We start from the raw sequence: 42,002 nt of genomic DNA on the forward strand, positions 1-42,002 counted from the left end.
TTTCACCGTTTTTCCCGCTAATGTAGATACCTGGAGGCACTTCTTTGCACGGATTCGCCGCATTTCCGCTAATGTGGTCCACCCAACTCCGCCAGATTTCCATTATCAGTCTACCCAACCAGCTGCTTTAGCCATTTTCGCGGCATCCCCACCAATGTAGTCCCCCAACCAGCTGCTTTCATCTTTTCCGAGGGTTACAGGAGGAAATGACCGAAATTGCTGGATATATATATCCAGTTTTTCATAATTGCCGACGAGGCATCAACATAGTCTGTGCTGGGCCACGTCAGGAGCATTATCTTTTTCTAGCTTTTCTAGGTGGCTCCGGAGCGGCGGAGCGGTATAATGGAGGTATCAACCTTACATGGCATGAAAGGGGCGTCACCGGGATGAAGATCGTCATTGCACCGGATTCGTTTAAAGGTTCGGCGTCAGCGCGCGACCTATGTGCCGCAATTGCGCGCGGCATCCGCAGCGTAATGCCGAAGGCGGAGATTGTGGAGCTGCCGTTGGCGGATGGCGGAGAGGGCATTATGGATAATCTCGTCTACGCGACGCGAGGCAGCCGCATGGAGGCGGTCGTCTCAGATCCGCTCGGACGCAGCATTACGGCTCATTACGGCGTTCTCGGCGACGGCAGCACCGCGGTCATTGAGATGGCGCAGGCATCCGGTCTGCCGCTGCTTTCGCCGGAAGAACGGAATCCGCTGCTTGCGACGACGCGCGGCACAGGAGAGCTGATCAAGCACGCGCTGGACCGAGGCTACCGCAAGTTCATCGTCGGCCTCGGCGGCAGCGCGACGAATGACGGCGGCGCAGGAATGCTGCAGACGCTCGGCTTGCAGCTGCTGGACGCGGGGGGCCGGCCGCTCGCGGAAGGCGGCGGCGCGCTTGCGCAGCTCGCGCGACTCGATGCTGCCGCGCTTGACGCTCGCCTCGCGGAGTCGCAGTTCACGATCGCCTGCGATGTGACGAACACGCTGTGCGGTCCGGCTGGCGCGTCGTCGGTGTTCGGCCCGCAGAAAGGCGCGACGCCGGAGATGGTCGCGACGCTCGATGCGGGGCTGCACCGCTTCGCGGAGCAGATTCAGGCGCTGCGCGGCATCGACGTGCTTCGCATGCCCGGCGGCGGCGCAGCCGGAGGCATGGGCGCCGGCTTGCTCGGCTTCATGAACGCGTCGATTCGCCCGGGTATCGACGTCGTGATGGAAGCCTCCGGCTTCGCGGAAGCGGTGAAGGACGCGGACTGCATCATCACCGGCGAAGGGAAGCTCGACGAGCAGACGCTCTCGGGCAAGGTGGCCGCAGGCGTATGCCGAGCGGCGCTTCCGCTGGAGCTTCCGGTAATTATCCTGTGCGGCACGCGGAGCTTGTCCGGCGAATCGCTGCGCCAGCTTGGCAAGGTGAGCGCCTTCTCCATCGTGCCAGGTCCTTGCAGCCTCGAGGAGGCAATGGCTCAGACGCTGGACTTTGCCGAAGCCTGCGCGGCGCAGCTTTTCGGTTTATTAGAAAATTCCTTCTGAATCTTAAGCCTATTTTCATCTCATGTTCATAATGGGCTGTTAAACTAGAGTCAATTGAGAAACATGAATGGGAGTAAGGAGGGATAAGAAGCATGCAGCCGTGGACCGATTTCGAAGAGGACGTGAAGCCGCATCTGCCCCATGTGCGGGCCTATTGCTACTATTTGACCGCATCCAAATGGGAGTCGGAGGACCTGATGCAGGAGACCCTTCTTCGGGCATTCAAGCATTACCGGGATACGGGCAAGCTTCGCCATCCTCGCTCTTTGCTATATAAGATCGCCCGCAATTTGCATATCGACGCGCATCGCAGACGCCGCGGCGTTATGGTTCCGATTGATGAAGCGCTGCAGCAGCCTCATTACGATCAGAACTATGCTTCGGTACGCGGCACGCTGGAATGGGTGACAGAGCATCTGTCTGCACGCGAGATGGAGATGCTGCTGCTTGCCGAGGTGTTCGACTATTCGTATCAAGACATTGCCGAAGAGCTGAACTGCTCCATTCCAGCTGTGAAAATGGTGCTGCACCGTTCCAAGCTAACGCTTCGCGAACGCGTGCGGGCTCAGGAATCCGGTGTGAAGCGCAAACGTCCCGTTAGACGCAAGCTGTCGCCGCCGCAGCCGTATGCCGTCGATCGCTGGACGACCGCGCTTATGACGGGGGAGCTATAGCTTCCCGCCGTCTTGCTGCCACTACAAGCAAATCACTTTCATACAAAAGACAGTGGGCTCCGCTGCCTTTTTTTTGTTATATTTTTGCAGAAAATCCGGCATGGAGGTAGTGCTTTTGTCTCATTTTGCGGTTTGCAGGCGGGCATCGTAGGACATGGGTTGATAGGTCATGATACATTAGAAATAACATACGGGTTTACCTCCTTGGTAGAGAGAGAATACATAAGGTCGTTGGAGGCGCTGAATGCGACAATTTATTGGGAAAACGTTAAAACATGACGTCGTTAATCAATTTGGTGTTACGGTTCTTCCTGCACGGATCGTGCTGTTGGAAGAGCATTTGGCGCTGCTAGAGAAGCATAAAATCGACAACGTCTCCATTTTCTTTGATGTCATGCCACCACCGGAGCAGAAGGCGACAAGTGCGCAGGCGGCTCGCGCGGCGGTAGGGCAAGTGATGAAGCGTGCCAAAGCGATGTACGAAACCATCCGCCAGTCGGGCCAAGTACCGATGAAAGAGCTTCAGAATGATATCATTCCAGCGGTGAAGAGCGTTGCCGGGCACCCGAATATGTTCGAGCTGTTCGAAGCGGTTAAGGCACAAGGAGATTATACCTATCAGCATAATATCGGCGTTGGTATTCTATCCACGATGATCGGCAAGTGGCTGCATTTAAGCGACGAAGAATTGACAGCGCTTACTATGGGGGCTACGCTGGCGGATATCGGCAAAGTGAAGATACCGGCGGAGATTATTAATAAACCAGGTAAGCTGACTGCAGAAGAGTTCGAGCTGGTGAAGAAGCATGCGGTCCTCGGCTACGAAATTTTGAAGAATACCGAAGGCATCAACTACCGTTCCGCGCTTATCGCATTGCAGCATCATGAACGGGAAGACGGCGGAGGCTACCCGCTTGGACTGCGTTCTGAAAAAATCGATCTGTTCAGCAAAATCGTAGCGGTTGCGGATATCTTCCACGCCATGTCGTCGGATCGGCCGTACCAGAAGGCGCTGCCGTTCTATGAAGTCATTCGCCAGCTGCGCGAAAGCTACTTCGGCAAGCTCGATCCCCGCATCGTCTCCGTATTCCTGGACAATATGACGACGAAGCTGATCGGCCAGAAGGTTGTGCTGACGGATGATCGGGAAGGTGAAATCGTCTATATTAACCCTCATGATGAAGAAGCGCCGCTTGTTAAGGTAGGCGAGAGCTTCGTTGACCTGTCGTGCGAGCGCCAGCTGCAAATTAAACAGATTATCGGGCTGTAATAATAAAAGAGCAGGAAGAAGGTTTGCCAGCCTAGCCAAGCTTAATCGCTTAGCTGAGCCTGTGTCAGCCCTTCACCTGCTCTTTTTGTTGCGCTTAGGTCCACTTCGCGGCCCAAAGCTTCATTTCATGCAAAATTTGATGCAAATCATGGCCTTTCGGCGTTAACGAATATTCAACAGTGACAGGGACGGTGGGGAATACATGGCGTTCCAGCACGCCTTGTGTCTCGAGATGGCGCAGCGTACTTGTCAGCGCCCTTGGGCTAACCGATGGGATAGAGCGCTGCAATTCGCCGAACCTGCGCTTCTCGCAGAATAATTCGCGCAGCACGAGGAACGCCCATTTGCCGCCGATGACGTCGAGGGTTCTCTCGATATTGCACTCGATAATAGCGGGCTCTTTCGGTACATAGTTATTGGCAGACATCGCGATTAGATCCTCCAAAGAATGATAGTTAATCTAGTTACTCGAAGTATAGTATATATAATAAGTATAATATATTGATGTTTTTTTCACTACTTTAAATTTGATATCGATATGGTTAGAATAGGGATTGCGCGGGTTTCGCGTAAATGGATGCAGGAGGGATTTAAGATGAACTACAGAAGACTTGGCGGAAGCGGACTGAAGGTAAGCGAGGTCAGCCTGGGAAGCTGGCTTACATATGGCGGATATGTTGAACGGGAGAATGCGGTTAAGGCGATCGAGACTGCTTACGATCTCGGCGTTAATTTCTTCGATACGGCGAATGTGTACGAGCGCGGCGCGGCAGAGGTATTGCTCGGCGAAACGATCAAGGCGTATCCGCGCGAATCGTATGTTCTTGCGACCAAAGCGTTCTGGCCGATGGGCGATGGCCCGAATGACCGCGGCTTGTCCCGCAAGCATGTCATTGAGCAGGCGAACGCGAGCTTGAAGCGCCTGAATACGGACTACGTCGATATTTTCTACTGTCACCGTTACGATCAAGAAACGCCTCTGCAGGAGACGCTGCGTGCGATCGACGATCTGATTCGTTCCGGCAAAGTACTGTATGCCGGCGTCAGCGAGTGGACAGCGTCCCAAATGGCGGATGCGCTTGCGACAGCGGACCGTTATCTGCTCGACCGCATCGTCGTCAGCCAGCCGGTCTACAATATGTTTGATCGTTACATCGAGAAGGAAGTCATCCCGTACGGCGAGAAGAACGGCATCGGCCAAGTGGTATTCTCGCCGCTGGCGCAAGGTCTTCTGACCGGCAAATATACGTCCGCGGGCAGCATTCCGGAAGGCAGCCGCGCGGCGAAGCTGGAGTGGGTGCGCAACGGCATCACCGAGGAGAAAATCGCGAAGGTCGGCGCATTGTCCGCGATTGCGAAGGAGCTCGAGATCACAACCGGCCAATTGGCGCTTGCTTGGATCCTGCGCCAACCGAACGTTGCGAGCGCACTCGTAGGCGCAAGCCGTCCGGAGCAGGTCGTCGAGAACGTGAACGCTTCCGGCATCACGCTTTCGGAAGATGTGCTCGCGCGCATCGAAGCGATTTTGGCGGGATAGTAGGAAGGGTCGGACCCTTGGGGGTCCGGTTTTTTTTGTGCGCGGGGGAGGGGACACGCGGAACCCTGCGATCCATGCGCCCCCCCCCGACACCTCGCAACTCCTCGCGAACCCCGCCACGACTGTCGGCTGCTGAGAGTCGTGTAATCCGACTCTCAGCGAGAAATCGAGGCCTCAATGCTGCTGAGAGTCGGAAAATCCGACGCTCAGCGAGAAATCGAGGCCCCAATGCGGTTGAGAGTCGCGAAATCCGACTCTCACGAGGTAGAATCAGCCTCGCGAGTGGCTAGATAGAATTAGCCTCGGATGTGGCTGCAGGTTGGAACTATCCATGTATTCCAAAATAAAAGCGGTCGTCCTCAACAGGACGGCCGCTTTCGCATTCGCACTACTTCATCACACTCTTGATCAGCCGAAGACCTCTCGTATACGCGAACCGCTCCCACCTTGCGAGCGGGCTCGTTCCGTTCGTTCCTGCCTGGCCTGAGCATTTTCTAAGCAATTGTGTGCGCTAGCGACCCTTCCCGCCAATAAACCGCAAAATCGACCGCAGCGACTGCGGCGCTGCTTTGTCGAGCAAGTCGCCTTCCTGCACAAGCCGTGCTTCAATGTTCAACAGGTTATAGTCGGTAATCGCAACGCCCCGCCGGACTTCGTCCCAGTAGAGTGGCGTGGAGACGCTGGCCGCCTTGCGGGCGCGCGGGGAGTAGGGAGCGATGATCGTTTTGCCGCGGTAATGCTGCAAGTAGTCGATATAGATGAGGTCACCGCGGTTCTTCTTGAGCCGCTCGATCGTAAATAGATTCGGATGCTTGTCCGACAAGTATTTGCCGACGAACTCTCCGATGACGCGCAGCTCGTCGAAGGTCAGCTCGGGAACAACCGGTACGATGACCTGCACGCCGGTCGCGCCTGACGTCTTCGGCACCGACTCAATGCCGAGCGAGCGCAGCAAATCGCCGACGAGCAGGGCAGCCTCCATGATGCGGGGCTCCTCCTCCAGCGTCGGGTCCAGATCGAGGATCCATTCCGTCGGATAGTCGGGATTGCTGATGCGGTCGAACGAGGCATGGTACTCGATGCAGGCCAGATTGCCAAGCCATAGCAGCACCGGCAGCGATGTCAGCTTCACATAGGAGATGCTCTCATGCTCGATGGTTTCGACGAAGGGAGGAGCGGGAGCAGGGCAGTTTTTCTGATAAAATGACTTGCCGTCCACGCCGTCCGGAAAACGGATCGTCGTCAGCATACGATCCTGGCAGTGCTTGATGAGCCAAGGTGACAAGGCGGCGAGGCGCTGCAGGAAGACCGCCTTCGTAATCCCCATAGCCGGAAAGAGCAGCTTATCGGGATTGCTGATCGTCAGCTCCTGTCCATCAATGACGATGGTTCCTTTTACCGTACGAGGGCTCATGGCAACGGCTCCTTCGGCAGAAAAGTAACCAGCTTCGGATGGCGAAGCTGCCCGGCCGAAGTGAATTCAAGCCCGGTCACGCGGCACTTGAAAGGCACCGAAAGCCACTGCACTTCTTCCTTGCGAAGGTCTTCAGGGACAGCGGGGAAGGGACAGTCGACAACGGCGATCAGCGAGTTCTGCGGACGAAACGTTGAAGCGATTACACGCCGAAGCGCATCATTAAGCCCCAGCGAAACACTGCCGAGATAGCCGCCTTCATACTCCATAACGAGACTAGCAACGATGCCGTTTCGCCATTTCAGCCCGACAATATCGACATCGAGTACGAGGGCGATTTTCTTCTTCAGCCAGTCGCGGTGTTTCTTATCCTCCCGATAAGGACTGCTGAGCCGCTTGCTCACGACGCCTTCCCAACTGTTCGTCTGCACCCAGTCCCACAGCGCAGCTCCGTCCTTGAACAGCTCCGTCACGAACATGCGCGGATCGTCAGCAGGGCATAACGCCAGCAGCCTGCGATGGCGCTCCTCATAAGGCAGCTGCCGCAAGTCGCCGCTCTCGTCAGCGAGCAGATCGAACAGGACATAGACAAGTCCGCCGTTCTGCGGCGTTTTGCCATCTGCCTCCGGCGAGCTCTGCAGCAGCGATGAACGTGAGCGTTCGCGCTTCAGCACATGTTGGAAGCTCGGTCGCACGCCATCGAACCAGACGATTTCGCCGTCGAGCAGGCAGCGTCCAAGCTTCTCCGCCTTGGAGGCGATCAGCGAGACCATCTCCGGATAGATGCCATTCTTCAAATACAGCTTCCGCGAAAATAGCTCCACATGCCCCTCGCCATCAAGCCGAGCAAGAATGCGGACGCCGTCCCACTTGAGCTGGTAGCCCCAATCGCTCCCGACGGGCAGCTCGTCGTCCGATATCGGAGCCATCGGCTCATGGGGAAGAGCGAGAGGCTGCAATGCGCCGCCGCTGCTCACATTCGCCGCCAATGCAGATGACTCATCCGCCCACGGCTGTTCCTGATGCTGCGCCATCTAAGACACCGTTTCCTTCTTCGTCGTTTTGCGCGCCCGCGGCTTCTTCACTGGGGCGACGACTTCGCTTCCGGCAGCGCCTGTCTCCGCGGCTGGTTCGCTGGCCGCAGCCGGCGCTATACCTGCCGCGCCCGTATCGATGCCGCCAGGTGCAGTCGGCGGCAGCTTGACCGCCTCAAGGCTTGCTTGCAGCGCAGCCATGAGATCAAGCACATTCGTGCGCTGCTGCTCAGGTGCGACGCTAACGTCTTCGCCGGCGATTTTGTGCTGGATGAGATCCATGAGGCGCGTGCGGTAGTCGTCGGTATATTTTGCCGGCTCAAAAGGAGTCGACAGCTGCTCGATCAGCATCCGCGCCATCATCAGCTCTTTCTCATTGACATTCACCGTCTCGGGAAGGCCCGGCACTTGATCGACGGACCGAATCTCATCGGGATAGAATATCGTCTCCATCGCCAGGCAGTCATCGATAATCCGAATCGCCGCGAGCGAGCTCTTGGAGCGGATCGACACCTTCGCGATGCCGATACGGCCCGACTGCCGCATCGCTTCCATCAGCAGATTGTACGCATTGCCGCCCGCCTGATCAGGGGAGAGATAGTAGGTCTTCTGAAAATAAATCGGGTCAATCTCCTCGAGCGCGACAAAATCAAGAATCGTAATCGTCTTCGTCGCATCCGTCGAGAGGGACTCCAGCTCGTCCTTCTCAAGCAGCACGTAGCGGCCCTTCTCGTACTCGTAACCTTTTACAATATCGTCCCACTCCACATCGACATCGCAGGTCGGACATTTACGAATGTAACTAATATTGCTGCCGCACTCGCGGTGAATCATTTTGAGCGAAATATCTTTATCCTCGGTAGCTGAAAACATTTTGACAGGCACATGAACGAGACCGAAACTGATGGCCCCTTTCCAAACCGTGTGCATCTTATTTCCCCCTCACCCTGTAATCGAACGCTAGTACCAGTGTTCCCGCAAATGCATGAAACTAAGCCGGATCGGGCATATTTTCGTTAGCAAGCAGGCAGCATCATCTGAAGGAGGCAACTGGAATGAGTGAAGCGGGCAATTCGCCGGTTGGCACAAGCAACGATAAGCAGCATGAAGGACGCGAAGATCATTTTATGGACATTGACCGGATGGTGAATGAAGGTTTAGGCGGCGGGCAAGTGACCCTTAATAACGGGTTAATTGACGAGTCCACCACGGATACCATGGAGCAAGAAATGAGGGACTAACAGACGATGGATACAAAGCGTGCAATGGAAATTTACAGCTCGAAGGATACATTCTCCGTTCAACTGAGCGGGGAGCCGGTCTGGATCGAAAATGTCGATGAAGCGAACGGGATGGCCACCGTGCAAATTGGCTCCGACCCGCTGAACACGCAGACGGTCTCATGTGATCGGCTGAAAGAGGAAGGCCGGGAGTAGCAGCGAAGAGTAGCAGCAAAGTGAAGAGCGCCTAACCTTGCGAGCCATGGTTTGGGCGCTCTTTGTACGTGTGGTTAGAGCAGCGGGAGAACGATACCTCCATAGGCAAAAGCAGCGATGATGACGAAGGCGGGATGGATGCGGCGGATTTGCATCGCCCAGAAGGCGACGACGGCGATGATCAGTCCTTGCCAGATGCCGATGTCGTGGACCGTTGTTTTGCCCATCTGCCAGGTGAGCAGCACCATCATGATCGCGATGACGGGTTGAACGAGGAGCGTCATACCTTTGACGATAGGCGACGAGCGGTGCTTCTTCAGCACCTTGAGCAGGATGATGAGTGCAAGTGCGGATGGAACAATCGTCGCGATCAGCGCTGCGGCGATGCCGAGCCAGCCGGCAGCTTCGTAGCCGACGTAAGTCGCGATCTTCGTCGCAATCGGACCGGGCAGGGCGTTGCCGAGGGCGAGAATATTCGAAAATTCAGCGTCATCCGTCCAATGGTAGTGCGTGACAACCTCTTGGTAGATAAGCGGAATCGAGGATGGACCACCGCCATAGCCAAGGACGTTGGCAATGAAGAAGCCGAGCAATAGTTTAAGCCATTCCATTTCAGGCGTGCCTCATTTCTGGGATGATTCTTTTTGCTTGTGGCGCTGGAATCTTGTGAGCAGCTTGAAGTGCATGGCGCCGTACGCGAGGAACAGCACGATCACAATCGCGGGATGGACGCCGAGCAGCTGAAGCAGCACGAAGGATATGAGCAGCATGATGATGCCGAGCTTGCGGCCGAGCCCCTTGACGGCGCGCTCGCCGAATTCGTACGCCATGACGCCAAGCATGACCGCGATGACAGGAGCAACGGCGCTGATCATTCCTCGGACGATGGCGGAATTGCTTAAGTAGTTCACCGCCGACAACAGCGACAGCATCGCGATGGATGACGGCAGGATATGGGCGAGGACGGCGAGTACTGCGCCGAGCGCGCCTTTGAGCCGGTAGCCGAGATAAGCGGAGAGCTTCGTCGCAATCGGGCCGGGCAGCGCATTGGCGAGCGCGAGAATCTCGCCGAATTCTTCATCCGGCAGCCAGCGGTACTTCGTTACCGCTTCGTAGCGGATAAGCGGAATAATCGACGGCCCGCCGCCGTAGCCGAGGATACCGGTCTTCATCATCGCCCAGCAGAGCTGGGTGTAGGTTTTAGGTGTGGAGTTATTGGAGTTATTGCTGTCGGTAACGTTAGTGGTGGTCAAAGTTATAACCTCATTCCCATGCGGCTTTTGTATCGTGTGATGAGCACTTGGCTGTCCACGCTAGTGACGCCTTCGAGCTTGTAGAGCGTTCCGACGAGGAACGATTCCATCTCCTGATTATTCGCAAACAGCGCGTGCATATGCAGCTTGCTCGGACCGGACATATGGTACAAGCTCGTCACGACCGGCTCCTCCGCCAGCCGGTTAGCGACCTCGTACAAACATCGCGGCTCCACTTCAACGTTGAAGAACGCCGATACATTGATGCCGAGCTTCTCCGGGTTAACGACGGCGGAGAACCGCTCAATAACGCCGCTCTCCATGAGCGTCGCAACGCGCGCCTGCACAGCGACGCGGGACAAGCCAACCTCTTTCGCGAGGTCGGTGTAGGACATGCGACCGTCCTTATTGAGAAGACGGATAATCTGGCGGTCTATATCGTCTATTGGCATGATAGTAGCTCCTTATGATTACATATGGTAAGTTCGCGTGGCGTAGAAGCTTCGATATGTTTAAAAGTAACCTATTTTGTTGACGTGGGCAATAGCGGGATCTCATCTGATCCCCAACTATTCCTTGCTCGGAGCTGTACTGGTGGCTGAGAGCTGAGAGCTGCCCAGTTGGAATGTGGGCGGAATTGGCGGGGGGATGGGTTTGAGAAAGGGAAAACCCTCTCTCGGAGCGGGAGCTAGGAGGCTGCGAGGTGTATCGCTTGAGTAGTATCGTCCTCGCACGAAACATCGAAAGATGACGATTGAAAGATATAAATAATTAAAAGACGCAGATAACCTGCGTTTATATTTGGTTTTTGGCTCAAAAATAGGTATAATGGATAAATAAGCTTAAATTTAACGTTTTAGCTTGTAGGGGGGATTAGGTATGGCTAAACAGCATTATCGGATGACGAAGCTCGAACTGCTCTCTAGAATTCTGTTTCTTACCATCGGTGCGGGGCTCGTAGCCGTCGCGCTTGAGATTTTTCTCGTGCCGAACAACATCATTGACGGCGGAATCGTCGGTATTTCCATCATTATTTCTCACATTACGGGCCTGCCACTTGGTATTTTTCTATTCTTGCTTAACTTGCCATTCTTGATTATCGGGTACAAACAAATCGGCAAAACGTTCGCGATATCTACGCTTTACGGGGTCGCGGTCATGTCAGTCGGCACTACGCTGCTGCATCCGGTGAAGGCGCTGACGTACAGCACGTTCCTCGCTCCGGTTATCGGCGGGGTTATTCTCGGCATCGGGGTTGGTCTTGTAATCCGGTCCGGGGGATCGCTTGACGGTACGGAGATCATTGCGATTCTGTTCACGAAGAAGACGCCGTTCTCGGTCGGTGAGATCGTCATGTTCTTCAATCTCTTCATTCTCGGCAGTGCGGGCTTCGTCTTCTCCTGGGACAGCGCGATGTACTCGCTTATTGCCTACTACATTGCGTTCAAGGTCATTGATGTGACGCTGGAGGGTATCGATCAATCGAAGTCGGTCTGGATCATCAGCCAGGAGTGGAAGGAGATCGGCGATGCTATCATTAGTCGTCTCGGCCGCGGCGTGACGTATTTGCACGGGGAAGGAGCGTTCTCCGGCGGCTCGAAGCGGGTCATCTTCTGCGTCATCACACGTCTGGAAGAGGCGAAAATGAAGTCGATTGTCCAGGAGCTGGATCCGAGCGCTTTTCTCGCGGTGGGCAATATCCACGACGTGAAGGGCGGACGCTTCAAGAAGCGAGCGATCCACTAAGCGACTGCGTTATATTTTCTGGAATCAGGCAAGGCTGCGCATAGGCGTGGTCTTGCCTGTTTTGTTGCGGGTAGAGGGGTTGACCGATATAATAAGGTAAATTAAGCAAAAACCGAAACACCGCTTGCGGTGGGTTTTGTGCGGGGAAAGCAAAAACCGAAACACCGCTTGCGGTGGGTTTTGTGCGGGGAAAGCAAAAACCGAAACACCGCTTGCGGTGGGTTTTGTGCGGGGAAAGCAAAAACCGAAACACCGCTTGCGGTGGGTTTTGTGCGGGGAAAGCAACTTGTACGATCAGAAGTGGAAAAGAACATAGACGCAAGCAGCGCGCAGCGGGAGGTGGCCGGACTGGACGAGTTTGCGCGGATACGTTACTGGACGGATGGCCGCCAAAGCCCGGCGCTGCTTCAGGCGCAAGGTGTGGTGCTCGGCATCGGGGATGATGCCGCGATTGTGGAGACACCGCCGGGCGAAGTCGGCGGCAATCTGCAGTGGCTGATGGCGGTCGATACGATGGTCGAGACCGTCCATTTCAATGATATGACGATGGAGCCGTTCGACATCGGCTGGAAGGCGCTTGCCGCCAATATTAGCGATATTGCGGCAATGGGCGGCGAGCCCCGGCATGCGCTGGTATCCGTCAGCGCGCCGCCAGCTTGGGAGCCGGCTCGTATACGCCGGCTCTATGACGGGCTGTATGCGTGCGCCGATGCTTACGGCGTCGCGATCGTTGGCGGCGACACGACCTCGGCGCCGCTGCACATGGTTGTGTCCGTGACGGTCATGGGCACCGTCACGGCAGGGGCGGCGATCCGCCGGGCTGGCGCAGCGCCCGGCGACGCCGTGTTCGTGACCGGCCCCGCGGGAATGTCCGCGGCCGGTTTGCACGCTTTGCTCGCCGCGGCGGCAGCTCGCGGCAGCACGCCGCCTGGCGCCGCGGCGCTGGTGCAAGCTCACCAGCGCCCGGCGCCATCGGTTCGCGCGGCGCGGATGCTTGCCGCGCGCGGAACCGTCACGTCGCTGAATGACATCAGCGACGGGCTCGCCAGCGAAGCCTGGGAAATCGCCGAGGCTTCGGGCGTCACCATCGCGCTGCGCGAGTCGCTGCTGCCCCGAAGCGGCAGCATGACCAGCTACGCGCACAGCTGCGGCGAGGATCCGCTGACCTGGATCCTCTACGGCGGCGAAGACTACGTGCTGCTCGGCACGATGGCAGCCGCAGATGCACAGGCGGCGAAGGCCGAGCTTGCCGCGGCCGGCCTGCCGTTCTACGTCATCGGCGAGGTCGAGGCAGGCGCCGCCGGCGTTACCCTCATTCGGGATTTTGACTCTCGCAACGAGCCGAAGCGAGAAGCATTAGCCAAGCGAGGCTATAATCATTTTGGAAATTAGGAGCTGAGACTGGCTTCATGAACGAGCAAATGGAAGTTATATGGATGGCAGAGAACGAAGCGGACACGGTTCGTTTGGCGGGGCTCCTTGCAAGCTGGGCAGTCCCTGGCACGGTGCTGGCGCTGGACGGCGATCTTGGCGCGGGCAAAACGAGATTCTCGTCAGCTTTTGCGGCCGGCATCGGCGTGCCTGGCGTCGTGAACAGTCCGACGTTTACGATCATTAAAGAATATATGGGCGCGCAGCTGCCGCTTTATCATATGGATGTGTACCGCTTGTCCGAGGACGAGGCGGACGAGCTTGGGCTTGACGATTATTTTTTCGGCGACGGCGTGACGATTGTCGAATGGGCAAGCCTGATTGAGGCGCTGCTTCCGCCGGATCGGCTGCAAATGTATATCACGCATTTGGGCGGCGAAGCGCGCCGAATTGCGATTACGGGCATCGGCGCACGGTACGTGGCATGGTGCCAACAAATACAGGCGATAGGAGCACGGAACGAATGAGTGAACCAACGCGGCAGAGTCTCGTGCTCGCGCTAGATACATCAACGGCTTCATTGGCTTGCGCCCTCGTGCGCGGCGATGAAGTTCTGCAAGATATCCAGTCGCTCGCAGAGCGCAACCACTCTGTCCACACGGTATCGATCGTACAATCGATTCTCGCAGATTGCGGCGTTAAACCCGAAGAGCTGGACGGCATCGCAATCGGACGCGGCCCGGGATCTTACACAGGCATGCGTATCGCCGTTTCGGTCGGCAAAACATTATCTTGGGTCTGGAACAAGCCGCTCGTCGGCGTGTCCAGTCTCGAAGCGCTGGGCTATGGCGCGTGGCAATCCCATGCAGCTGATGCCGGCAATTCCGTTAATTCCGTCTGGATCGTACCGATCATGGACGCAAGACGCGGGCAGGTATATACAGCTCTTTTCGAAGCTAACTCTCATGGCGGCGAGTGGACCCGCTTGTCCAAAGACGGCATCCGCCTCATGCACGACTGGGTAGACAAACTTGTTTCTAAATTAGCAGCTCCATCGCCGGAGTCGCTCCCATCCGCAATTTGGATCGTGGGCGAGCTGGAGCTTCACGAAGCACAGGCAGACAGACTACAGCAGCTTTGCTCCGAGTCAGGTATTGCCATCGAAGTTCGCAAACAGCCATACATTTTGGAAGGACGATCGGTTGCTGCACTTGGCCTTAAGCGCCTCGCCGCCGGCGAGCAGGATGACGCGCATACGTTCATCCCGAACTACACGCAGCTGACGGAGGCGGAAGTGAAGCTTCAGGAGCGAACAGCCCAGCAAGCGGCTGACGGAAAGGGCGGCGAACCGAAGTGAAAGTAATCGAAGACTTGAGCCGTCTCGAATTTCGGATGATGACGCTTGATGATGTGAAGACGATTGTCGCCATCGAGCAGGAAAGCTTCACGAGTCCGTGGACCGAGGAAGCGTTCGTGAACGAGCTGACGAACAACCATTTTGCCCGCTATATGGTCATGGATTATGAGGGTGAAGTGATTGGCTATGGCGGCATGTGGACGATCATGGATGAGGCGCATGTGACGAACGTGGCGGTTCGCGAACCGTACCGCGGGCTTGGACTTGGCTTGAAGCTGATGACGGAGCTGCAGCGGACTGCGGTCATGTTCGGTGCGAAGCGCATGACGCTTGAGGTTCGGGTGTCCAATATGGTGGCGCAGCGGCTGTACAGCAAGCTGGGCTTCGAGCCGTCGGGCGTTCGCCCCGGCTATTATTCAGACAATATGGAGGACGCGCTCATCATGTGGGCGGAGCTGGATTCCTCGGGTGTGGAGCAACAAGATGACTACGAGCAATAACGAACTTATTCTTGCTGTGGAGACGAGCTGCGACGAGACGTCGGTAGCGGTTATTCGCGGCGGCAAACATATACTATCCAACATCGTTTCGAGTCAAATCGATACGCACAAAAGATTCGGCGGCGTCGTGCCGGAAATCGCATCCCGCAAGCATGTGGAGTCGATTACGCTTATTATGGAGCAGGCGCTGTCGGAGGCAGGCGTGACGTTTCGCGATCTGTCGGCGATTGCGGTTACGCAGGGACCGGGTCTAGTAGGGGCACTGCTTGTCGGCATCGTCGCAGCCAAAAGCTTATCGATGGCGCTTGGACTTCCCTTAATCGGCACGCATCATATCGCAGGACATATCTATGCGAATGAGCTTGTCGCCGAGATGCAGTATCCGTGTCTGGCGCTCGTTGCGTCGGGCGGGCATACGGAGCTTGTGCTGATGGAGAGCGAAGGTGTTTTCCAGATTCTTGGACGGACTCGCGATGACGCGGTCGGCGAAGCCTATGACAAAGTCGCGCGGACGCTGAATTTCCCATATCCGGGCGGTCCATATATCGACAAGCTGGCGCAAGGTGCGGAAGAAGAGATTACGATGCCGCGGGCGTGGCTGGAGCCGGATTCGTATGATTTCAGCTTCAGCGGGCTGAAATCGGCCGTTCTAGCTGCGATCAACTCTGCGAAAATGAAAGGCGAACCGCTTCGCGAAGCCGCCCTTGCCCGCGGATTCCAAGCCTCCGTCATCGACGTGCTCGTGACGAAGGCATTGCGCGCGGTGCGCGAAACAGGCGCGAAGCAGCTGCTGCTCTGCGGCGGCGTCGCTGCTAACGGCGGTTTGCGCGCGGCATTGACCGCGCGCTGCGAAGAAGCCGGCATCCCGCTGCTTATTCCGCCGCTCAAGCTGTGCACGGACAACGCCGCGATGATTGGCGCGGCTGCACATCTGAAGTGGACGCGTGGCGAATTCACGCCGCTCGACATGAAGGCGGAACCGGGGCTGTCGCTGGAAGAATGGTCGGTACGGAGTTGAAATTTCGTATGGCCATCTTTTCTGAATTGACAGACGATTTCGGGAAGCATATAATAAGCAACAACACTTCACATTCATCATGCGAAACGCGTTGAACAGGAGTAGTAAAGCTTACGTACCGTGTTCAGAGAGCTGCGGGTTGGTGCAACGCAGACGGGTAACGGCTTGAATCTCGCCTGGGAGCGGAATAGCGGAAACGAGCCCATGTTTTGTTGGCCGAAGGCCAAGGCTGATGGAGCAGCTCGCGTACGTTGTTACGGTTAACCACCGTGATCCGGTGCATCGCTGACGACTTCTAGAATCGTTAGCATGCTTAAGTGGACGTCATGCTCTTAAGGGCAGCGTCAACGAGGGTGGTACCGCGCCAAGACTTATACAGTCTGTCGTCCCTTGATCCAGCAGGATCGAGGGGTGGCAGGCTTTTTTTGTTGCTATCACGACTGAAGTGAACATAGATCGAAACGCAAGGAACAGGAGCAGTAGGAATCAAAATCCGGGGAAAAGCAGAGAGCTGCGGGGTGGTGCGACGCAGTCGAAGGATGATCCGAACTCGCCTGGGAGCGGAACGGTGGAACTTGGGCAATGGCTTGGAAGCGTGCGGTAAGCACGAGGAGAGCGTTGCCGGGCGTACGCCAGTTACGGCTAACCCCCGTGATCGGGTGCAGCTTGATGAAGGTGAGTAAGGCGGGGTGGTTCCCGCTATGACTCGCTGGATGAACAGCTGCTTAAGCGGGTCCGAACCGGATGGTTCGGGCAACGAGAGTGGTACCGCGGCAAGCTCACGAGCCTGTCGTCTCTTGATTACAAGAGACGATGGGTTTTTTTTGTTGGGCTGCGGCTGCTAATTGTGAGCGGGGTACCTTTTTGATACACGCAAAGCGCAAGAGTGTATCCCCCAGGGATACACATCAGCGAGAAAACGTCGGAAAGAGCGCAAGAGTATCCCTCAGGGCTACACATCAGCGAGAAAATGCCGAAAAGAGCTCAAGAGTATCCCTCAGGGCTACACATCAGCGAGAAAATGCCGAAATGAGCGCAAGAGTATCCCTGAGGGCTACACATCAGCGAGAAAATGCCGAAATGAGCGCAAGAGTATTCCCCAGGGACCTACATCAAGTCCAGCAAACCAGCTGCATCGAGCGAAAGTTGGCCAAACGAGCCAAAGAAGTCCAGCAAACCAGCTACCTCGAGCGAAAGTTGGCTAAACGAGCCAAAGAAGTCCAGCACACCAGCTACCTCGAGCGAAAGTTGGCCAAACGAGCCAAAGAAGTCCTGCAAACCAGCTACATCGAGCAACTAACTAAACAAACCCCATAAAACATTTAGGAGGCTAACCTTTATGACTATGAATCAATCTCAATCTCAATCTCAATCGCAAAATCAATCCCAATCCGCTAACCGCATTATCCGCATCTTCGACACGACGCTGCGTGACGGCGAGCAGTCGCCCGGCGCGACGCTTCGTCCGGAGCAGAAGATCGTCCTTGCCCGCCAATTGGCGAAGCTGGGCATCGACATTATCGAGCCGGGCTTCCCGGTGTCGAGCCCGGGCGAGCTCGCGGCGGTGCAGCAAATTTCCCGCGAGCTGCAAGGCGTGGAGATCGTCGGTTTCGCCCGCGCGATCAAAGGCGACATTGACGCCGCGGTTCGCTCTACAATGGACGCAGCTCGCCGTCGTCTGCATCTGTTCATCTCCTCTTCGGATATCCATCTGGACTTTCAGCTGAAGAAATCCCGCGAGGAGGTACTCGAGATTGCGCGCGCGATGGTGGCATACGGCAAGCAGTTCGTCGATGAAATCGAGTTCTCGCCGATGGATGCAAGCCGCACAGGCCGCGATTTTGTCATCGAGATGGTCGAAGCGGTCATCGCCGAAGGCGCGACTGTCATTAACCTGCCGGATACGCTTGGCTATGCATTGCCAGAGGAGTACGGCAATCTGTTCCGCACGGTGCGGGCAGGCGCGCGCGGCGCGGATAAGGTGCAGTTCAGCGCGCATTGCCACAATGACCTAGGCTTGGCGGTTGCGAACAGCTTAGCTGCCATTCAAGCTGGCGCGAACCAAGTGGAAGTCACGATCAACGGAATCGGCGAACGTGCAGGCAACTGCTCGCTGGAGGAACTGGTTATGGCGATCGAGACGCGCAAATCGGCCATCGGCGCAGAGACCGGCATCGTGATGAGCGAAATCTACGAGACATCGCGTATGGTGAGCCGCACGATGAACTTCCCGATCGCGTACAATAAGCCGATCGTTGGGCGGAACGCTTTTCAGCATGAGTCGGGCATTCACCAGGATGGCTTGCTCAAGAACCGCAACACGTACGAGATTATGGACCCTGAAGCGATGGGCATTCCGCGCAGCATGATCGTCCTTGGCAAGCATTCCGGCCGCCATGCGATCAAGCATAGATTGGCTGATTTCGGCATCGAGCTGACTGACGAGCAGCTGCTTGATGTGTATAACCGATTCAAAGTGAAAGCCGACGAGATGAAAATCGTACCGGACGACGTGCTTGTCCGCCTGGCTAGCGAAACGACCGAGACGCAGCATGATCCGTACACATTGGTCGACCTGCAAGTGCTTGCCGGCACGCAGCGTTCCCGCATTGCATCCGTCACGATCCGCGAGCGCGATTCGCAGGAAGAACGGACGCTGACAGGTACGGGCACGGGCCCGCTCGAAGCGGTCATCCACTGTTTGCAGCAGGCGATTCCAGTCTCGGCCGAGTTCGAGGATCTGGAGATTCACTCCTTGTCTACGGGTGAAGACGCGCATGGCGAAGCAAACGTCAGCATTGTATATAATGGTCGACGGTATACGGGAACGGCTGTGCATAACGATATTATTTTGGCAGCGGCACAGGCTTACGTGGGGGCATGCAATCAGATGCTGATGAGCATGCAGGACAGCGATGACTCGGCAGACGTAGAAACCGAAAAGTTGGCCTAAAAAGGAGCGCTTCGTATGGACATCCACCCGTGTTTCATATGCAGCAAGCACAGCGGAGAAGTACCGACAATAGGCGGTGTCATCTATGAGAATGAGCATGTGTCGGTATCACATGTAGGGATTGGCGGCAGCGAGTGTCAGAATGAATATCTCGGCTACTTAATTATTGAAGCGAAGCGGCATGCACGGGGGCTTGGCGATCTGACGGATGAGGAGGCGAGCGCCATCTTCATTGCCGCGAACAGAATGAGCCGCGTCCTGCGAGAAGCGCTGCAAGCGGAGCATGTGTACAGCTATGTGCGAGGCGATGGGGTGCCGCACTTCCACATGCACCTTATCCCGCGGTACGACGGGACGCCAGAGCAATTCTGGCATCCGGTGCAGCTTGCTCAGTGGCCGGATGCGCCGCGGGGGAACGCGGAGCAAATTGAGCGGATTTGCGAGCAGCTCCGTGCTGCAATCGGCAGTTAGTTAATAAGGGGAGAGACCCAGAGGCTCAGAGGTATAGAAACCATCTGAGTCTCTATCCATTTTACTGAGAGGAGGCGGAGTTTGAGATGGGCGATCTCCAAGCTGGATATGGTCTAGACAGCAATGGATATATAGTGAGTGACGTTGGTTTAGACAAGATTGATAACGTCTACTTGCCTGTCATTCAAGAGTCTGTCGCAAGCTTGGCAACGGTGTTTCCGCAACAATTGCACGGTGTCTACGTGTATGGCAGCGTTGCAAGAGGGGAAGCCGTAGCGGTGAAGTCGGACTTGGATCTTCTCGTTATTTTTAATAACACGTTAACTTCTCAAGAGGCGGAGGCGTTACAGTCGCTCTCCGAAAATCTGTCTCATAGATATCGCGATTTGGTTCGGGACGTCGGTATAGCTTTCATCGATCTCGACTATGTGGTTGATTCGCAAAATTATGATGAGCAGGCTTTTCTTAAGGAACTCTGTGTTTGCGTACACGGAGAGGATCTCAGACCGCGCTTTGGTCCTTACAAGCTTACATCAGAGATCGCGATTCGTTTCAATGGGGATATGGGCGCTGCGCTTCCTCGGACGACAAGCCGCCTAAGAGAAGCCTCCTCCGATAACGATTTTAAAACAATTGCAGAGCGATTTGCTCGCAAACTCATTCGAACCAACTATTCAATGGTGATGCTCCGATCACAGATTTGGACGACAAGGCTCCATGAGCAGGCTGATGTTTTTCTTCATCACTTCCCGCAGAAAGAAGCCGTAATTCGCACACTTCAGCAGTGGTTAAATGATTTCCCCAGCGACCGAGCGCCTATTTTAGACCTTTTCCAGAGCGAAGGTGAATGGATTATCGCCAACTTCGAGCGAGAAGCTCGTGTCCCTTAAGGCTGCCGACATAGGCAGCTTTCTTGTGTGATTACCGCGTTTTCCACGGCTTCGCATGGTTATCCACAGTTTTACCCACAGTAATACCTTCCATTGTGTACAAGCCTGTGAAAGCCGCATGAAACGGGCGTTTACAATGTGAACAAATGTCGGATAAGTTTTTCACAGCCCGATTGTGGATAATGTGGATAAAGTGGATAATAACTCATTCCAAATTCACACGAGATGAGAAAAATTAAAGAAACCTTAAATTTTCTCATGTTTAATGATGTTAATAGTGCCAGAATTGCCGCACAATTCATCCAGTGCTGTGGATATTTCTGTGGAAAAGGGGGATAGATTGAAAAAAGCATGCGTGGGCTGCTTCATGCAAATGCTACCTAGATAGAGACTAGGGAGGAATTTGCAATGCAGGAAGTGACGGGTACGTCGAATGCGGCCAGTACAATTAGCGGCTGGAAGCTGGCTATGATGGATATCAAGTCGATGTGGCGGTCGCGAGCTGTGCGTAAGTCGCTGCTCGGACTCATGATTCTTCCGCTTATGTACAGCTTTATTTACTTGTGGGCTTTTTGGGATCCGACCTCAAGGCTGAATGAGCTCCAGTTAGCCATTGTTAATGAAGATACAGGTGCCAAACGAAGCGGAGAGCAGCATAATCTAGGCAGCGAGCTTGCCGCCAAGTTAGTTGCGGATACGGATACGCACTGGATTCAGGTGAACAGGGACCAAGCGAGGCGGGGCATCAAGAATGAGGAGTATGCGATGGCGCTCTATTTGCCGCCGGAGTTCTCGACGCAGGCTTATAGTGTCAGCGGCGACCAACCGCAGCCGACACATCTGAGCATGGAGCTGAGCGAAGGGACGAACATGCTGCAGGCGAAGATTGTGCGAGCGGTGGCGGCCAATGTGAATAACAAGCTGCGCAAAGAATTGCAGGGAAATTATTTGAGCGTTATTTTCGACCAAGTGCTGAATGGTTCAAAAGGATTGAAGGACGCTGCGGACGGTGCCGCCAAGTTGTCCGACGCATCGGCGCAAGCATACAAAGGCGCGGGTGATCTGGCGAACGGTTTAAACCAAAGCAGCGGCGGCATGACGAAGCTGTCCACAGGCCTGCGGTCCATCACAACCGGCGCGAATGAGCTGGAGAATGGGCTCGTGAAGCTCAATGCCTGGGCTGAGCTGGCAACAGCAGGTATCGATGAGTGGAACGGCGGTATTCGCGCGACATCAACATCGGCAGCAGCGGGACTTCCAGCTGATCCAGCCAAGCAGCTTACCGCCTCGCAGTCCGCCTTGATTGGTTCTCTGGATGACGTGAGCCGCGACATGACATTGCTGCGAGGAGAACTTAATCACGTTAAGAGCATGGCTTCGGATTTAACCGCGTTAAATTCGCTCGTTCGTCCTGTGCAGAAGCAAGTCTCCGATATGAGCAGCGGGGCACAGAATGGACAAAAACTGCTTCAAGGCCTAGGGCAGCAAAATGGAGATTTAGCAAGCAACGCAAGCTACAAGCAGCTGTCTGACCAGCTTGGCAGCATTCAGTCGACAGGAGCGGATGCGGCGGGATCGCTGCAGGCGGTGACACAGTCAATCGACACGTTGAAGTCGTCGCTGGATCAGTCGATTGGACAAGTCGCGAACCGAACCGCTGCATTGACGCCGAGGCTGGAACAGCTGGCTGGGCAGATGGAGCAGTTCCGTACAGCAGCTGATGACGTATCGGCGCTGCTCGGCAAGCAGCAATCGGCTGCAGCAACGATTGGCGGACGGGTCAAAGATGTCGCGAACGGCGTGGGCCAATTGCAGCAAGGCAGCGGCAAGCTGATGAACGGGCTGCTGCAGCTCGGAAGCGGTGTGGAGGCGCTTCGCATCGGCAATGCGAAGCTTGGCGACGGCGCTGCCGCGCTTCAGGACGGACTTGCCCAGATTAATAAAGGGCAAGGAGAGCTTGCGGATAAATTAGCGGATGCAGCGGGCATGGCTTCGTCGGATGGGCAAGCTGCCAATCGACAAGCGGTGATTGCAGATCCTGTCGTGTTGGAGGAAACGAACATTCATCCGGTGCCAAGCAACGGCGTCGGGTTCGCGCCTTATTTTATCGCGCTGTCACTGTGGGTGGGCTCGCTTGTGCTGTTCTTTGTCATCGATATTTGGCGTGTGCTGGCTCTGCCGCACGGACCGCTCTCGTACATCGGCAGCAAATACGTCGCACTTGCTTCGGTCAGCGTCTGTCAGGCGCTGCTGTCGGTTTTTATTTTGCATACGGGACTGGGAATTCCGACTGTACTGCCGCCGCTTGCGATGTACATTTACGCAGTGCTGGTCGGACTTGTGTTTACGGCAATTCTGTTCATGCTCATTGCGGTGCTCGGGAGTGATACAGGAAGGTTCATTGCAGTGCTCATTCTGATGCTGCAGCTTACTTCGAGCTCCGGATCGTATCCGGTTGCGCTGGAGCCGGGGCTGTTCCGGTTCATTCATCCTTTGCTGCCGATGACTTACGCGGTGGAAGGGCTGAGACATCTCATCTCACTTGGGGAATGGACAGCAATAATCCGGACCGCATGGCTGCTGTCCGGATTCGGAGTTTGTTCGCTATTGCTGTTATATGTGATCAAACGTCGTTCGATTATGAAGGTCGTGAAGCTGGCCTAGCGGCATAGCGTTAGGCGAGAAGCTGCTCCCAAGCCTCATAAACTTCTTGAAGCTGCGTCTTAAGCGACTCCAAGTCGGACTGGATCTTTTGAACCTGCAAATAGTCGTTGTACACTTCTGGATCGGCGAGCTGTTCCTCAAGTACGGAAATTTCGCCTTCCAGACGGGCAATTTCGTTCTCCAGCTGCTCTTGCTTACGCTGATTTTTCCGTTCGTCACGCTTCGCCTGTTTGTCGGCTTCGTACGAAGAAACGGGGGCTGCTTCCTGTACGGCAGCAGCTTTATTCGGTTTTCCTTGCTGAGCTGACAACGTTTCCAGCTGGAGCTCCTCGGTTTCACGCTTTTTCTGGATCATTTCGTCATAATTTCCCAGGAAATGCTGTGTGCCTTCCGGTCCGAGTTCGACAATGCGCTCCGCCATCTTATTAAGGAAATAACGGTCATGGGAGATGAAAAGCAGCGTTCCGTCATAGTCGATAAGCGCGGCTTCCAGCACCTCTTTGCTGTACAAATCGAGATGGTTGGTAGGCTCGTCGAGAATGAGCATATTCGCGTGAGCGAGCATGAGCTTCGCCAAGGAGACACGTGCCCGTTCGCCGCCGCTAAGCGTGCTGATCTTCTTCTTCACGTCATCGCCGCTGAACAAGAAATTGCCGAGGACGGTGCGAATTCGCGCTTCTTCGATGCCTGGATACGTGCTCCATAGCTCTTCCAGCACCGTATTCGCTTTGTTCAGCCCGGTGTGCTCCTGGTCATAGTAGCCGATCTTCACGTTCGTCCCCCAGCGGATGGTACCTTGCTCATGCGGCTGCTGATCGACAAGCGCTTTGAGCAGCGTCGATTTGCCGATACCGTTCGGACCGATCAACGCAACATTCTCGCCGCGCTCCAATCGGAACGAGACATGCTGGAAGAGCGGCTTCTCCTTCTCAGGGAAACGGATGGAAACATCGTTCACGTCCAGCACATCGTTGCCGCTTTGTCGATCGATCTCGAACGAGAAGCTCGCTTTCTTCAGGTCGCCGAGCGGCTTGTCGATCCGATCCATCTTCTCGAGCGCCTTTCGACGGCTTTGCGCGCGTTTTGTTGTCGACGCACGGACGATGTTGCGCTGGATAAAGTCCTCAAGCTTCGCGATCTCATCCTGCTGCTTGTCGAACTGCTTCATTTGCGCTTCGTACTCTGCCGCTTTAATTTCGATAAAACGGGAATAATTGCCCGTATAACGTCTTGCCGCGTGGCGTTCGATCTCGACAATCGTCTGGACGACTGCGTCAAGGAAGTAGCGGTCGTGAGAAACGACAAGAATGCCGCCGTCGTAACCGCGCAGATAATCTTCGAGCCAAGTGAGCGTCTCGATGTCGAGATAGTTCGTCGGCTCATCGAGCATGAGCAGGTCCGGCGCTTGCAGCAGAATGCGGGCTAGCGCCAGACGTGTCTTCTGTCCGCCGCTCAGCGTGGAAATGACCGTATCCGGCGGGAACTGGCCGAAGCCCATCCCGTGCAGGATCATCCGGATTCGCGTCTCCACCTCGAAGCCGCCTTGCTCCCGATACCAGTCGGACAGTTTCGAATATCGGTCAAGCACCGCTTGATACTGCTTCTCGTCATCGTGGAGCTTCGGATCAGCGATCTGCTGCTCCAGCGAGCGCAGCTCCTTCTCCGCTCCGATCAGATGAGCGAAGACGGCGCGCATCTCTTCGTCGATCGTTTTATCCGACTGCAGGCCGCTCGATTGCGCCAAATAACCGATCGACGTTTCTTTCGATTTATAGATGGTACCGGAGTCAGCAGACATCTCGCCCGCGATGATCCTCAGCAATGTCGATTTGCCTGCGCCGTTCACGCCGACAAGCCCAACACGCTCGCGCGGCTGCACTTGAAAGGTGATGGACGAGATGACCTTGCTTACCCCGTAGCTTTTGGAAACATCAGAAACTTGAAGAAGCATGATTATAGAAACCTCCGCTTAAAAAATTCCTCTGCCCTACAGTTTACATGAAAAAAGGTTATTGCGCGATATACACGTGGCTGTCCGCTTATTGGCGAAAATTGGGCAATAGTGATAAACTATGGAGTAACTATGACCAGCAAAGCGGTGAACCTTTATGAAGCATGCGGAGGAGAAGAAGTCGGCCCGGCTTCTTGCCGCGAAGCGAAGGGACAGCTTCCCGGAGCAGCAGCGGCTCGCTTGGTCGGATACGGCCTGCCAGCAGGCGGTGGATTGGATGCTGCAGCGGGAAGGGCCGATGATCGGCAGTATTATGATCTATATCCCGTTTCGTTCAGAGCTGGATACGACGCTCCTGATCGAGTGGTGCTGGCGCACAGGCATCAAGGTGATCGTGCCGCGCTGCGTGAAGGAGTCCCGTGCCATGGAGCTGTATCTGCTTCAGGCTTGGGACGAGCTTGTGCCAGGCGCTTACGGCATTAAAGAGCCTGATCCGGTGACGGTGAAGCGCTGGGACTTGGCCGAACAGCTGCCGGACATCGTCTTCGTGCCTGGGCTTGCATTCGATGCAAGCGGCGGCAGGCTGGGTTACGGCGGCGGTTATTATGACCGGTTCCACGATCTTCTGAAGGAGACTGCAGCCGAGCAAGGACAGCGATTCCCATTATGGATCGGTCTCGGCTACGAAGCGCAGTGGATCGATCATGTGCCGATGGACGAGCATGATGCCGCCGTCGATGCGGTCATTACGGAGCAAGGTGTGACAAGGGGGCGAGCAGCATGGATTTGACGCATTTCAACGAACAAGGCAGAGCTCGCATGGTGGACGTCTCGGACAAAGAGGTGACCGCACGCGTTGCCGTTGCGCGGACGACAGTTACGATGGCAGAGGATACCTTGTCACGTATCAAGGCGGGCACGATTGGCAAAGGCGATGTGCTGGCTGTGGCGCAAGTGGCGGGCATTATGGCGGCCAAGAACACGTCGAACTGGATTCCGATGTGCCATCCGCTTCCGCTTACAGGCGTGAATCTGGCATTTGCGGATAACGGCAAAGATGAGTTATATATAGAAGGCACTGTAAAAACGACCGGCAAGACCGGCGTTGAGATGGAGGCATTAACCGCGGTTTCCGCGGCTGCGCTGACCGTGTACGATATGTGCAAGGCGCTGCAGAAGGACATGGTCATCGGACCGACTTACCTGGCTTCCAAGAGCGGCGGAAAAAACGGTGATTATACAGTTGATCGTTAATGGCATATCTTTCTGAAAAAGCGATTGGGGGAAGAAGCTCATGCGGTGGAAAGTGGCGTTGTTAACAGCGAGCGACAAAGGATCGCGAGGTGAGCGTGAGGATACGAGCGCTCAAGTTATCCGTGAGCTGGTAGAAGAAGAGCTCAGCGGAGAAATCGTCGATTACCGGATTGTACCCGACGAGCAGGACGAGATTATGGCGGCACTTATCGAGATGACCGACTACTTTCAAGCGGACCTTGTCATTACAACGGGCGGCACGGGACTTGCGCCGCGTGATTTGACTCCGGAAGCGACGCTGAAGGTGATCGATCGCGAAGTGCCTGGACTTGCGGAAGCGATGCGAATCGGCGCCATGCAGCGTACGCGCAGAGCGATGCTGTCGCGCGGCGTATGCGGTATCCGCGGACGTTCGCTCATCATTAATTTGCCGGGAAGCCCGAAAGGCGTACACGAAAATTTAATGGCCATCATGGATCAGATCCCGCATGCGCTCAACATTCTGTCGGGCCGGATTGGGGAGCATGCAGAATGAGTATGAGCAATCGTACGGTTCTGAAGGAATTGCCGGTGCAGGAAGCGATCGGCCTTCGGCTCGCACATGATCTGACGCAGATCATTCCCGGTCAGTTCAAGGGCAGGCTGTTCAAGAAGGGCCATTTGATTACAGAAGCAGACATCCCTAAGCTCCTTGATATCGGCAAGGAGCATATTTATATTATGGAGCTTGGCGAAGGCGATCTGCATGAGGATGACGCAGCCCGCCGCATGGCAGGCGCGCTTCAGTACGAAGGACTTCAGCTCTCCGAGCCGCATGAAGGCAAGGTGGCGATTAAGTCGGCACTGGACGTTCCGGCGATCGCCGAGATCGATCCGACTATCGTTCATGCTATTAATGAGCTGGGCGAAATCGCGCTTGCAACGGTGAGGACGAACGCAGTCATTAAGCCAGGCGGGCAATTGGCTGCAACGAGGGTCATTCCTCTAGTTGTAGCGGAAGAGAAGGTACGCGCGGTGGAAGAGCTGGTTGCTAGCTACAAGGAACGGCATGACGGCGCATCGCCGCTTCGCTTGAAGCCGCTTCGCAAATTCCGGATTGGCTTGCTCACGACGGGTGGAGAAGTATTTTCTGGAAGGATTCAGGATAAGTTCGGTCCTGCGGTTACGCGCATTGTGGAAGAGCTTGGTTCGGAGATCGCAGAGCAGCGGTTTTCGCCGGATGATCGCCATACAATTGTCAAGGAAATACACTATTTACGTGACAAGTCGTATGATATGATACTTGTAACAGGCGGAATGTCGGTAGATCCTGATGACCGCACGCCAGCTGCGATTGCCGAGGCCGGTGCGCAAATCGTCAGCTACGGAACACCGATGCTGCCAGGCTCGATGCTGCTTATGGGCTATATCGGCGAAGTGCCGATTATGGGACTCCCAGGCTGCGTCATGCATGATCCGTATACGTCTTTTAATGTGCTGCTGCCTCGTATTCTTGCAGGCGACACCATTAGTAGAGCGGACATCGTCGGGATGGGCTATGGCGGACTGAACGGTTGTTAATAATCATGCCCGTTAATGATTAATGAAGCGAAATGACTACTTCCTCTGCTCTTCTAGGCAGATTACACGTTGCATAAGCTTAACCAAGTCATCAGTAAGGAGGTAACACACACATGTTTAATGGTATTGGCGTAACAGGATTCCTGCTTATCGCAGTTGTCGCATTGCTCTTGTTCGGACCTAACAAACTGCCTGAGCTCGGCCGTGCATTCGGACGCACGCTGAAGGAGTTCAAAGCAGGTGCTCGAGAAATGATGGACGATAACGACGATCGCGACCGCAGCAGAGCGAGTCGGGTTGAAGTGAGTCGCACAGAAACGGCTACTGAAGATCAAAGTTCCAACAAGCGGCTCCCAGAGTAATTGGGGCCCGCTTTTTTTATGAAGAGGAGTTGTAGCAGTGGCAGATAGAAAAGAACCCATGACTGCGGATGCGGCACGCGGCGATCAGCTTATGTCGCTGTTTGATCATATTGGCGAGCTTCGCAAACGATTGATTGTCGTCATCGTCGTCCTGCTTATCGGGATGATTGTTGGCCTTGTATGTGCCGATCCGGTATATAACTTTCTCATTAACCAAGAGCCCGTAAAAGGCATGCAGCTGCACGCATTCTCCTTATGGGATGCAATCGGCATGTATATGAAATTTGCCTTTGTCATTGCGCTGATCATTGTGCTGCCTGTAGCGGCATATCAGATCTGGTCCTTCGTAAAGCCGGCACTGCGCGTGCAGGAGCAGCGGTCAACGCTATTGTTCGTTCCGTTCGTGCTCTTCATGTTTCTGGTTGGGCTGGCATTCTCGTATTTAGTCGTGTTTCCGATGGCGTTCAACTTCACGACGAAGGTTGCCCGGCATTTGAACTTGATTGAGACGTACGGGATCTATCAATACTTCTCGTTCATGTTCAACATTATTTTGCCGATCTCGCTGCTTTTCGAGCTTCCGATTGCGATTATGTTTCTGACGAAGCTGCGCATTCTGAACCCGAAGCGGCTGCGGAAGATGCGCCGCTTGGCGTATTTCATCCTTATCATCGTCGGTGTCGTCGTGACGCCGCCGGATTTCATCTCCGACTCCCTCGTAGCCGTGCCGCTCATTCTGCTCTATGAACTGAGTGTGCTGCTGTCGAGCGTGGTGTACCGGAAACAGCTCAAGGCCGATCAGGCTTGGGAAGCAGAATATGGGCAATAACAGATAAAGTCGGCCGCTGGCCGGCTTTTTTGTCATTTTAGGGAGATGCGGCCGTTTACGGTACCTTTATGTAAAATTCATTCGAAATCGTAAGCGGAAGACTTGAAATCTGTTAGCAAAATCGGTATTATAAAAATTGTTATTAGCACTTGATGATTGCGAGTGCTAAAGGTTAAAAATTTGCAGCACCAAATCAGAAGGAGGCTATTTTCATGATCAGACCTTTAGGTGAACGCGTATTGATCGAACCAATCGCGAAAGAAGAAACGACTGCTAGCGGCATTTTGCTGCCAGAAACAGCAAAAGAAAAGCCGCAAGAAGGCAAAGTAATCGCTGTAGGCAGCGGCGCGATTAAAGACGGCGTACGTATTGCGCTTGAAGTCAAGGAAGGCGACCGCGTGTTGTTCTCCAAATATGCCGGTACAGAAGTGAAGTACGAAGGCAAAGAGCTTTTGATTATGAAAGAAAGCGACATTCACGCGATCTTGGGCTAAGCCGAACCGGCTTGACTCCACATACATGGCAACACAAGGGCAGTAATGTCTTACTTATTTTTCACATGACAATAGGAGGTTATTGAAGATGGCGAAAGAAATTAAATTCGGCGAAGACGCTCGTCGCGCAATGCTGCGCGGTGTAGATGCACTTGCGAACGCTGTTAAAGTTACACTTGGTCCTAAAGGCCGCAACGTGGTGCTTGAGAAGAAATTCGGCAGCCCGCTGATCACAAACGATGGTGTTTCCATTGCCAAAGAAATCGAGCTTGACGATGCATTCGAAAACATGGGTGCACAGCTCGTTAAAGAAGTAGCTACAAAGACTAACGATGTAGCTGGTGACGGTACAACAACTGCAACGGTTCTTGCACAAGCAATGATCCGCGAAGGTCTGAAGAACGTTACTGCAGGCGCTAACCCAATGGTTATCCGCAAAGGTATCGAAAAAGCGGTTCGCGCAGCTATTGAAGAGCTTGCAAGAATTTCCAAGAAAGTTGAAGGCAGCCAATCTATTGCTCAAGTAGCATCGATCTCTTCCGCTGACGAAGAAGTTGGCCAACTGATCGCTGAAGCGATGGAGAAAGTCGGCAACGACGGCGTTATCACTGTTGAGGAATCCAAAGGCTTCGTAACGGAGCTTGAAGTGGTTGAAGGTATGCAATTCGACCGCGGTTACCTCTCCCCGTACATGATCACAGATACAGACAAAATGGAAGCTGTCCTCGACAATCCATTCATTCTGATCACAGACAAGAAGATCTCCAACATTCAAGAGATCCTTCCCGTTCTGGAGAAAGTGGTTCAATCCGGCAAGACGCTCTTGATCATCGCTGAAGACGTTGAAGGCGAAGCATTGGCAACATTGCTCGTTAACCGTCTGCGCGGTACATTCACCTGCGTAGCTGTTAAAGCTCCTGGCTTCGGCGACCGCCGCAAAGCTATGCTTGGCGACATCGCTGCTCTGACAGGCGGCCAAGTAATCACAGAAGAGCTCGGCCTTGAGCTGAAAGCTACAACGGTGGATCAACTGGGTACTGCTCGTCAAATCCGCGTAACGAAAGAAAACACAATCGTTGTTGACGGCGCTGGCAACAAGCAAGACATCGATGTTCGCATCGGCCAAATCCGCGCGCAATTGGAAGAAACCACTTCCGACTTCGACCGTGAGAAGCTGCAAGAGCGTCTTGCTAAGCTTGCTGGCGGCGTAGCGGTTATCAAAGTTGGCGCAGCAACTGAAACCGAACTGAAAGAGCGCAAACTGCGCATCGAAGATGCTCTGAACTCCACTCGCGCAGCAGTGGAAGAAGGTATCGTATCCGGTGGCGGTACAGCACTCGTGAACGTATACGCAGCAGTAGCAGCAGTAAGTGCTTCTGGCGACGAGAAAACTGGCGTAAACATCGTGCTTCGCGCACTGGAAGAGCCAGTTCGCACAATCGCGGCTAACGCGGGTCAAGAAGGCTCCGTTATCGTTGAGCGCCTGAAGAAAGAAGATATCGGCATCGGCTACAACGCTGCAACTGGCGAGTGGGTGAATATGTTCCAAGCAGGTATCGTTGACCCTGCGAAAGTAACGCGTTCCGCACTGCAAAACGCAGCATCCGTTGCGGCTATGTTCCTCACAACTGAGGCTGTCGTAGCTGACAAGCCGGAAGCAAGCAAACCAGGCATGCCTGACATGGGCGGCATGGGTGGCATGGGCGGAATGGGCGGCATGATGTAATAAGGCTCTCTGAGCCTTGTGCATCATCTGGGAGAGCGGCGTGAGTGCTTTCCCACCTGAACGCTAAAGAAAAGACTACTTCCTTACGAGGAAGTAGTCTTTTTTATCTTGTTAATGTTTGCTTTTCGGGGAATCAAGCCATCCCCATGGGATGGCTTGATTGTTTAAAGTTTACGAAAAAAAGGATTCGGCTTATTCTTTATGTACTGTAGATACATTACTTCCTATGGCTTTGACGGCAGCTGCAACAATAGCTAAATCATCTGTCAGTCCCAGACCAACGAGTACATCAGGAATAGCGTCTACTGGGGAAATAAAGTATGCTAGTGCAGCGAAAGCAATACCCTTCGCATACATAGGTGTGAACTATCGATGGCACAGTAATACATGGAAGCCGCATCTTTAGCAAAAGGAACTTTTCCTGCAAAGCGTTTCATTTTGTTGAAAAAGCCATCTTTTACGTACTTTTCTTTCTTTGGATCGTACTGATCTGTTGTAACGTCATAGTTTGAACCGAACTTCATCTTAACGACTAGACTAGGGAATATCCTTCTTTTTACCTAATTTTTATTACATAATATTATATTTTATACAATAGTTAATGAAACTGGTTAATTTTGGTGACGAGTTAGACCAACTAGTTTTCAAATTGGAAGGATGAACAATCGTGAAAAAGCTTAAGCCTTTGGTTCTTGCAGCTATTACTGGAACTACCCTAATGATGCCGACAAATGTCTTTGCAGACGAGCCTATTAAGGTATTCGTCGATGGGGAAAAACTTGATTTGAGTGTTCCGCAAGTAGTTGAAAGAGGATCAACATTAGTACCGTTCCGAGCTATTTTTGAAAAGTTGAATTTTAATGTGACTTGGGATTCGAACACCAAGACAATCATAGGAACCAAAGACGGATTAAAGCTCCAAATGCAGATCAATAATACAAGCGCTATTGTGAATGGAGAAGCAATTGTACTGGGCACTCCTCCAAATATTATTAATGGGAGCACCTATGTACCCCTTCGATTTGTTGGAGAAGCTAGCGGCGATGTAGTTGCCTGGGATGGCATTAATAAGGTGATACAAATTAATAATAGTGCTGCATCCGAAATACCTAAGGACTCTGAGAATGGCCAAACCCAAGAACCAGCAAAACTTGAATTTCTGGAACGCAATAAGCCCTACACATCCAAAGAAAATGACATGACAGTAGTGGTAACTTCAATAAACGTCGTAGATAAAGGCCAATTCTACGAGTACAGCATTACATACGACCAAAAGAATAATACCAGTGACAAAGCCATTGATGAAGCTACCTTCAAAATCTATTATGAAAATGGAGAATCCGAAGCCCAATACGGTTTCTTTGGAAAGTTAATGCCAACGGAAAGCATAACAAGGACTTACGTATTTAAAGCAACAAAAAGTCAAATCGCATACTGCCTGGAATATGGAACGAAAACATTCTTTAGCACAAAGCCTGCAGCGGATAGTTTGAAATGGGAAGTTCAATAATGCGTAGACAACCCTTATGGTAGATGACATAAGCTTCTCGCGAGTTCAATTGAACTCGTGGGAAGCTTTTTTGCTATCGCTCTCAAACAATATCTGATAAACTAGCATAATATTCTGGGCTTTGCCGTCAAGCAGCCCGAAAGTTTGCTGCCCAAAGCTTGAAATGGAAGCGCTTTAGGAGGATTGTGGCATGTTTTTTCGCTATTGGCACCGAGTAAGATTGCTTCAGAAGCTTATCTTAATCGTCATTATCTTCTTGATTCTGCCTGTATTGATCGTAGGCTATGGCTTATTCTCGACGAGTTTGCCGCTTGCGCAGAAGGAAAGCCGCGAGATGCTTGAGAAGGTGTCTTATCAGCTGAACGAGAATATCGAATATCGCATTATTGGCTATCAAAACATTCTCATGCAGATGTCCCTTGACCCTGGCATCACGACTGCGTTAACGCAGCAATATCAATCGCTGCAGGAAGAGGTGACGGCTTTGCAGCAGATCAATTCCGCTGTCAACCGGATCCGTTCTTATTTTCCCATGAAGAAAATTCAGTTTTATAAAAGCAACACCAGCCTGCACGAGGATGGCGGCGTCGTTCTCAATATGGAGCACGCGCTCTCGCAGCCCTGGTATTCCGAAATGAAAGGGCGGAACCAGCAGTTTTATTGGTATTTCGACCGGAAGGGCAGCGACGGCCAACCCTCGCTGCATCTGACGAAATGGCTTGTGGATTACTTGACGAACGAGAATTCGGCATTATTCACGTTGAAGTGACGAACCGGGCACTGTTTGATCAATTATCGAATCCGTTAGAGTTCAAGAAGGGTTGGATCGTCATTGCGGATGCGCAGGGGAGAGTGCTGACGAATGTAACGGATTCGGTGAAGGTAGACAACATTAAGGCGCTCCCGTATCTACAAGACGTCTATGCCGCAGGTCAGGGCTGGTACTCGACGAAGATTAACGGCAAACAAAGCATGGTGGTCTATCAGACCAACCGGCTAGGCTGGAAAATCATAACGGTTGTAAGCCAGCAAGAGCTGTGGCAGAAGCTGCAGCTGATCAAGAATGGAGCCATCGCGGTTAGCGTGCTGTTCGTTGTACTGACAATTGCGGTTCTATCGAGCTTCGGATTACGCATAAAAAACCGGCTTAATTCACTTGTGAGAAGCATGCGGCGGGTGCGAGACGGCGACTTGGGGCTTACGGTCAAGGTTTACGACAAGGACGAGGTAGCTGATCTCGAGGAGGAGTTCAATACGATGTCGCTCCGTCTGAAGCAATCGCTGGGCGAAATTGCCGAAGCGAGGAGTGCTGCAGAAACCGAGAAACTGAAGCTGCTGCAGGCGCAGATCAATCCTCATTTCTTATACAACACGCTGGCCTTGGTCAAAAGCATGGCGATCGATGTCGGGTCCGCCGAGATCGGCCGCACGATAGATGCGCTCGCCAAGTTTTTCAGGCTGGCGCTGAACAGGGGCGGAGATATTTTGCCGTTTCGCGAGGAATTGGAGCATGTGCGGGCGTATTTGGATATCCATGAGTCCAGGTTTCCGGGCAGGCTTACGACGATATTCGAGATTGAAGAAGAGACGCTCTCCTGTGAAATTATCAAGATCACGCTGCAGCCGATTATCGAAAACGCGCTATTGCATGCATTCATTCGCACGGGCGGAAGAGGTACGCTGCATATACGGGCTCGTTTGCAGGATGATATGCTTTGCATCACGATCACAGACAACGGAAGCGGCATGATCCCAGAGCAGGTGAAGGATTTGCTGGAGAAGGCTGAAGGAGCGAAGCATCGAATGGGCTTTGGCATATACAACGTAAATGAACGATTGCAACGGCAATATCGCAACGCTTACCGGATGACCATTCAAAGCAAGCCGGACGAAGGGACTTCGATTGGACTGTTCATCCCGCAGCAGGTCAGCCAGATTGCGGTAGCGATTTAATGCGAACGGAGGAATAGGGCGTGGAAATGAAAGTGTTTGTTGTGGATGACGAGGAACGGCAGCGAAAATCAGTTATTAAGCATGTGGAGTGGAGTCAGTACCATATGTGCGTAATCGGAGAATCGGAAGATGCGCAGCAGGCGCTTGAAATGGCCGAACAAGCCCCTCCGGACTTACTCATTACCGATATCCGCATGCTTGGGATGGATGGCCTTGAGCTGTCCGCCCGGATGCGTAAGATCAATCCTCGCATGCGCATCATTATGGTGACCGGCTACGAGGAGTTCGAGTATGCCAAGTCGGCGCTGGATATCGGCGTAGATGCGTTTCTCGTCAAGCCGATCCTATTCGAGGAATTGAACGCCATACTAGAGCGCATATGCGAAGCCGAGCGGCAGGCAATCTCGAGAAATCAAGAGGAAATGCGGATTAAAGAACAGCTGGATACGTTCAAGCCCATTGCGAGGGAACAGTTTCTTCAGGAGTTGATTCATGGCCTTATCCTGAGCGAAGAAGCGATCAGGACGCATGCGGATGCGCTCGGCATGTTTGCTCACGGCGGTCTGCGCCGTGTACTGGTTATCGTACTGGATGCCAATCCAAAGTCGCCGCTGCCGAAGGAAGAACAGGTGCTGCGCGCGCAACAGCTGCTGAATGAATCGGTGGCGGCGATCTGCGGCTCGCTGTTGGAGGAGAAGACGACAACGCAGCGCGGAAATATCGTGTTGATTCTGCGGGATGCGAACTCGGAGGCAATAGAAGCGTTCGATCAGAAGTCGGAGCATATCCTGCGGAATCTCGGTCAGGAAGCGGAGCGAATCGACTGCTGTCCCGTCTCCATCGGAGGGGGGCCATCCTTCGCGGAACTGAGCCGCTTGAGCGAAAGTTTCCGCCTGGCGCAAAGAGCGGTAAATCAAAGACTGCTCGGAAGCGAAGAGCGAACGTTTTGCTGGAAAATTCTGCAGGAGCAGGAGGATATTCGCTATAAGAGCGTGGATGAGCTTAAAGGTGATTTTCTGGAGGTGTTCGGCGCCGGAGATAGTCAGAATAGCTTGAGTCTGCTGGGTGAGCTGCTGCGAGGCATCGCCGGCAGTCCTCACATTCAAGGCTCTAACCTGAGAAGCCTATGCCTCCAGCTCATTAGCGGCGCCAATCGGATAGCGGCCGAAATCGGCGATGTAAGTCGTCATGTCGGCTCTGAACAGAGGCTGTGGGAGCAGCTCCTAGAATGCCGAGAGGAGACGGAGCTGCTGCAAGAAATGGTGAGGATCATTACAAGGCTGAGCGACTTTATCGCCGAGCGGAAGAAAAGTCCGACCCAAATCGTCGTTCAGAAGGCACTTGAATGGATGAACGCACATTACAGGGATAATCTGACCCTGCGCTCGGTCGCGGATTCTGTCTACTTGAGCCCGAATTATCTAGGCGCCTTGTTCCGAGAAGAACTTGGCATCTCGTTTACCGATCAACTGATTCAGATCCGGGTGAATAAGGCGAAGGAGCTGCTGCAATACTCGCAGTTGAAGCTGTACGAGGTGGCGGATAGCGTCGGCTATCAGAACATGGGGTATTTCACGGGCGTGTTCAAGAAAATGACGGGCTTCAGTCCGAAGGAATATCGAGCGGGCGATCGATGATCGCTCTTTTTTATGCAAAGAAACGTGAAAACAAGATCATGCGATAGCGAAACTAATCGTGCATTACGATTATTGAGAGCGCTTCCCTGCTTTTCTATAATCAATATCAAGTGCTGAAGCCGGCTACGCCAGGTACATGAATCAAGATTATCTACAAGCCTAAGAAAGGAGAGACACCGAAGATGAATGTACTCTCTTCCATTAAACGGAGGGGCCTTCTCCCGCTTTATGTCTTCATTCTGCCGGGATTGGTTCTCATTCTCTTGTTTAACTACATTCCGATGCTGGGCATGCAGATCGCGTTCAGAGACTACGATTTCCAAGGCGGAATCTGGGGGAGTACCTGGGTCGGTTTGCAAAATTTCAAGGAGTTCACGGCGAGTTCTGATTTCTGGAGAGCAACAGGCAATACGTTTCTGCTGACGATGCTCAGGCTGCTATTTATCTTCCCGACAACGATATTAGCCGCTTTGATGATTAACGAAGTACGGGCATTCCGGTTTAAGCGGTTCGTGCAATCGTTAAGCTATCTGCCCCATTTCATATCCTGGATCGTGGTGGTAGGTTTCCTGGATGCTTTCTTATCCATTGACGGCGGAGGTGCGAATTCACTGCTGCACAGCCTTGGGCTGCAGCCGATTGCGTTTATGGGGTCGGAGACGTGGTTTCGTCCGATATTCATCCTGAGCAGCATGTGGAAGGAAATTGGTTGGGGCACGATCTTATATCTGGCCGCAATCACGAGCATAAACCCGGTGTTTTATGAAGCAGCAGTTATGGATGGAGCTGGCCGTTTCGCACAGATGCGCTATATCACGCTCCCGAGTATTGTTCCAATCATATCCATTGTACTCATTCTGACAGTACCGAGCTTGCTCAGTGTCGGCATCGACCAAATTTATGCGATGATTAACCCGGCGAATATCGGAGTGGCCGAAGTCATCGATACTTACGTGCTGAGGCTGGGTATCGGGCAGGCGCAATATTCCCAGACAACGGCGATCGGACTTGTCATGAGTGTCATGTCCACGATATTGCTGCTGCTCAGCAATTGGATCTCGAAGCGCATCGGAGGCGACGGGATATGGTAGGAAAGCAGGTGTATGTATGTGGCGTCTGACGCGTAGGGAGAAAGCTTTTACCTTCATTAATAGCAGTCTGCTGGCGATATTTGCTTTTGTATGCGCTTATCCGCTGTGGTATATAGTGGTGCTATCTTTCAACGAAGGTCGGGATGCAAGCCTCGGCGGTATATTCTGGTGGCCAAGAGTATTCACGATGGATAATTTCCGGGTCATTCTGAATGACCATACCATCGTCAATGCATTCTGGATTACGGTAGCACGTACAGCGATAGGCACAACCGGTTCGCTGCTTATCACATCCATGGTTGCCTATGGCTTGTCCAGGAAAGAGCTGCCCGGCAGAAACCAGCTGCTGCTCGTCTTTCTGTTCGTCATGCTGTTCAACGGCGGACTGATTCCATTCTATCTGCAGCTTGTTCATCTGAAACTGATCAATAACTTCTGGGTCTATGTATTGCCGGGACTGTTCAGCATATGGAATATGTTCGTCATGAAGACTTCCTTTCAGAACACGATTCCGGAAGCCGTGGTGGAATCCATGAAACTCGACGGAGCAGGGTATACGCGGATTTACTTTAATATCGTGCTGCCCTTCTCGATGCCGCTCTTCGCAGCGCTCGGTCTGTTTACCGCAGTAGGCCATTGGAATGACTGGTTTACCGGCGCATTCTTCGTCAATGATCTGAATTTGCAGCCGTTGCCTACCTATTTGCAGCGCATTATGAGCACGATTGAGGCGAGCCAGATGATCAGCGCGAGCCAAATGGCCAGCGCGCACTCGGTTAGCTTGTATAACCCGGACGCGATTACGTCCAAGTCGGTTCGCATGGCAACGATCGTAATTACGATTCTGCCGATTCTGTTTGTATATCCGTTCGTTCAGCGATTTTTCGTCAAAGGCGTTCTGATCGGCTCGGTTAAAGAGTAGCGCGGTCACTTACCAGCAGGCTATTATGAGGGGGAAATCAGAGTATGAATAACAGATGGAAGAAGAGCATGATTTCGGTCGCGGCAGTGACGATGTTAGCGGCATTAACCACAGGTTGCGGAACGAATGGGAACAATTCCAATACGGCTGAAGGCAACAAGCAGGATGCGGCGGCGGGGACAGCGAAAGAAACACATTACACGCTGTACGCTCCGACACAAACGACGCCCATAAATCTGGACGGACCGATCACGAAAGAAGTGATGGAGAAGTCAGGCGTTCACTGGGATAAAGTAGAGATTGGCAACGGCGGCGATGTCACGCAGCAAATCAACTTGAAGCTGGTTGGCGGCGATTTCCCGGATGCCATTATTTTGCCATCCGACAGCCTCATTTGGTCGCGTCTCGTATCCGAGAAGAAGCTGCTTCCGCTCGATAAGTACTTCGACGATGCGGCGGACTATCCGAATCTTGCGAAGATCGACAAGCGCATTATCGATAACTGGCGCGCTGCCGATGGGCACATCTATTTCGTGCCGTCAGGTTATGAGCCGGTGGTGGACGAGCCTTCAGCATGGCAGGGTAACGCGCAGGGGCTGTGGGTTCAGGATTCCTTACTGAAGAAAGCGGGAATGACAACCGACGATCTGCAGACGATTGACGGATTCGAGAAATACTTAAACGCAATCAAAGGTTTGAAAGACGCGCAAGGGCGCAGCATCATCCCGTTGTCGCTCGGCGGCGAAAACTTCTCTGGGCTTGAGGTTGTCATGTCCATGTTCGGCGTGCAAAGCATGGGTTACGGCTGGAATGAACAAGCGGATGGCTCCGTCGTTCCGGATTACAAGCTGCCAGGCTTCAAGCAAGCTTTCGAGTGGCTGAATCATCTGCAACTGAACGGGCTTCTCGATCCGGAGACGAGCTTCCAGAAGAAAGATCTGTTCATGGAGAAAGTGAACAACCTGCGTTTCGGCGCGATGCTGTTCGATGGCTGGGATAATCCGAACCAGTCGCTGATCAAGGCGAACAAGCTTCCGGAGTCGATCTCGTACAAAGCGTTGGAAGAGAAGGGGCTGCCTGAAGGCTGGTTCTCTCCGACGAAGCTTCCGACCACTCCAGGCGTGAAGCTGGCTCAGTATGCATCCTTTAACCCGTTTGGCGGATCAGGCACCGGCGTCAGCGCGAAGATTCAAGATCCCGATGCGCTTATGAAAGGGCTCGACTGGATGCAGACGCAGGAAGCGTTCATCCTGATGGAATATGGTCCGGAGAGCATGGGCGCGTACAAAATGGAGAACGGCGCGGTCGTCGTCAACGATAACGTCTTCAGAGGTCCGAAGTTCTGGGGCGGCGACAACGGCGGCATGACAAGCGTGACGGAAAACGGCTTCTGGTGGTGGAAGAATCTTGCCAGCGTCGGCAACACGCATATCAAAACGATGGAATCGCCATGGCCGTCGTATAATGCGATGCTGTACAAGGCGGAAGAAATCAATCACGAGCAGGGCACGTTCGGGCTGATTCCGAAGTCGAGCCGCATCAAGCCGATCATCGGAGGAGCAGTGGAGAAATACAATCCGGTACAGAGCGACATCCGTTTGCAATATTACGCGAAGCTGCTGCTTGCCAAGAACGATCAAGAATTCGAGAAGGTCTACAATCAGTTCCTGAACGAAATGAAGGTACGCGGTCACGATGAAGACACGATCGCGGAGTTCAACAAAGAGTACAAAGCGTACAGCGAAACGCCGGCAGGCAAAATCACGATTACGGTTAAGCGGACGCTGCCTCGTAACGTGTATAACGACAAGCCTGTCATCGTTGGCGAATAATACAATTGGAGCGTGAAATCTTGAGTAACCTATCGCCCGTTTATCCGAATCGCGTCAATATTATTAACTTCATCCGTGGCGTGGAGCCTCGGGAGCCAATCGACTTGGTCGAACCGGTAAGAGAACAGCTGGCACTCGTGCAGAAGCATGGTCTTCGGGCGACGTGGCTGCTCCAATACGATGCGCTGATTAATCCGGATTTTACGGATTTGCTAGTGAGCGAGGCGGATGCGGGGCAGGAGATTGGCGTATGGTTTGAAGTCGTGCAGCCGCTGGCAGAGAAAGCCGGCATTCCGTGGCGGGGTCGTTTCCCATGGGACTGGCATGCGCATATCGCATTCTCGGTCGGGTATACGCCGGAGGAGCGGGAGCGTCTTGCGGACGTGCTCATGGAGGATTTCCGCGCCAAGTTCGGCCATTATCCGCAATCCGTCGGCTCCTGGTTCATGGATGCGCACTTGCTCGCGTATCTATCGGATCGCTATCGAATCGTAGCTTCGTGCAATTGTAAGGATCAATGGGGCACCGATGGCTACACGCTGTGGGGCGGTTATTGGAACCAAGCCTATTATCCGAGCCGCTTGAACGGGTTCATGCCTGCGCAAACGGAGGCGAATCAGATTCCTGTTCCGGTGTTCCGCATGCTGGGAAGCGATCCGATCTACCAATATGACGCCAAGCTTGGCGGTAACGGTCAAGCCGTTATTACCTTGGAGCCGGTCTATTCGGGCAAAGAAGGCGGAGGCGGCATTCCGGAGTGGGTAAGATGGTTTTATGATGTTAACTTCCGCAAGGAGCAGGTATCCTTCGGCTACACGCAAGTCGGTCAGGAAAACTCCTTCGGCTGGGCAGCGATGAAGGATGGTCTGATCGATCAGGTAGACTTGCTTGCTTCCAAACAAGCGGAAGGCGTGCTGAAGGTTGAAACGCTGGCGGAATCGGGTCGTTGGTTCCGGCGCCAATATCCGGTTACGCCGGCTGCATCTATCTGCGCGCTGACGGACTGGCGCAAGGAAGGCCGTCAGTCGGTATGGTATAACAACCGAAATTACAGGCTTAACCTGCTGAATAATGACGGCGAGCTCTGGATCCGCGATATACACCGGTTTGACGAGCAGTATGCGGAACGGTATTTGGACGCAACATGCCCGGACAAGAACGCACATTACGATACGCTTCCTGTTGTAGATAGTGCCCGTTGGAGCAATGAGCAGACATCTGCCGGACTTCGTCCTGCGATCTATGACAGCGAAGGAAATGCTGTTCCGGTAAGCGTGCAATCGCTTGAAACGGATGAAACGGTTCAAGGCGAGCTTACAATTCTTGTTCATTTGAAAGGCGGGCATGAACTGCGCATTCGCTGCGCGGATAAGGAGATATTCATCTCCACTGACCTGCCGAACTGGGGCCTCCTGTTAGAATGGGGAGACGTTTTGGACCTGCCGGAGATTCGTCTAGAACCGGAATACATCGGGTATGTGTTTGGCGTTCATCCGTATAAGCTTGGATTGTCCGGGGTGCGGACGGTTAACAGAAGCAGCGCCGGCAATCGAGCAGGGCGTATTGAGCTGCGCTCCGCAGGAAAAGAACTGCAGTTGCAATTCTAGTCTGTGTAAGAGCCTGGGCGGCATAACGTCGCGCTTGCGTATGAAGAGGCATCCTGCCATAGGATGCCTCTTTGTTGTGTGCCACGCATGGCGATTAACTAGGCGGTGAAAGTCCGCTGTGGGGGCTTGTAGTTGCCAACCACTAGCCAAGAGCAAGGGTGTC

At 53.7% G+C, this 42,002-nt stretch carries 42 protein-coding genes and 1 other annotated feature; of the genes, 32 read left to right on the forward strand and 10 right to left on the reverse strand.

All coding sequences use genetic code 11. From position 1 onward, the window contains the following. Nucleotides 1–389 precede the first annotated feature (389 nt). From A8990_RS24090 to A8990_RS24100, 3 genes are all read left to right on the forward strand, one after another. The gene (locus A8990_RS24090; RefSeq protein ID WP_116191592.1) at nucleotides 390–1,523 is read left to right on the forward strand and encodes a glycerate kinase; all 1,134 of its coding nucleotides are present in this window, start codon (nucleotides 390–392) and stop codon (nucleotides 1,521–1,523) included. Between the two features lie 92 nt (nucleotides 1,524–1,615). Continuing rightward, nucleotides 1,616–2,197 carry an RNA polymerase sigma factor gene (locus A8990_RS24095; protein ID WP_116191593.1) on the forward strand — a complete coding sequence of 194 codons (582 nt, stop codon included), beginning with the start codon at nucleotides 1,616–1,618 and terminating at the stop codon, nucleotides 2,195–2,197. Nucleotides 2,198–2,441: 244 nt separating this feature from the next. After that, nucleotides 2,442–3,467, forward strand: coding sequence for an HD-GYP domain-containing protein (locus tag A8990_RS24100; protein WP_116191594.1), 1,026 nt, complete (start codon nucleotides 2,442–2,444; stop codon nucleotides 3,465–3,467). Between the two features lie 94 nt (nucleotides 3,468–3,561). Here A8990_RS24100 and A8990_RS24105 read toward each other — a convergent pair whose 3' ends face one another. Further along, on the reverse strand, nucleotides 3,562–3,894 hold the full coding sequence (locus A8990_RS24105; protein ID WP_116191595.1) for a winged helix-turn-helix transcriptional regulator: 333 nt from the start codon (nucleotides 3,892–3,894) through the stop codon (nucleotides 3,562–3,564). 168 nt (nucleotides 3,895–4,062) lie between these two features. Here A8990_RS24105 and A8990_RS24110 point away from each other — a divergent pair, with 168 nt between their 5' ends. Continuing rightward, complete coding sequence (locus A8990_RS24110; RefSeq protein ID WP_116191596.1) at nucleotides 4,063–5,004, forward strand: aldo/keto reductase family protein; 942 nt, start codon at nucleotides 4,063–4,065, stop codon at nucleotides 5,002–5,004. A 511-nt stretch (nucleotides 5,005–5,515) separates the two neighbouring features. On the opposite strand, the gene ligD is transcribed toward A8990_RS24110, so the two are convergent. Genes ligD through ku form a run of 3 tightly spaced genes read right to left on the reverse strand, consistent with a single transcriptional unit; the run spans nucleotide 5,516 to nucleotide 8,382 of the window. Beyond that, nucleotides 5,516–6,418 (reverse strand): non-homologous end-joining DNA ligase, encoded by a 903-nt coding sequence (ligD, locus tag A8990_RS24115; protein ID WP_116191597.1) that lies wholly within the window; start codon nucleotides 6,416–6,418, stop codon nucleotides 5,516–5,518. Next, the gene (locus tag A8990_RS24120; protein WP_116191598.1) at nucleotides 6,415–7,452 is read right to left on the reverse strand and encodes an ATP-dependent DNA ligase; all 1,038 of its coding nucleotides are present in this window, start codon (nucleotides 7,450–7,452) and stop codon (nucleotides 6,415–6,417) included. The genes ligD and A8990_RS24120 overlap by 4 nt, the downstream gene beginning before the upstream one ends. Further along, nucleotides 7,453–8,382: a non-homologous end joining protein Ku gene (ku, locus tag A8990_RS24125; RefSeq protein WP_116191599.1), complete on the reverse strand. Its 930-nt coding sequence runs from the start codon at nucleotides 8,380–8,382 to the stop codon at nucleotides 7,453–7,455. A 125-nt stretch (nucleotides 8,383–8,507) separates the two neighbouring features. Between ku and A8990_RS24130 the strand changes: the two genes are divergently transcribed. Together A8990_RS24130 and A8990_RS24135 are read left to right on the forward strand one after the other, a co-directional pair. Next, nucleotides 8,508–8,693, forward strand: a complete 186-nt coding sequence (locus A8990_RS24130; RefSeq protein ID WP_116191600.1) for a hypothetical protein — start codon at nucleotides 8,508–8,510, stop codon at nucleotides 8,691–8,693. Between the two features lie 6 nt (nucleotides 8,694–8,699). Then, nucleotides 8,700–8,888, forward strand: coding sequence for an H-type small acid-soluble spore protein (locus A8990_RS24135; protein ID WP_116191601.1), 189 nt, complete (start codon nucleotides 8,700–8,702; stop codon nucleotides 8,886–8,888). A 74-nt stretch (nucleotides 8,889–8,962) separates the two neighbouring features. Here A8990_RS24135 and chrA read toward each other — a convergent pair whose 3' ends face one another. Genes chrA through chrS form a run of 3 tightly spaced genes read right to left on the reverse strand, consistent with a single transcriptional unit; the run spans nucleotide 8,963 to nucleotide 10,593 of the window. After that, nucleotides 8,963–9,499, reverse strand: coding sequence for a chromate efflux transporter ChrA (gene chrA / locus A8990_RS24140; protein WP_116191602.1), 537 nt, complete (start codon nucleotides 9,497–9,499; stop codon nucleotides 8,963–8,965). 12 nt (nucleotides 9,500–9,511) lie between these two features. Then, on the reverse strand, nucleotides 9,512–10,141 hold the full coding sequence (gene chrB / locus A8990_RS24145; protein WP_281272521.1) for a chromate efflux transporter ChrB: 630 nt from the start codon (nucleotides 10,139–10,141) through the stop codon (nucleotides 9,512–9,514). Between the two features lie 2 nt (nucleotides 10,142–10,143). Further along, nucleotides 10,144–10,593: a chromate efflux transcriptional regulator ChrS gene (chrS, locus tag A8990_RS24150; RefSeq protein WP_116191603.1), complete on the reverse strand. Its 450-nt coding sequence runs from the start codon at nucleotides 10,591–10,593 to the stop codon at nucleotides 10,144–10,146. 427 nt (nucleotides 10,594–11,020) lie between these two features. Between chrS and A8990_RS24155 the strand changes: the two genes are divergently transcribed. From A8990_RS24155 to tsaD, 6 genes are all read left to right on the forward strand, one after another. Then, nucleotides 11,021–11,887, forward strand: coding sequence for a YitT family protein (locus tag A8990_RS24155; protein WP_116191604.1), 867 nt, complete (start codon nucleotides 11,021–11,023; stop codon nucleotides 11,885–11,887). A gap of 138 nt (nucleotides 11,888–12,025) precedes the next feature. Further along, on the forward strand, nucleotides 12,026–13,279 hold the full coding sequence (gene thiL / locus A8990_RS24160) for a thiamine-phosphate kinase (protein WP_245996182.1): 1,254 nt from the start codon (nucleotides 12,026–12,028) through the stop codon (nucleotides 13,277–13,279). A gap of 17 nt (nucleotides 13,280–13,296) precedes the next feature. Further along, the gene (tsaE, locus tag A8990_RS24165) at nucleotides 13,297–13,785 is read left to right on the forward strand and encodes a tRNA (adenosine(37)-N6)-threonylcarbamoyltransferase complex ATPase subunit type 1 TsaE (protein WP_181909753.1); all 489 of its coding nucleotides are present in this window, start codon (nucleotides 13,297–13,299) and stop codon (nucleotides 13,783–13,785) included. Beyond that, entirely contained in the window at nucleotides 13,782–14,615 is an 834-nt protein-coding gene (tsaB, locus tag A8990_RS24170) for a tRNA (adenosine(37)-N6)-threonylcarbamoyltransferase complex dimerization subunit type 1 TsaB (RefSeq protein ID WP_116191605.1), read from the forward strand. The genes tsaE and tsaB overlap by 4 nt, the downstream gene beginning before the upstream one ends. After that, the gene (gene rimI, locus A8990_RS24175; protein ID WP_281272522.1) at nucleotides 14,612–15,115 is read left to right on the forward strand and encodes a ribosomal protein S18-alanine N-acetyltransferase; all 504 of its coding nucleotides are present in this window, start codon (nucleotides 14,612–14,614) and stop codon (nucleotides 15,113–15,115) included. The genes tsaB and rimI overlap by 4 nt, the downstream gene beginning before the upstream one ends. Next, nucleotides 15,099–16,133, forward strand: coding sequence for a tRNA (adenosine(37)-N6)-threonylcarbamoyltransferase complex transferase subunit TsaD (tsaD, locus tag A8990_RS24180; RefSeq protein ID WP_116191606.1), 1,035 nt, complete (start codon nucleotides 15,099–15,101; stop codon nucleotides 16,131–16,133). The genes rimI and tsaD overlap by 17 nt, the downstream gene beginning before the upstream one ends. Nucleotides 16,134–16,215: 82 nt before the next feature. After that, nucleotides 16,216–16,527, forward strand: a binding site (T-box leader). 713 nt (nucleotides 16,528–17,240) lie between these two features. Here the strand turns inward: tsaD and A8990_RS31305 are convergent. Continuing rightward, entirely contained in the window at nucleotides 17,241–17,429 is a 189-nt protein-coding gene (locus A8990_RS31305; RefSeq protein WP_147306858.1) for a hypothetical protein, read from the reverse strand. 49 nt (nucleotides 17,430–17,478) lie between these two features. On the opposite strand from A8990_RS31305, the gene A8990_RS24190 reads away from it, so the two are divergent. The 4 genes from A8990_RS24190 to A8990_RS24205 all read left to right on the forward strand — a co-directional run bounded on the left by A8990_RS24190 (nucleotide 17,479) and on the right by A8990_RS24205 (nucleotide 23,111). Then, a complete protein-coding gene (locus A8990_RS24190) occupies nucleotides 17,479–19,086 on the forward strand; it encodes a 2-isopropylmalate synthase (RefSeq protein ID WP_116191629.1) in 1,608 nt (535 codons plus the stop codon). A gap of 15 nt (nucleotides 19,087–19,101) precedes the next feature. Continuing rightward, a complete protein-coding gene (locus tag A8990_RS24195; protein ID WP_116191608.1) occupies nucleotides 19,102–19,557 on the forward strand; it encodes an HIT family protein in 456 nt (151 codons plus the stop codon). A gap of 86 nt (nucleotides 19,558–19,643) precedes the next feature. Next, nucleotides 19,644–20,447: a nucleotidyltransferase domain-containing protein gene (locus A8990_RS24200; protein WP_116191609.1), complete on the forward strand. Its 804-nt coding sequence runs from the start codon at nucleotides 19,644–19,646 to the stop codon at nucleotides 20,445–20,447. Between the two features lie 408 nt (nucleotides 20,448–20,855). Beyond that, nucleotides 20,856–23,111 carry a YhgE/Pip domain-containing protein gene (locus A8990_RS24205; RefSeq protein ID WP_116191610.1) on the forward strand — a complete coding sequence of 752 codons (2,256 nt, stop codon included), beginning with the start codon at nucleotides 20,856–20,858 and terminating at the stop codon, nucleotides 23,109–23,111. Between the two features lie 10 nt (nucleotides 23,112–23,121). Here the strand turns inward: A8990_RS24205 and A8990_RS24210 are convergent, their stop codons facing one another. Next, nucleotides 23,122–25,062 carry an ABC-F family ATP-binding cassette domain-containing protein gene (locus A8990_RS24210; protein ID WP_116191611.1) on the reverse strand — a complete coding sequence of 647 codons (1,941 nt, stop codon included), beginning with the start codon at nucleotides 25,060–25,062 and terminating at the stop codon, nucleotides 23,122–23,124. Nucleotides 25,063–25,219: 157 nt separating this feature from the next. On the opposite strand from A8990_RS24210, the gene A8990_RS24215 reads away from it, so the two are divergent. The 8 genes from A8990_RS24215 (at nucleotide 25,220) to groL (ending at nucleotide 31,287) form a co-directional block, all read left to right on the forward strand. Continuing rightward, on the forward strand, nucleotides 25,220–25,852 hold the full coding sequence (locus A8990_RS24215) for a 5-formyltetrahydrofolate cyclo-ligase (RefSeq protein ID WP_116191612.1): 633 nt from the start codon (nucleotides 25,220–25,222) through the stop codon (nucleotides 25,850–25,852). Next, entirely contained in the window at nucleotides 25,843–26,316 is a 474-nt protein-coding gene (gene moaC, locus A8990_RS24220) for a cyclic pyranopterin monophosphate synthase MoaC (RefSeq protein WP_116191613.1), read from the forward strand. The genes A8990_RS24215 and moaC overlap by 10 nt, the downstream gene beginning before the upstream one ends. Nucleotides 26,317–26,356: 40 nt before the next feature. Beyond that, on the forward strand, nucleotides 26,357–26,851 hold the full coding sequence (locus A8990_RS24225; RefSeq protein WP_116191614.1) for a MogA/MoaB family molybdenum cofactor biosynthesis protein: 495 nt from the start codon (nucleotides 26,357–26,359) through the stop codon (nucleotides 26,849–26,851). 2 nt (nucleotides 26,852–26,853) lie between these two features. Next, a complete protein-coding gene (locus A8990_RS24230; RefSeq protein ID WP_116191630.1) occupies nucleotides 26,854–27,876 on the forward strand; it encodes a molybdopterin-binding protein in 1,023 nt (340 codons plus the stop codon). 113 nt (nucleotides 27,877–27,989) lie between these two features. Then, nucleotides 27,990–28,238, forward strand: a complete 249-nt coding sequence (gene tatA / locus A8990_RS24235) for a twin-arginine translocase TatA/TatE family subunit (RefSeq protein ID WP_116191615.1) — start codon at nucleotides 27,990–27,992, stop codon at nucleotides 28,236–28,238. Between the two features lie 58 nt (nucleotides 28,239–28,296). Further along, nucleotides 28,297–29,067: a twin-arginine translocase subunit TatC gene (tatC, locus tag A8990_RS24240; RefSeq protein ID WP_116191616.1), complete on the forward strand. Its 771-nt coding sequence runs from the start codon at nucleotides 28,297–28,299 to the stop codon at nucleotides 29,065–29,067. A 212-nt stretch (nucleotides 29,068–29,279) separates the two neighbouring features. After that, nucleotides 29,280–29,561 carry a co-chaperone GroES gene (gene groES, locus A8990_RS24245; RefSeq protein WP_116191617.1) on the forward strand — a complete coding sequence of 94 codons (282 nt, stop codon included), beginning with the start codon at nucleotides 29,280–29,282 and terminating at the stop codon, nucleotides 29,559–29,561. Nucleotides 29,562–29,649: 88 nt separating this feature from the next. Then, nucleotides 29,650–31,287 carry a chaperonin GroEL gene (gene groL / locus A8990_RS24250; protein ID WP_116191618.1) on the forward strand — a complete coding sequence of 546 codons (1,638 nt, stop codon included), beginning with the start codon at nucleotides 29,650–29,652 and terminating at the stop codon, nucleotides 31,285–31,287. A 192-nt stretch (nucleotides 31,288–31,479) separates the two neighbouring features. Here the strand turns inward: groL and A8990_RS32825 are convergent, their stop codons facing one another. Further along, the gene (locus tag A8990_RS32825; protein WP_220376841.1) at nucleotides 31,480–31,644 is read right to left on the reverse strand and encodes a YkvA family protein; all 165 of its coding nucleotides are present in this window, start codon (nucleotides 31,642–31,644) and stop codon (nucleotides 31,480–31,482) included. Nucleotides 31,645–31,954: 310 nt separating this feature from the next. Between A8990_RS32825 and A8990_RS24260 the strand changes: the two genes are divergently transcribed. The 8 genes from A8990_RS24260 (at nucleotide 31,955) to A8990_RS24290 (ending at nucleotide 41,839) form a co-directional block, all read left to right on the forward strand. Next, the gene (locus tag A8990_RS24260) at nucleotides 31,955–32,797 is read left to right on the forward strand and encodes a copper amine oxidase N-terminal domain-containing protein (protein WP_116191619.1); all 843 of its coding nucleotides are present in this window, start codon (nucleotides 31,955–31,957) and stop codon (nucleotides 32,795–32,797) included. 190 nt (nucleotides 32,798–32,987) lie between these two features. Continuing rightward, on the forward strand, nucleotides 32,988–33,566 hold the full coding sequence (locus tag A8990_RS32300) for a hypothetical protein (RefSeq protein WP_245996183.1): 579 nt from the start codon (nucleotides 32,988–32,990) through the stop codon (nucleotides 33,564–33,566). Further along, a complete protein-coding gene (locus A8990_RS24265; protein ID WP_245996184.1) occupies nucleotides 33,512–34,750 on the forward strand; it encodes a sensor histidine kinase in 1,239 nt (412 codons plus the stop codon). The genes A8990_RS32300 and A8990_RS24265 overlap by 55 nt, the downstream gene beginning before the upstream one ends. Nucleotides 34,751–34,776: 26 nt before the next feature. Next, complete coding sequence (locus tag A8990_RS24270; protein WP_245996186.1) at nucleotides 34,777–36,387, forward strand: response regulator; 1,611 nt, start codon at nucleotides 34,777–34,779, stop codon at nucleotides 36,385–36,387. A gap of 182 nt (nucleotides 36,388–36,569) precedes the next feature. Next, nucleotides 36,570–37,478 carry an ABC transporter permease gene (locus A8990_RS24275; RefSeq protein ID WP_116191621.1) on the forward strand — a complete coding sequence of 303 codons (909 nt, stop codon included), beginning with the start codon at nucleotides 36,570–36,572 and terminating at the stop codon, nucleotides 37,476–37,478. A 16-nt stretch (nucleotides 37,479–37,494) separates the two neighbouring features. Beyond that, nucleotides 37,495–38,400, forward strand: coding sequence for a carbohydrate ABC transporter permease (locus A8990_RS24280; RefSeq protein WP_116191622.1), 906 nt, complete (start codon nucleotides 37,495–37,497; stop codon nucleotides 38,398–38,400). Nucleotides 38,401–38,444: 44 nt separating this feature from the next. Beyond that, complete coding sequence (locus A8990_RS24285) at nucleotides 38,445–40,232, forward strand: type 2 periplasmic-binding domain-containing protein (protein ID WP_245996185.1); 1,788 nt, start codon at nucleotides 38,445–38,447, stop codon at nucleotides 40,230–40,232. 20 nt (nucleotides 40,233–40,252) lie between these two features. Continuing rightward, nucleotides 40,253–41,839, forward strand: coding sequence for a hypothetical protein (locus A8990_RS24290; RefSeq protein WP_181909754.1), 1,587 nt, complete (start codon nucleotides 40,253–40,255; stop codon nucleotides 41,837–41,839). Nucleotides 41,840–42,002: the final 163 nt, after the last annotated feature.

Source organism: Paenibacillus taihuensis (genome assembly GCF_003386535.1).
Taxonomy (GTDB): domain Bacteria; phylum Bacillota; class Bacilli; order Paenibacillales; family Paenibacillaceae; genus Paenibacillus_Z; species Paenibacillus_Z taihuensis.

Excerpts from the sequence above, each read along its gene's own strand:
- A8990_RS24270 (WP_245996186.1), top strand. The coding sequence starts at position 34,777 with ATGAAAGTGTTTGTTGTGGATGACGAGGAACGGCAGCGAAAATCAGTT.
- A8990_RS24135 (WP_116191601.1), top strand. The coding sequence starts at position 8,700 with ATGGATACAAAGCGTGCAATGGAAATTTACAGCTCGAAGGATACATTC.
- groL (WP_116191618.1), top strand. The coding sequence starts at position 29,650 with ATGGCGAAAGAAATTAAATTCGGCGAAGACGCTCGTCGCGCAATGCTG.
- A8990_RS24090 (WP_116191592.1), top strand. The coding sequence starts at position 390 with ATGAAGATCGTCATTGCACCGGATTCGTTTAAAGGTTCGGCGTCAGCG.
- A8990_RS24105 (WP_116191595.1), bottom strand. The coding sequence starts at position 3,894 with ATGTCTGCCAATAACTATGTACCGAAAGAGCCCGCTATTATCGAGTGC.
- A8990_RS24195 (WP_116191608.1), top strand. The coding sequence starts at position 19,102 with ATGGACATCCACCCGTGTTTCATATGCAGCAAGCACAGCGGAGAAGTA.
- A8990_RS24200 (WP_116191609.1), top strand. The coding sequence starts at position 19,644 with ATGGGCGATCTCCAAGCTGGATATGGTCTAGACAGCAATGGATATATA.
- A8990_RS24130 (WP_116191600.1), top strand. The coding sequence starts at position 8,508 with ATGAGTGAAGCGGGCAATTCGCCGGTTGGCACAAGCAACGATAAGCAG.
- tsaB (WP_116191605.1), top strand. The coding sequence starts at position 13,782 with ATGAGTGAACCAACGCGGCAGAGTCTCGTGCTCGCGCTAGATACATCA.
- ku (WP_116191599.1), bottom strand. The coding sequence starts at position 8,382 with ATGCACACGGTTTGGAAAGGGGCCATCAGTTTCGGTCTCGTTCATGTG.
- A8990_RS24100 (WP_116191594.1), top strand. The coding sequence starts at position 2,442 with ATGCGACAATTTATTGGGAAAACGTTAAAACATGACGTCGTTAATCAA.
- groES (WP_116191617.1), top strand. The coding sequence starts at position 29,280 with ATGATCAGACCTTTAGGTGAACGCGTATTGATCGAACCAATCGCGAAA.
- chrS (WP_116191603.1), bottom strand. The coding sequence starts at position 10,593 with ATGCCAATAGACGATATAGACCGCCAGATTATCCGTCTTCTCAATAAG.
- A8990_RS32300 (WP_245996183.1), top strand. The coding sequence starts at position 32,988 with ATGTTTTTTCGCTATTGGCACCGAGTAAGATTGCTTCAGAAGCTTATC.
- A8990_RS24285 (WP_245996185.1), top strand. The coding sequence starts at position 38,445 with ATGAATAACAGATGGAAGAAGAGCATGATTTCGGTCGCGGCAGTGACG.
- A8990_RS24215 (WP_116191612.1), top strand. The coding sequence starts at position 25,220 with ATGAAGCATGCGGAGGAGAAGAAGTCGGCCCGGCTTCTTGCCGCGAAG.
- tatA (WP_116191615.1), top strand. The coding sequence starts at position 27,990 with ATGTTTAATGGTATTGGCGTAACAGGATTCCTGCTTATCGCAGTTGTC.
- moaC (WP_116191613.1), top strand. The coding sequence starts at position 25,843 with ATGGATTTGACGCATTTCAACGAACAAGGCAGAGCTCGCATGGTGGAC.
- A8990_RS24230 (WP_116191630.1), top strand. The coding sequence starts at position 26,854 with ATGAGCAATCGTACGGTTCTGAAGGAATTGCCGGTGCAGGAAGCGATC.
- chrA (WP_116191602.1), bottom strand. The coding sequence starts at position 9,499 with ATGGAATGGCTTAAACTATTGCTCGGCTTCTTCATTGCCAACGTCCTT.
- A8990_RS24265 (WP_245996184.1), top strand. The coding sequence starts at position 33,512 with ATGGCTTGTGGATTACTTGACGAACGAGAATTCGGCATTATTCACGTT.
- tatC (WP_116191616.1), top strand. The coding sequence starts at position 28,297 with ATGACTGCGGATGCGGCACGCGGCGATCAGCTTATGTCGCTGTTTGAT.
- A8990_RS24110 (WP_116191596.1), top strand. The coding sequence starts at position 4,063 with ATGAACTACAGAAGACTTGGCGGAAGCGGACTGAAGGTAAGCGAGGTC.
- A8990_RS24205 (WP_116191610.1), top strand. The coding sequence starts at position 20,856 with ATGCAGGAAGTGACGGGTACGTCGAATGCGGCCAGTACAATTAGCGGC.
- tsaE (WP_181909753.1), top strand. The coding sequence starts at position 13,297 with ATGAACGAGCAAATGGAAGTTATATGGATGGCAGAGAACGAAGCGGAC.
- A8990_RS32825 (WP_220376841.1), bottom strand. The coding sequence starts at position 31,644 with ATGTATGCGAAGGGTATTGCTTTCGCTGCACTAGCATACTTTATTTCC.
- A8990_RS24275 (WP_116191621.1), top strand. The coding sequence starts at position 36,570 with ATGAATGTACTCTCTTCCATTAAACGGAGGGGCCTTCTCCCGCTTTAT.
- A8990_RS24225 (WP_116191614.1), top strand. The coding sequence starts at position 26,357 with ATGCGGTGGAAAGTGGCGTTGTTAACAGCGAGCGACAAAGGATCGCGA.
- A8990_RS24280 (WP_116191622.1), top strand. The coding sequence starts at position 37,495 with ATGTGGCGTCTGACGCGTAGGGAGAAAGCTTTTACCTTCATTAATAGC.
- A8990_RS24155 (WP_116191604.1), top strand. The coding sequence starts at position 11,021 with ATGGCTAAACAGCATTATCGGATGACGAAGCTCGAACTGCTCTCTAGA.
- tsaD (WP_116191606.1), top strand. The coding sequence starts at position 15,099 with ATGACTACGAGCAATAACGAACTTATTCTTGCTGTGGAGACGAGCTGC.
- A8990_RS24120 (WP_116191598.1), bottom strand. The coding sequence starts at position 7,452 with ATGGCGCAGCATCAGGAACAGCCGTGGGCGGATGAGTCATCTGCATTG.
- A8990_RS24210 (WP_116191611.1), bottom strand. The coding sequence starts at position 25,062 with ATGCTTCTTCAAGTTTCTGATGTTTCCAAAAGCTACGGGGTAAGCAAG.
- A8990_RS24095 (WP_116191593.1), top strand. The coding sequence starts at position 1,616 with ATGCAGCCGTGGACCGATTTCGAAGAGGACGTGAAGCCGCATCTGCCC.
- ligD (WP_116191597.1), bottom strand. The coding sequence starts at position 6,418 with ATGAGCCCTCGTACGGTAAAAGGAACCATCGTCATTGATGGACAGGAG.
- A8990_RS24190 (WP_116191629.1), top strand. The coding sequence starts at position 17,479 with ATGAATCAATCTCAATCTCAATCTCAATCGCAAAATCAATCCCAATCC.